This window comes from Pseudovibrio sp. SCP20 (genome assembly GCF_057774105.1).
In genome coordinates this window covers 170,650-227,248 of the sequence record NZ_JBYMDH010000002.1, presented here as the reverse complement: position 1 = coordinate 227,248, position 56,599 = coordinate 170,650, and the positions used below count along the sequence as shown (strand labels likewise).

Annotated in this window: 57 protein-coding genes and 3 tRNA genes (1 of these 60 cut by a window edge); 32 read left to right on the top strand and 28 right to left on the bottom strand. The window is 52.5% G+C overall.

What is annotated here, in order from left to right:
* Positions 1-13: 13 nt before the first annotated feature.
* Together tsaE and AC3CB2_RS09535 are read left to right on the top strand one after the other, a co-directional pair.
* The gene (gene tsaE, locus AC3CB2_RS09540; RefSeq protein ID WP_352932619.1) at positions 14-1,525 is read left to right on the top strand and encodes a tRNA (adenosine(37)-N6)-threonylcarbamoyltransferase complex ATPase subunit type 1 TsaE; all 1,512 of its coding nucleotides are present in this window, start codon (positions 14-16) and stop codon (positions 1,523-1,525) included.
* 31 nt (positions 1,526-1,556) lie between these two features.
* On the top strand, positions 1,557-2,291 hold the full coding sequence (locus AC3CB2_RS09535) for a nucleotidyltransferase family protein (RefSeq protein WP_051125868.1): 735 nt from the start codon (positions 1,557-1,559) through the stop codon (positions 2,289-2,291).
* A 212-nt stretch (positions 2,292-2,503) separates the two neighbouring features.
* On the opposite strand, the gene AC3CB2_RS09530 is transcribed toward AC3CB2_RS09535, so the two are convergent.
* The gene (locus AC3CB2_RS09530) at positions 2,504-2,881 is read right to left on the bottom strand and encodes a VOC family protein (RefSeq protein ID WP_193384385.1); all 378 of its coding nucleotides are present in this window, start codon (positions 2,879-2,881) and stop codon (positions 2,504-2,506) included.
* A 40-nt stretch (positions 2,882-2,921) separates the two neighbouring features.
* On the opposite strand from AC3CB2_RS09530, the gene AC3CB2_RS09525 reads away from it, so the two are divergent.
* The 7 genes from AC3CB2_RS09525 (at position 2,922) to grpE (ending at position 12,861) form a co-directional block, all read left to right on the top strand.
* Entirely contained in the window at positions 2,922-3,458 is a 537-nt protein-coding gene (locus tag AC3CB2_RS09525) for a winged helix-turn-helix transcriptional regulator (RefSeq protein ID WP_352932622.1), read from the top strand.
* Positions 3,459-3,655: 197 nt separating this feature from the next.
* Complete coding sequence (locus AC3CB2_RS09520; RefSeq protein WP_352932623.1) at positions 3,656-4,321, top strand: hypothetical protein; 666 nt, start codon at positions 3,656-3,658, stop codon at positions 4,319-4,321.
* Between the two features lie 73 nt (positions 4,322-4,394).
* Positions 4,395-4,841 carry a GNAT family N-acetyltransferase gene (locus tag AC3CB2_RS09515; protein WP_352932625.1) on the top strand — a complete coding sequence of 149 codons (447 nt, stop codon included), beginning with the start codon at positions 4,395-4,397 and terminating at the stop codon, positions 4,839-4,841.
* Between the two features lie 150 nt (positions 4,842-4,991).
* Positions 4,992-8,114, top strand: coding sequence for a double-strand break repair protein AddB (addB, locus tag AC3CB2_RS09510; protein WP_352932627.1), 3,123 nt, complete (start codon positions 4,992-4,994; stop codon positions 8,112-8,114).
* A complete protein-coding gene (addA, locus tag AC3CB2_RS09505; protein ID WP_352932629.1) occupies positions 8,114-11,584 on the top strand; it encodes a double-strand break repair helicase AddA in 3,471 nt (1,156 codons plus the stop codon). The genes addB and addA overlap by 1 nt, the downstream gene beginning before the upstream one ends.
* A gap of 113 nt (positions 11,585-11,697) precedes the next feature.
* Entirely contained in the window at positions 11,698-12,018 is a 321-nt protein-coding gene (gene trxA, locus AC3CB2_RS09500) for a thioredoxin (RefSeq protein ID WP_008548703.1), read from the top strand.
* Positions 12,019-12,216: 198 nt separating this feature from the next.
* Entirely contained in the window at positions 12,217-12,861 is a 645-nt protein-coding gene (gene grpE, locus AC3CB2_RS09495; RefSeq protein ID WP_037036490.1) for a nucleotide exchange factor GrpE, read from the top strand.
* 94 nt (positions 12,862-12,955) lie between these two features.
* Here the strand turns inward: grpE and AC3CB2_RS09490 are convergent, their stop codons facing one another.
* A complete protein-coding gene (locus AC3CB2_RS09490) occupies positions 12,956-13,900 on the bottom strand; it encodes an alpha/beta hydrolase (protein WP_352932631.1) in 945 nt (314 codons plus the stop codon).
* A 158-nt stretch (positions 13,901-14,058) separates the two neighbouring features.
* Between AC3CB2_RS09490 and AC3CB2_RS09485 the strand changes: the two genes are divergently transcribed.
* Both AC3CB2_RS09485 and AC3CB2_RS09480 read left to right on the top strand, forming a co-directional pair.
* The gene (locus tag AC3CB2_RS09485) at positions 14,059-14,646 is read left to right on the top strand and encodes a TetR/AcrR family transcriptional regulator (RefSeq protein WP_352932633.1); all 588 of its coding nucleotides are present in this window, start codon (positions 14,059-14,061) and stop codon (positions 14,644-14,646) included.
* A 153-nt stretch (positions 14,647-14,799) separates the two neighbouring features.
* On the top strand, positions 14,800-15,438 hold the full coding sequence (locus AC3CB2_RS09480) for a trimeric intracellular cation channel family protein (RefSeq protein ID WP_008548234.1): 639 nt from the start codon (positions 14,800-14,802) through the stop codon (positions 15,436-15,438).
* Between the two features lie 21 nt (positions 15,439-15,459).
* Here the strand turns inward: AC3CB2_RS09480 and lhpI are convergent, their stop codons facing one another.
* From lhpI to AC3CB2_RS09450, 6 genes are all read right to left on the bottom strand, one after another.
* A complete protein-coding gene (lhpI, locus tag AC3CB2_RS09475; protein ID WP_352932635.1) occupies positions 15,460-16,422 on the bottom strand; it encodes a bifunctional Delta(1)-pyrroline-2-carboxylate/Delta(1)-piperideine-2-carboxylate reductase in 963 nt (320 codons plus the stop codon).
* 44 nt (positions 16,423-16,466) lie between these two features.
* Positions 16,467-16,817: a lipopolysaccharide assembly protein LapA domain-containing protein gene (locus AC3CB2_RS09470; RefSeq protein WP_208608922.1), complete on the bottom strand. Its 351-nt coding sequence runs from the start codon at positions 16,815-16,817 to the stop codon at positions 16,467-16,469.
* Positions 16,818-16,832: 15 nt separating this feature from the next.
* Entirely contained in the window at positions 16,833-17,132 is a 300-nt protein-coding gene (locus AC3CB2_RS09465) for an integration host factor subunit beta (protein ID WP_008548293.1), read from the bottom strand.
* The gene (gene sppA / locus AC3CB2_RS09460) at positions 17,125-18,132 is read right to left on the bottom strand and encodes a signal peptide peptidase SppA (RefSeq protein ID WP_037036398.1); all 1,008 of its coding nucleotides are present in this window, start codon (positions 18,130-18,132) and stop codon (positions 17,125-17,127) included. The genes AC3CB2_RS09465 and sppA overlap by 8 nt, the downstream gene beginning before the upstream one ends.
* A gap of 222 nt (positions 18,133-18,354) precedes the next feature.
* Entirely contained in the window at positions 18,355-18,666 is a 312-nt protein-coding gene (locus tag AC3CB2_RS09455) for a chorismate mutase (RefSeq protein ID WP_008548209.1), read from the bottom strand.
* A gap of 869 nt (positions 18,667-19,535) precedes the next feature.
* Positions 19,536-20,240, bottom strand: a complete 705-nt coding sequence (locus tag AC3CB2_RS09450; protein WP_352932638.1) for an SDR family oxidoreductase — start codon at positions 20,238-20,240, stop codon at positions 19,536-19,538.
* Between the two features lie 343 nt (positions 20,241-20,583).
* On the opposite strand from AC3CB2_RS09450, the gene AC3CB2_RS09445 reads away from it, so the two are divergent.
* Both AC3CB2_RS09445 and AC3CB2_RS09440 read left to right on the top strand, forming a co-directional pair.
* Positions 20,584-21,786, top strand: a complete 1,203-nt coding sequence (locus AC3CB2_RS09445) for a GNAT family N-acetyltransferase (protein WP_352932640.1) — start codon at positions 20,584-20,586, stop codon at positions 21,784-21,786.
* A gap of 94 nt (positions 21,787-21,880) precedes the next feature.
* The gene (locus AC3CB2_RS09440; RefSeq protein WP_352932642.1) at positions 21,881-22,246 is read left to right on the top strand and encodes a hypothetical protein; all 366 of its coding nucleotides are present in this window, start codon (positions 21,881-21,883) and stop codon (positions 22,244-22,246) included.
* Between the two features lie 136 nt (positions 22,247-22,382).
* Here the strand turns inward: AC3CB2_RS09440 and rpsA are convergent, their stop codons facing one another.
* From rpsA to aroA, 3 genes are all read right to left on the bottom strand, one after another.
* Entirely contained in the window at positions 22,383-24,077 is a 1,695-nt protein-coding gene (gene rpsA / locus AC3CB2_RS09435) for a 30S ribosomal protein S1 (protein ID WP_008548461.1), read from the bottom strand.
* 195 nt (positions 24,078-24,272) lie between these two features.
* Positions 24,273-24,908, bottom strand: a complete 636-nt coding sequence (gene cmk / locus AC3CB2_RS09430) for a (d)CMP kinase (RefSeq protein ID WP_352932645.1) — start codon at positions 24,906-24,908, stop codon at positions 24,273-24,275.
* Entirely contained in the window at positions 24,905-26,260 is a 1,356-nt protein-coding gene (gene aroA / locus AC3CB2_RS09425) for a 3-phosphoshikimate 1-carboxyvinyltransferase (protein ID WP_041768853.1), read from the bottom strand. Before aroA ends, cmk begins: the two co-directional genes overlap by 4 nt.
* Before the next feature lie 205 nt (positions 26,261-26,465).
* Between aroA and AC3CB2_RS09420 the strand changes: the two genes are divergently transcribed.
* From AC3CB2_RS09420 to hutX, 11 genes are all read left to right on the top strand, one after another.
* Positions 26,466-26,843 (top strand): TIGR02300 family protein, encoded by a 378-nt coding sequence (locus AC3CB2_RS09420; protein WP_352932647.1) that lies wholly within the window; start codon positions 26,466-26,468, stop codon positions 26,841-26,843.
* A 129-nt stretch (positions 26,844-26,972) separates the two neighbouring features.
* A tRNA-Ala gene (locus AC3CB2_RS09415) sits at positions 26,973-27,048 on the top strand.
* Between the two features lie 65 nt (positions 27,049-27,113).
* Positions 27,114-27,189, top strand: a tRNA-Ala gene (locus AC3CB2_RS09410).
* 165 nt (positions 27,190-27,354) lie between these two features.
* Positions 27,355-28,770, top strand: a complete 1,416-nt coding sequence (locus AC3CB2_RS09405) for a cryptochrome/photolyase family protein (protein ID WP_352932649.1) — start codon at positions 27,355-27,357, stop codon at positions 28,768-28,770.
* Positions 28,771-28,890: 120 nt separating this feature from the next.
* Positions 28,891-29,379: a fasciclin domain-containing protein gene (locus AC3CB2_RS09400; RefSeq protein ID WP_352932651.1), complete on the top strand. Its 489-nt coding sequence runs from the start codon at positions 28,891-28,893 to the stop codon at positions 29,377-29,379.
* 685 nt (positions 29,380-30,064) lie between these two features.
* Positions 30,065-31,372, top strand: coding sequence for an extracellular solute-binding protein (locus AC3CB2_RS09395; RefSeq protein WP_352932653.1), 1,308 nt, complete (start codon positions 30,065-30,067; stop codon positions 31,370-31,372).
* Between the two features lie 178 nt (positions 31,373-31,550).
* The gene (locus tag AC3CB2_RS09390) at positions 31,551-32,432 is read left to right on the top strand and encodes an ABC transporter permease subunit (RefSeq protein WP_037036400.1); all 882 of its coding nucleotides are present in this window, start codon (positions 31,551-31,553) and stop codon (positions 32,430-32,432) included.
* A gap of 10 nt (positions 32,433-32,442) precedes the next feature.
* Complete coding sequence (ugpE, locus tag AC3CB2_RS09385; RefSeq protein WP_008548277.1) at positions 32,443-33,285, top strand: sn-glycerol-3-phosphate ABC transporter permease UgpE; 843 nt, start codon at positions 32,443-32,445, stop codon at positions 33,283-33,285.
* A gap of 2 nt (positions 33,286-33,287) precedes the next feature.
* Complete coding sequence (locus AC3CB2_RS09380; RefSeq protein ID WP_014283556.1) at positions 33,288-34,391, top strand: sn-glycerol-3-phosphate import ATP-binding protein UgpC; 1,104 nt, start codon at positions 33,288-33,290, stop codon at positions 34,389-34,391.
* A gap of 199 nt (positions 34,392-34,590) precedes the next feature.
* Complete coding sequence (hutW, locus tag AC3CB2_RS09375; protein ID WP_352932655.1) at positions 34,591-35,940, top strand: heme anaerobic degradation radical SAM methyltransferase ChuW/HutW; 1,350 nt, start codon at positions 34,591-34,593, stop codon at positions 35,938-35,940.
* Positions 35,941-35,960: 20 nt separating this feature from the next.
* Complete coding sequence (hutX, locus tag AC3CB2_RS09370; protein ID WP_008548800.1) at positions 35,961-36,455, top strand: heme utilization cystosolic carrier protein HutX; 495 nt, start codon at positions 35,961-35,963, stop codon at positions 36,453-36,455.
* A gap of 92 nt (positions 36,456-36,547) precedes the next feature.
* On the opposite strand, the gene AC3CB2_RS09365 is transcribed toward hutX, so the two are convergent.
* Complete coding sequence (locus tag AC3CB2_RS09365; protein ID WP_352932658.1) at positions 36,548-37,114, bottom strand: MAPEG family protein; 567 nt, start codon at positions 37,112-37,114, stop codon at positions 36,548-36,550.
* Between the two features lie 335 nt (positions 37,115-37,449).
* On the opposite strand from AC3CB2_RS09365, the gene AC3CB2_RS09360 reads away from it, so the two are divergent.
* Both AC3CB2_RS09360 and AC3CB2_RS09355 read left to right on the top strand, forming a co-directional pair.
* Positions 37,450-37,878, top strand: a complete 429-nt coding sequence (locus tag AC3CB2_RS09360; RefSeq protein WP_008548831.1) for an Hsp20 family protein — start codon at positions 37,450-37,452, stop codon at positions 37,876-37,878.
* A gap of 167 nt (positions 37,879-38,045) precedes the next feature.
* The gene (locus AC3CB2_RS09355; protein ID WP_008548441.1) at positions 38,046-38,306 is read left to right on the top strand and encodes a BQ00720 family protein; all 261 of its coding nucleotides are present in this window, start codon (positions 38,046-38,048) and stop codon (positions 38,304-38,306) included.
* A 169-nt stretch (positions 38,307-38,475) separates the two neighbouring features.
* On the opposite strand, the gene ptsN is transcribed toward AC3CB2_RS09355, so the two are convergent.
* From ptsN to AC3CB2_RS09315, 8 genes are all read right to left on the bottom strand, one after another.
* A complete protein-coding gene (gene ptsN / locus AC3CB2_RS09350; protein WP_008548629.1) occupies positions 38,476-38,943 on the bottom strand; it encodes a PTS IIA-like nitrogen regulatory protein PtsN in 468 nt (155 codons plus the stop codon).
* A 75-nt stretch (positions 38,944-39,018) separates the two neighbouring features.
* Positions 39,019-39,609: a ribosome hibernation-promoting factor, HPF/YfiA family gene (gene hpf, locus AC3CB2_RS09345; RefSeq protein ID WP_083416869.1), complete on the bottom strand. Its 591-nt coding sequence runs from the start codon at positions 39,607-39,609 to the stop codon at positions 39,019-39,021.
* Positions 39,610-39,827: 218 nt separating this feature from the next.
* Positions 39,828-41,366, bottom strand: a complete 1,539-nt coding sequence (gene rpoN / locus AC3CB2_RS09340) for an RNA polymerase factor sigma-54 (RefSeq protein WP_352932666.1) — start codon at positions 41,364-41,366, stop codon at positions 39,828-39,830.
* A gap of 74 nt (positions 41,367-41,440) precedes the next feature.
* Positions 41,441-42,184, bottom strand: coding sequence for an LPS export ABC transporter ATP-binding protein (lptB, locus tag AC3CB2_RS09335; RefSeq protein ID WP_235861774.1), 744 nt, complete (start codon positions 42,182-42,184; stop codon positions 41,441-41,443).
* A gap of 70 nt (positions 42,185-42,254) precedes the next feature.
* Positions 42,255-42,764, bottom strand: a complete 510-nt coding sequence (gene lptA / locus AC3CB2_RS09330) for a lipopolysaccharide transport periplasmic protein LptA (RefSeq protein WP_208990229.1) — start codon at positions 42,762-42,764, stop codon at positions 42,255-42,257.
* Between the two features lie 56 nt (positions 42,765-42,820).
* A complete protein-coding gene (lptC, locus tag AC3CB2_RS09325) occupies positions 42,821-43,483 on the bottom strand; it encodes an LPS export ABC transporter periplasmic protein LptC (protein ID WP_128647333.1) in 663 nt (220 codons plus the stop codon).
* A 254-nt stretch (positions 43,484-43,737) separates the two neighbouring features.
* A complete protein-coding gene (locus AC3CB2_RS09320) occupies positions 43,738-44,358 on the bottom strand; it encodes a ribonuclease D (RefSeq protein WP_352932671.1) in 621 nt (206 codons plus the stop codon).
* Positions 44,359-44,473: 115 nt separating this feature from the next.
* A tRNA-Leu gene (locus AC3CB2_RS09315) sits at positions 44,474-44,560 on the bottom strand.
* A 233-nt stretch (positions 44,561-44,793) separates the two neighbouring features.
* Between AC3CB2_RS09315 and AC3CB2_RS09310 the strand changes: the two genes are divergently transcribed.
* Entirely contained in the window at positions 44,794-45,780 is a 987-nt protein-coding gene (locus AC3CB2_RS09310; protein ID WP_352932674.1) for a complex I NDUFA9 subunit family protein, read from the top strand.
* Positions 45,781-45,972: 192 nt separating this feature from the next.
* On the top strand, positions 45,973-47,211 hold the full coding sequence (locus tag AC3CB2_RS09305) for a DUF8038 domain-containing protein (RefSeq protein WP_352932677.1): 1,239 nt from the start codon (positions 45,973-45,975) through the stop codon (positions 47,209-47,211).
* A gap of 52 nt (positions 47,212-47,263) precedes the next feature.
* Here the strand turns inward: AC3CB2_RS09305 and AC3CB2_RS09300 are convergent, their stop codons facing one another.
* Positions 47,264-48,073: an undecaprenyl-diphosphate phosphatase gene (locus AC3CB2_RS09300; protein ID WP_008548371.1), complete on the bottom strand. Its 810-nt coding sequence runs from the start codon at positions 48,071-48,073 to the stop codon at positions 47,264-47,266.
* A 149-nt stretch (positions 48,074-48,222) separates the two neighbouring features.
* On the opposite strand from AC3CB2_RS09300, the gene AC3CB2_RS09295 reads away from it, so the two are divergent.
* Positions 48,223-48,915 carry a glutathione S-transferase family protein gene (locus AC3CB2_RS09295; protein ID WP_037036498.1) on the top strand — a complete coding sequence of 231 codons (693 nt, stop codon included), beginning with the start codon at positions 48,223-48,225 and terminating at the stop codon, positions 48,913-48,915.
* A 20-nt stretch (positions 48,916-48,935) separates the two neighbouring features.
* Positions 48,936-50,072 carry a tRNA epoxyqueuosine(34) reductase QueG gene (queG, locus tag AC3CB2_RS09290; RefSeq protein WP_352932682.1) on the top strand — a complete coding sequence of 379 codons (1,137 nt, stop codon included), beginning with the start codon at positions 48,936-48,938 and terminating at the stop codon, positions 50,070-50,072.
* Positions 50,073-50,084: 12 nt separating this feature from the next.
* On the opposite strand, the gene AC3CB2_RS09285 is transcribed toward queG, so the two are convergent.
* On the bottom strand, positions 50,085-50,999 hold the full coding sequence (locus AC3CB2_RS09285; RefSeq protein WP_352932685.1) for an oxidoreductase: 915 nt from the start codon (positions 50,997-50,999) through the stop codon (positions 50,085-50,087).
* Positions 51,000-51,117: 118 nt separating this feature from the next.
* Here AC3CB2_RS09285 and AC3CB2_RS09280 point away from each other — a divergent pair, with 118 nt between their 5' ends.
* The gene (locus AC3CB2_RS09280; RefSeq protein ID WP_352932688.1) at positions 51,118-51,807 is read left to right on the top strand and encodes a TetR/AcrR family transcriptional regulator; all 690 of its coding nucleotides are present in this window, start codon (positions 51,118-51,120) and stop codon (positions 51,805-51,807) included.
* 9 nt (positions 51,808-51,816) lie between these two features.
* On the opposite strand, the gene AC3CB2_RS09275 is transcribed toward AC3CB2_RS09280, so the two are convergent.
* The 3 genes from AC3CB2_RS09275 to AC3CB2_RS09265 all read right to left on the bottom strand — a co-directional run bounded on the left by AC3CB2_RS09275 (position 51,817) and on the right by AC3CB2_RS09265 (position 53,991).
* Positions 51,817-52,299 carry a 2TM domain-containing protein gene (locus AC3CB2_RS09275; RefSeq protein ID WP_352932691.1) on the bottom strand — a complete coding sequence of 161 codons (483 nt, stop codon included), beginning with the start codon at positions 52,297-52,299 and terminating at the stop codon, positions 51,817-51,819.
* A 132-nt stretch (positions 52,300-52,431) separates the two neighbouring features.
* The gene (gene hisC / locus AC3CB2_RS09270) at positions 52,432-53,487 is read right to left on the bottom strand and encodes a histidinol-phosphate transaminase (RefSeq protein ID WP_352932694.1); all 1,056 of its coding nucleotides are present in this window, start codon (positions 53,485-53,487) and stop codon (positions 52,432-52,434) included.
* 51 nt (positions 53,488-53,538) lie between these two features.
* The gene (locus AC3CB2_RS09265; protein WP_352932696.1) at positions 53,539-53,991 is read right to left on the bottom strand and encodes a MarR family winged helix-turn-helix transcriptional regulator; all 453 of its coding nucleotides are present in this window, start codon (positions 53,989-53,991) and stop codon (positions 53,539-53,541) included.
* Between the two features lie 116 nt (positions 53,992-54,107).
* On the opposite strand from AC3CB2_RS09265, the gene AC3CB2_RS09260 reads away from it, so the two are divergent.
* Entirely contained in the window at positions 54,108-54,425 is a 318-nt protein-coding gene (locus tag AC3CB2_RS09260; RefSeq protein WP_008548721.1) for a DnaJ family domain-containing protein, read from the top strand.
* 33 nt (positions 54,426-54,458) lie between these two features.
* Here the strand turns inward: AC3CB2_RS09260 and AC3CB2_RS09255 are convergent, their stop codons facing one another.
* The 3 genes from AC3CB2_RS09255 to AC3CB2_RS09245 form a co-directional block, all read right to left on the bottom strand.
* Positions 54,459-54,959: an RNA pyrophosphohydrolase gene (locus tag AC3CB2_RS09255; RefSeq protein ID WP_352932699.1), complete on the bottom strand. Its 501-nt coding sequence runs from the start codon at positions 54,957-54,959 to the stop codon at positions 54,459-54,461.
* 204 nt (positions 54,960-55,163) lie between these two features.
* The gene (locus tag AC3CB2_RS09250) at positions 55,164-56,387 is read right to left on the bottom strand and encodes a divergent polysaccharide deacetylase family protein (RefSeq protein ID WP_352932701.1); all 1,224 of its coding nucleotides are present in this window, start codon (positions 56,385-56,387) and stop codon (positions 55,164-55,166) included.
* A 175-nt stretch (positions 56,388-56,562) separates the two neighbouring features.
* Positions 56,563-56,599, bottom strand: the 3' portion of a protein-coding gene (locus AC3CB2_RS09245; RefSeq protein WP_041767905.1) for a S41 family peptidase. 1,298 nt of this gene lie beyond the right edge of the window; the window shows 37 of its 1,335 coding nt (coding positions 1,299-1,335); its start codon lies off the right edge, out of view — the gene reads right to left on this strand; the stop codon is at positions 56,563-56,565.

The window sequence follows — 56,599 nt, the reverse complement described above, 5'->3', positions numbered from 1 at the left end:
TGAGGCGAACTGAATGAAGGTACTTCTCGAAGACCAGAGAGCGACTGAGCTTTTTGCTGCGGATCTGGCTGAACTGCTGAAAGAGGGAGACGTGCTCGCTCTTTCCGGAGATCTGGGCACAGGCAAATCCACGCTCAGCAGGGCGCTCCTGCGCCATCTGGCAGCTGATCCTCATCTGGAAGTTCCAAGCCCAACCTTCACGCTGGTCCAAACCTACGACCTCACCAGAATGCCTGTTGCGCATTTTGACCTCTACCGCATTGAAGAGCCGGAAGAGCTGGAAGAGCTGGGCCTCGATGAATATCTGGAAACCGGCGTCGCGTTGATTGAATGGCCTGAGATGGGAGATCCGTCCTACTGGCCAGAAGCGCTGGACCTGAAGCTGATCGAAGGCACTGAGCCGGACACCCGCGAAATCACCCTCACAGCCAACTCAGAAAGCTGGCAGAACCGCCTTGATCGCCTCGCCGCCCGCCGTGCCCTGCTGAAAGACGCAGGCTGGATCGATGCTGAGCGCGAGCATGTACAGGGCGATGCCTCCATGCGCACCTATTTTCGCCTTCACAAAGAGGGTGAGACAGTCGTCTTTATGGATAGTCCGCCAACTGGGCCAGAGCCGCTTCTGCCCTCCGGCAAGACATACGGTGAAACCGTGCACCGCGCCAAGGATGTGACCGCATTCTTCGCCATTGGCAACGCCTTGGCCGAGCAAGGGTTTCGCGTCCCAAAGCGTCTGGCAGCTGATCCGGAAAATGGTCTGGCACTGCTGGAAGACTTTGGCGACCAGATTATCACCGAAAATGGTGAAGCCGTAAAAGAACGCTACGAGCTGGCCATCGACGACATCGCACGCCTGCACAGCTGCGATTGGAAGACAGAACTGCACGCTGATGGCAAAACCCATCAGCTCAAGCCCTGCGACTTTGGGGTGCTGATCACCGAAGCAGACCTCTATCTGCAATGGTATCTGCCCTACGCCAACGGCAAACCGGCAACGGAGCAGGAAAGCAAAGACTACGTGGAAGCGTGGAAAGAGATGCTAGAGCCAGTCCTCCAAGGCGAGCCAACATTGCTTCTGCGGGATTACCACAGCCCGAATATCATGTGGTTGCCAGAGGAAACCGGGCTCAATAAGCTAGGTTTAATTGACTACCAAGATGCAATGGTAGGCCCTGCTGCCTATGACGTTGCTTCTCTCGTATACGACGCTCGCGTTGATATGCCGGAGGGCCTTCAGGAGCATTTGCTGCAACGATATTGCGACTTGGCAAGAAAGAATAAACCCATTTTTGATGAAATGGCGTTTCGGAATGCTGTTGCTGTGTTGGCCTTGCAGCGCAATGCCAAAATCCTCGGGGCTTTTGTACGTCTTGATAAGCAGCTCGGAAAACCTAAATACATGGAGATGCTTCCTCGCATCCGCAATTACGTGCGGCAGTGCTTTGCACAAATAGGGGAAGTAAGCCTCAAACCAATGTTCAACGTCATACTCTCGTCAAATGAGACGAGGCAAAGTGACAGCTGATACAAGAGAACAAAACGACAGAGACAACTCGATGCCTAAAGAAATCTCCTTCCATCCTAAAGCGGCTATGGTTTTGTCCGCAGGGCTGGGCAAACGCATGCGGCCCCTGACGGCGACCACACCAAAACCCCTCATCGAGGTGGACGGTAAGTCGATGTTTGCGCGCGCAGCATCCCGTTTGAAGGAAGCTGGCCTCGAAACATGCGTTGTCAACGTGCACTACCTGGCAGATCTGGTTGAAAGCCATGCCCGCAAGTTCGAAGGGCTGGACGTCAAGATCTCCGACGAGCGCGATGAGCTTCTGGACACGGGCGGCGGCATCAAAAAAGCCCTGCCAATGCTCGGAACCGATCCGTTCATCCTCAAAAACTCCGACAGCTTCTGGCTGGAAGGCGTTAAGCCAAATCTCGACCTGCTGGTAGAGACCTGGGATGACGAAAACATGGATATGCTGATGCTGCTTGCTCCAACAGTGAATGCTGTTGGCTATGACGGCAAAGGCGACTTCCTGATGGACAACGAAGGCAGGCTGGAACGCCGCGATGAGCGCTCCGTAGCGCCGTTCATCTACTCAGGCACTGCCATGATCCATCCGCGCCTCTTCAAAAACACGCCGGAAGGCCCATTCTCCCTCAACGTGCTGTTCGATAAGGCAATTGAGAGTGGACGCCTGTTTGGTGTTGAAGGCGATGGCCTCTGGTTGCACGTTGGAACGCCTCAAGGCCTGGACGACGCTGAACGCGCAATCGCAAACAGCGCAAACTAACCTCATTACAGGATTGGCCCGCCACATCACGCGGGCCGCCTCAGCTCACTTCCCAAAACTGAAGCGCTAAAACCACCGCATGGCCTGCCATGCTGTGAGGATGCGACGCGTCCACGATACGGGCATGCGAAACGCTGCGGCTCAGTCATCCAAACCACAGCGTATGCATTCAAAACGACAGGACACCGTGAAACGGGCAATATCCTTCGTTATCAGGCAAAGACTGTCAGATCCTGCGCCAACATCATTGCGTTTCCGTCTGGATCGTAGAAGGTCGCAATGCTGACCATGCCTTCGATGGTCTCAGTAGGGCCATCGAACTTAACGCCAGCACCTTCCATGGCTCCGCGTGCGCTTTCAATATCAGCAACGCCAAATACTGGCACAGTGTTGCCCGGCTTCGGCTCGGTCTGCTCACCAAGACCCAGTGTCACGCCTGGGGTTTTGGTATGCATTTCGCTCCAGCCAGCTTCATCAATGTGGTGCTTCAGCTCAAAACCAAGCATGGAGCTGTACCACTCCGCGCTCGCGTGGCGGTCACGCACAGAGATTGACAATGTGATCGTATTTTCCAAAGAAACAAGCGACATGAAACTTCCCTTTCAGTAAAAAATAAAGTAACTATACTTTATGGACATTAAGGCGCTTGTCAAGCTCACATCTCGGGCTTGGTCTCTAAATATTCTGGCTCACTTGCACGCTGGTGTTCCCGGCAGGCAGGCTCCGCTGCTGGCTGCGTCAGGGGCGAGCCGTACATCGTTCGCTGCAAGCCTTGAGCATCTTGTGGAACTCGGTCTGCTGGAGCGAAACCCCGGCCACGGCCATCCGCTGCGCCCGGAATTTCGTCTGACGCCAAAAGGTGTTCGCGCCGCTGAAATTGCCAGCAGGATTGTAAGTGCTGTCCCAGATGACACTGAGTTCTCCCTGCTGCGCAAAAGTTGGACAGTGCCAATTCTGGCCCTGACAGCCACACCGCAACGTTTCTCATCAATCCGGTCAGATCTGGCAACGATCACAGACCGTGCATTGTCAGCATCGCTGGTCAGGCTGGAAGAGAGGGAGTGGATCAGGCGGGACATCAACACAACCCAACGCGTGCCATTCCCCACCTACTGCGCCGCCAACACGGGCATCCAAATCAACCGCGCAATTGATTTGCGGGTGTGAGGGGAGGGCCGCTTTAGCTTGAATGCCACTCGCATCCCCAAAAATGCAAGGGCATGAAAAGCAACAACTCGGTTGCTTGTCTCCGATCTCCCGTTGCAACATGATGAGATTACAGCCTCTCAGACAGGGGCAATCAAGCGATTTAGTTGAATGTGTTTTTGACGAGAACAAGCATGCAGCCAGTTTTCAGGAGAATATTGAAGGATCAGATTGATTTTCTTCTGTTCCGTCCCATCAAGCCACCGTTAGGCAAGTACTACTCGGCCTATCTGGCATGGGGGCTGCTCGTAACCTGGCTGGTTGGGATCGGAAGATATTGGGATCATCCTTCCGCGCAACTGTGGCAGTACGCAGGCTTTGGCTCTGTTCTATATATCTTTGTTTTAGCTGGTCTGGTGTGGGCGATCACTCAACCTTTGAAGCCAAAGAACTTTAGTTACAAAAACATCCTTCTCTTCATTAGTTTAACCTCCCTTCCTGCCGCTTTTTACGCCATTCCTGTTGAGCGCTTTATGTCGCTTAAAAATGCACAAATCGCCAACATGTTGTTTCTCGCCATTGTTGCGGGTTGGCGAGTCGCGCTGTTCGCTGTCTTCTTGCAAAGGAGCGCAAAACTTAGTGGGCGAACTGTTTTTGTGGCTACAGTTTTGCCTCTTACATTGATCGTGACAGCGCTTGTCGCACTCAATCTGGAACACGCTGTATTCGAGATCATGGGTGGCCTGCGAGATGAAACATCAAATGATACTGCCTATATGATCATGGTTGTCATCAGCACCCTGTCTTTGCTGGCAACACCTATCTTCGTGATTTGGTACGCCCTCCTAGTTTATCGGGCGCACAAGAAATCAGTCACAATATGAAACTCGCGAGATATAAAATCACACCGTGCTTTTTGCTGTCCGCCACGCACCATGATCCTCATCGTAGACATAAATGACCTTGATCTTGAGTTCCGATGATGCACCTCATTTTCTGGCTCCGCTGTGCGATTGGTTTGCTCAGGAATGGGGGGAGATGGACCCGGTTGACCTCAGGCAGAACGGTCTTGAAACTCCAGCCCCCTTACTGGCAATAAGCGAGGAGGGGAAGCTCATCGGTGGACTGGCGTTTACAATAGCCCCAGAACCTCAGAGCACGACGAACTCTATCTGGATCAACGCGTTGCTGGTTGCTCCAGAACACCGGGGGCAAGGCGTTGCTTCAAAACTGATAAGAGCAGCCGAAAGGGCAGCTGCTTTGAAGAACCTAACCAAGCTGTTTGTCTATACAGAATACGCAGCCCTTTACACCGGCTGTTCCTGGGAACTTCTCGAAACAAAAGAAGGCAACTCAGTTCTGAGCAAAGCATTGGAGCCACTGGTTCAGGAAGACCAGCTTTGAGATGATGCAAGCGGATGCACCGTCAAAAACAAAAGCAGTCAGGTTCATCGCTAATCTCGCGGGGATATAAAAACTCACCACGCTTTTTGCTGTGTGCTCCGTGAAAAACTCTATTAAAAAGGAGCATTCGGTTCTTTTCAGGAGGCTCCGGTGGCGGCCACCCCAAATATTTTCAGCGTTTCTCCATCTACGCCATTTCTGCAGGCAACTGTGGAAGCGTTGCTTTCAGGCCAGTTGATCCCGGGTTTTCAGGCGGATGATGATCCGATGGCGCTGGCCGATGTCACCATTTATGTGCCCACCCGCCGTGCTGCCAGAACCCTGCCGGATGTCCTGCGCAAAGCGTTGGGTGCTAAAGCTGCGCTGCTGCCCAAAATCTTGCCGCTGGGCGACGTGGATGAGGAAGAGCATATCCTGAAAGGCCACGGAGATGGTGAGGCACTGCCGCCTGCCATGTCCACCATGGAACGCAAACTGGCCATGACCCGTCTTGTCTGGGCATGGAAGGGCCAGCTCCGCCGCCAAATCCTGCAGCTCAAAGAAGATGATCCAGCCCGCGTTCCGGCGTCCTCCGCGGATGCCGCTTGGCTTGCTGGTAATCTGCTGACACTCATGGATGAGGTGCAGACAGAAGAAGCCAGCTGGGCAGAACTGGGCAGCCTTGTTCCGGAAGATCATGCCGAATACTGGAAGATCACCCTTGAGTTCCTCAAGATCGTCACCGACCTGTGGCCCGAGCACCTGAAAACCATCGGCATGATGGACCCAAAAGAGCGCCGCTCAGCTCTCATCCGAGCAGAAGCTGCCCGCCTGCGTACCACCCCGCCACGCGGTCCGGTGATCGTAGCAGGGGCAACCGGTTCCTTCCCGGCCACTGCCGAGCTGATGAAAGCCGTGCTCAGTCTTGAAAACGGCGCACTGGTGCTGCCTGCGCTCGACAGAGGCATGGATGCAGAAAGCTGGGAGGCACTTGGTAGCCCGTCGGAGCCACAACGTGTGCCGGGGCATCCGCAATACAGCCTCCGCCAGTTGCTGCTGGCGCTGGGCGTAAAACGCGAAGACGTCACCCAGCTTGGTGCGCCGGAAAGCGAAGCCTTGCGTCTGCGCTGTGAGATCGTCAACGAAGCGCTCCGCCCCGCAGAAACAACTGAAGAATGGCAGAACTTCTTCACCTCAGAACTGGCAGAACACCGTGAAACCGCTTTCGCAGGGACGCAGCTGATCACAGCGCGCAACGAGGCGGAAGAAGCCCTCTCCATCGCCTTGCTGCTGCGTGAAGCGGTGGAAGCAGGCAAAACCACAGCACTGATCTCGCCAGACAGAACACTGGCCCGTCGCGTTGCTTCAGAGCTAACCCGCTGGGGCATCATCGTAGATGACACGGCTGGTCGCCCATTGGAGCAAACTCCTCCTATGGTGCTTGCCATCCTCACGGCAAAGCTGGCTTTGCAAGGGCTAGATCCGGTCAACCTGCTGGCTTTGCTCAAACACCCACTTGCCTTCCTTGGCATGAAAGCCAAAGAAGTGCGCTCAGCCGCCCGTGCACTGGAACGCGGCGTCCTGCGTGGCCCACATCCAAGACCGGGTCTGAGCGGTCTGCGTGAAGCGGTGGAAGCCGCTCACGGTCAGGCTATGGAGAAAGCCGACAGACCTGTTGCCCGTTGGCGCAAGCTGGTGGAGGAAGACTGGGACGCCATCAACACCCTGCTGGACCGTCTGGAGCAAGCGCTTGGTCCACTTGAAGCCTTGCTGCAAAATCCAAATGAGATCCCCGTTGAAGAGCTGATCAAAACCCACGTGGATGCAGTCCTGCTGCTCGGGGCTGATGAAAACGGTTCGACGGAAGAGCTGTTCCGTGGTGAAAACGGTAAGGCACTGGCCGAAACTCTGACAGCCCTGCTGGAGGCTGATGCCGCTGGTCTCTGCGTGCCTGCCAATGAATGGCCCGGCGTATTCGGCGCGTTGATCACTGGCGGAGCCGTCCGCTCCCGCACACCTGCTGATCCGCGCATCCATTTGCTCGGCCCAATGGAAGCCCGCTTGCAGCGTTACGACCTCGTCGTCCTTGGCAGCCTGAACGAAGGCACATGGCCACAGCGCACCCGTAATGATCCATGGCTCAACCGCCCGATGAAAGGCCAGATCGGCCTTGATCCGCCAGAACGCAAAATCGGCACCTCCGCCCACGACTTCCTCTGGAACCTGGGTGCACCAGAAGTGGTACTTTCCCGCTCTGAGCGTGTCGATGGCTCCCCAACTGTGGCTTCCCGTTGGCTCCAACGCATCGTCACGCTGGCAGGCCAAAGCGTTGAGCAGCAGATGCGCGCCAAGGGTAAACGCTACACGGAAATGGCCCACGTGCTGGACCGTTCCGAAACACCCGTGCGTCCAGCCAAACGCCCTGAACCAAAGCCACCAGTAGAAGCCCGTCCGGTGCAGCTCTCTGTAACAGCCATCGAAAACCTGATCCGCGACCCATATCTCATCTACGCCAGACATGTGCTGAAACTGGATGAAGTGGACCCCATCGGCGGGGAACCCGGCGCTGCCGACAAAGGCAACATCATCCATGATGCATTGGCAAACTTCCTTGAGGATTGGGATGGCCCGTTTGATGAGAAAGCCGTCCGCGCCCTGCTGACCGAAGGAGGCCGCCTTTTCCGCCCACTGGATGCGTTCCCGGCTATCCGCGCCCTGTGGTGGCCGCGCTTTGAGCGCATCGCAGAAGAGTTCGTAGCTTATGAAGGCGAAGTCGCGCCCAAAATATATGACCGCTTTCTGGAAGAGTACGGCAAAGTGGAAATGCCGCGCCCAGAGCGCAACTTCACCCTCACAGGCCGTGCCGACCGTATCGACCAGATGAAAGACAACACCCTGCGCGTGGTAGATTACAAAACCGGCCAGCCACCTTCCGCCAAACAGGTGGAAGCGCTGCTCTCACCGCAGCTGCCGCTGGAAGTTGCCATGATCCGCCGCAAAGGCTTTGAGGATCTGCCCCACGACATGCCAATCTCCGACATGCTCTACATCCAGCTCAAAGGCGGCAGCGATGCTGTGAAGCTGGAGAGCCGCGTGCCAAAGGAAAGTACGGCAGAAGAGCTCTCCGAAGAAGCATGGAAACGTCTGGAACAGCTCGTCGCCGCCTATGAGAACCCGCGCAAAGGCTACCTCTCCAGAGCGCGTGTGCTGAAGGAAAGGGAATGGGCCGCTTCCTATGATCACCTCGCCCGCGTGCAGGAATGGTCCCTCGGAGAAGACGGGGAGGACGCATAATGGATATCCCAGCAAAAACCCTCGATAGCCAGCAACGCGCCGCGCATCCAGAAAATTCAGCTTGGGTGAGCGCAAATGCAGGCTCCGGCAAAACCTTCGTGCTCGCCCGCCGTGTTGTCCGCTTGTTGCTGTCCGGCACAGACCCATCTCGCATCCTCTGCCTCACCTTCACCAAGGCAGCAGCAGCGGAGATGGCAACCCGCGTATTCGATTCCCTCGCCAAGTGGACACAGCTGAGTGACGCTGAGCTGGCTGCTGAGATCGAGGACATCGAAGGCCGCCCAACTTCACCCAAGCAACTGGCAAACGCCCGCCGTCTCTTTGCAAAAGCACTGGAAACGCCGGGCGGTTTGAAGATCCAGACCATCCACGCCTTCTGTGAAGCGCTGCTCCACCAGTTCCCGCTGGAAGCCAACGTGGCAGGCCACTTCTCTGTGCTCGATGACCGCTTGGCCGAAGAGCTGCTCAACGAAGCCCGCGCCAGCATCCTGCACCGTGCTGAGATTGAGCCTGAGTCAGATATCGGGTCAGCCCTGTCCCAGCTTATCGAGCTATTACCGGATTCAGGCGTCGAAAAAGCCCTCTCAGAGCTGATCAGCCGCCGTGATGCGTTCTACCGCTGGGTTGCTTCTTATGGGGACCTGGAGAGCGCCATTTCCGCGCTATACGCTGATTTCTCCGTCATGCCGGATGATGATATATCTGGCTTTGCATCTGCGTTGCGACGGAATTGTTCTCTCACTGACGACGAAGTTAAAGCGTTTGCAGAAGCCTTACGCGTCGGCTCCAAGACAGATCAGGACCGCGCCAACGCTCTGGATCAGGCAATCACGCTGAAAAGCGACGAAGCCTGGCGTATTGCATGGCTGAAGATCTTCCTCACGGGTACCCTCGGCCCTCGCAAATCCCTCGCCACCAAGAAGGTGCAAACCGCCTTCCCGGAAGTTGTTGAGCGCTTGTTTGCTGAGCAAATGCGTGTGCTGGAGGCTCTGCAACACCAGAACGCCGTCATAACGGTATCTGGCACCAAAGCGATCCTCACCCTCTCAGATGCGGTTTTGCGTTACTACGAGACGGAAAAACTCCGTCGCGGCTACCTCGACTTTGAGGACTTGGTGGTGAAATCTGCGCAGCTCCTGTCCCGTGCTGAAGCGGCTCAATGGGTGCAGTACAAACTGGATCAGGGCCTCGACCATATCCTCGTCGATGAAGCACAGGACACCAGCCCCCGCCAGTGGGAGGTGATCCGCGCACTGGCAGAAGAATTCTTCGCGGGTGATGGCGCACGAGAGAAAGTCCGCACCATCTTCGCGGTGGGTGACGAGAAGCAGTCAATCTACTCCTTCCAGGGCGCCGTCCCAGCCTATTTCGCCGAAATGCGCAAGTTCTTCGCCCGCAGAGCTGAAGAGGCGCAGAAGAACTTCGAGGGCATCGAGCTCAACCTCTCCTTCCGCTCCACACCGGATGTGCTGGGCGCGGTTGATAAGGTGTTCGACACGCCGGAAACCTACAAAGGCCTGTCACAGGACAACGTTGCTCCGGTGCACGAAGCCATCCGCCACAACGATCCGGGCCGCGTCGAAATCTGGCCTCTGGAAGAAGCCGTTGAAACGCTGGAACCGGACGACTGGACCCAGCCAATCGATGCCATCGGCACCGGCAATCCCATGCTGCGCCTCGCCACCCGCATTGCGGAGCAGATTAAGGATTGGGATGAGCGCAATATCGCTGGGCCAGGAGATGTTCTCGTCCTCGTCCGCAAGCGTGGCCCGTTTGTGGAAGCACTCAACCGTGAACTCAAACGCCTGGATGTGCCTGCCGCTGGCTCTGACCGTCTTGTCCTGACCGACCATATCGCCGTCAAAGACCTCGTCGCGCTGGGCCGCTTTATCCTGCTGCCAGAAGATGACCTTTCTCTTGCCTGCGTTCTCAAAAGCCCACTGTTCGGCCTGCTGGATGACGACCTCTTCGAAATCGCCCACGAAACACCGGGTGTTCCAAGGCCGGGCACCCTCTGGCATGAGCTGCTGAGAAAATCAGAGAACAGTGAGAAGTGGCAGATCGTCCGCAAGCAGCTGGAAATCTGGCGAGACCGCGCCGACTTTGTGCCGCCGTTCGAATTCTACGCCAAAATCATGGGCACTGACGGCTACCGCCAGAAGTTCCGCGAGCGCCTCGGCACAGAAGTAGATGACGTGCTTGATGAGTTCCTTTCATTGACGCTCACCTATGAGAAGAGCGGTACGCCCGGCATGGAAGGCTTCCTTGCATGGCTCGCAGAAGCACCAACTGAGATCAAGCGAGAGCTGAACGCCGCCAAAGGCATGGTCCGCATCATGACGGTCCACGGCTCCAAAGGTCTGGAAGCGCCCTATGTTATCCTCGCTGATGGCTGTAATGCGCCCGTCTCCAGCCTGCATGCGCCGGTGATGGTTGAAAAGCAGCGGGCAGGGGATACGGAAGCTGCCCCCGCTCTCGTCTGGCTGCCCAACAAAGCACAGCGCACTGCCTGGCATGAGGAAGCGCTGGAGCTGCTGGCCGATGAGCAGAAAGAAGAATACCGCCGCTTGCTCTATGTGGCCCTTACCCGCGCAAAAGACCGCCTCGTCGTCTGCGGTTGGTCACCAAAGCGCGGTCCTCATGATGAATGCTGGTACACACTCACCCGCAATGGTCTGATTGAGGAAGCGCGCGAGCAAACAGATGCCAATGGTGAAGTGTCCGCATGGATCTGGACCAAGGGTGGCATCGAAAAGCCAGAACCGGTCCTGCTGCAGTCCGAAAAAGCAGAAAGTCAGCAACAGGCAGCAATGCCCGACTGGATTTCCAAAAACGTCAGCGCCCCGGAACGTATCCGCCGCCTGAAGCCATCTGCCGCTTTTGAGGAGATGGAAGCAAAGGAAAGCATCGAGCAGCAAGACCCGAAAGACGCTCTGGAAGCAGCGCGCCAGCCAGAAGACTGGCCTCTGGTCCGCGGTCGCATCGTCCACCGCTTGCTCGAGTTCCTGCCGGACCTGCCGGAAGACCAGCGCTTGGTCTCTGCGGAACGGTTCCTCGCCAGTTCTCTGCCAGAGCGCTTTGAGGATAAACGGGAACGCTTGCTGGATGATGTGCTGGGCACGCTGGGCACGCCGGAGTTCGCTGAGCTGTTCAGCGCCAATGGCAGAGCCGAAGTTCCTATTCAGGGCATGCTCACCGGAGAGGATGGTAAACCAGTCGAAATCTTCGGCCTGATTGACCGACTGCTGGTCAATGACGAAGAAGTGATCATTCTCGACTTCAAGACAAATGCCTATGTGCCAAGAAGCGTGCAGGACGTCTCCGAAACTTATGTTGCGCAGCTGGCTGTTTACAGAAAACTGCTTTCTGAGCTTTATCCGGATAAGAGAATAAGAGCACTGCTCCTCTATACGTCAGGTCCCCGGTTGATAGAAATACCAGTGGAACTGATGAAATCTTTTAAATTCTAGCCGAATGTTGAGAATTCGTTCGCTTGACGCTCGGCACTTGCGTTCTTACTTTCAGGGCAACAGAGTTTGCTCAGTTGGGGGCGACTCAAACTGGATTATGAAAAGAGGCAAAAATGGCCACTGTGAATGTTGAAGACGGTAACTTCGAAGCTGAAGTACTCCAGAGCTCTACCCCTGTTCTCGTAGACTTCTGGGCGACCTGGTGCGGTCCTTGTAAGATGATTGCGCCTTCTCTGGAAGAAATCTCCGAGGAAATGGCTGGTCAGGTTAAGATTGCTAAGCTGGACATCGACAGCAACCAGCAGAGCGCAATGAACTACGGCGTTCGTTCAATCCCAACCATGATCCTTTTCAAGGATGGTCAGCCTGCAGCGACCCTCGTTGGTGCACAGCCAAAGGGCAAAATTGCTGATTGGATCAAGCAGTACTCATAATTTTGAGGGTATCTGCAACGAAATGCTGAGTAAAATCGGGCATTCTGAGGATCTCCGGTCACGGAAGTGGCCGGAGGTCTTTTGTTTTTGGCAAACAGTGACTAAATAAGGACCGAATAAAGTTTTGGCACGGGCGCCTGTTGGCAGCCCTGCTTTGCTCTTCGGTGAATAAGAGCAAGTTTGAAAGACGGGATGACGATGAGCGATCAAGACAAAACTCCGCAGGCAGAAGAGCAGATGAATCCGGAAGCTGTGGTTGAGGAAGCTGCGAGTGCCAATGGCGCTGAGCAGGCAGAAGCTGCTGTGGAAGTAGATCCAATCGAAGCACTGCAGGCTGAAAATGCTGCCCTGAAAGACCGCGCTCTGCGCACCATGGCAGAAATGGAAAACCTGCGCCGCCGGACTGAAAAAGAAGTCAAAGACGCAAAAGCATACGCAGTGGCAAGCTTTGCCCGCGACATGCTCGTCGTCAACGACAACCTTGGCCGTGCAATCGAAGCACTGCCTGATGATGCGCGTGAGAACGACGATAACCTGAAGGCGCTGGTTGAAGGCGTTGAGTTGGTAGAGCGCGAAATGCTCAACCACCTGGAAAAGCACGGCGTGAAGCGGCTGTCTCCAGAAGGTGAAAAGTTCAACCCACACTTCCATCAGGCGATGTTTGAAGTGCCGAACACCGAAGTTCCAAACAACACCGTTGTTCAGGTTGTTCAGGCTGGCTACGTCATCGGCGAGCGCGTCCTGCGCCCGGCAATGGTCGGTGTTTCCAAAGGCGGCCCAAAAGTAGCTCCTGTTGCCGACAAAGCAGCAGAGCCAGGCTCCACAATCGACAAAGAAGCCTAAAAAAGAAAGCCCTCACACAAATGAGGGCTTTTCAAAAGAATTCCAAAACGGAGGTCGATGTTCGGCCTCCGTTTTTTGTTGTGCGGGTGGCGGATCAGTTGGCCTTGAAGAAGGTGTCAACGCGGTCGATGACCTGATCGACGTATTGGTCGATGTCGTATAGGTCGAAGTGTTCGGCGCCTTCCACCACCATCAGCTCCTTAGGCTCAGCTGCATTAGGGTAGAACAGATCAGTCAGCGGGCCGGTGATGGCTGCGTCTGATCCGCGAATGAACAGCTTTGGTAGGGTCAGCTGGTCTCCATAAGGAGAGTGGTTCAGGGCCGGATCAATTGGCAGCTGGAAGGCAGGCAGCATGTTGGAGTAGTTCGGTGCATGTTCCAGCGCGCCGCGGGATGTCATGTAATAATCAACGGCATCAGCGTAATAGCGCGGTGTACCTTCTGGAACTTCGCCCGGTTTCATAGCGCCGAGGACGGGATACCGATCCACTTCACCGGTCTGCAAGTATTTCTCCATTGCCAGATTTGCGCCAAGGATTGCTTGACCGCGCGTTTCCTCATCCATCATCTGCGCGAAGGCTGTTGCACAGTCAAAGTATGCGGACATGGTGGCGATGGCTTTCAGACGCTTATCAAGGAATGCAAGGCGGGTGATGTAGGCACCGCCCATGCAAAGCCCCATGCCGTAAATCCGGTTTTCATCAACACAGTCCAGATGACGTAATGCGGTGATGCCATCTGTCAGCACGGTGATGATGTTCTCGGTGTTCTCGTAATTGCGGATTTCACCTTCACTCTCACCAAAGCCAATGTGATCCACGGCCAGCAGAGCATAGCCACGGGCGGACATCTTCTCACCGTAGACAACGCTGGCCTGTTCCTTCACCTGCGTTGCCGGACGGGCAAAGATGATGGCAGGGCAAGGGGCAGTCTCAAAGCCCTCAGGCAAGTAAAGATCTGCAGCAATCCGGTAGCCCTTTGTTGTGAAGCTGATTGAGTTCTTGCCGGGCTTGAACGCGCTCTGGTCAATCGTGATCATCTGGTCTCTCCATTCTTTCGTGGTTCATAACGACTTGTCGGGACGTATTTAGGTTTAGTAAGCGAGTGCTTACATTGTTGACAGAAAAGTAAGCGATGGATTACTTTGGAGTCAAGAACAAATGTAAGCGGTGGCTTACAATGGCCGGAGCGACCTGAATGTCACAGAATAAACAAAGAGATGCTGCACAAACCAAAGACCGCATCCTGCAAGCGGCGGGTGCCAAGTTCTCGCAAAAGGGCTATGATGGTGCGGGAACAAGAGAGATCGCGGACCTTGCTGAAGCCAACATCGCTTTGGTGACGCGCTACTTTGGCTCCAAGGAAAACCTGTTCCGCGAGGCCGTCCTGCCAGGCATGACCATGGCGCCGCTGATGATCGGAGATATGGAAAGCATCCCCACCCGCATCGCGCACTACATGACCACCAAGAACCTCGATGGTCCGATGACGCTGGACCCGACACAGGCGATCCTGCGGTCCATGGGCAACGAGACCGTGGCCCCCATGATACGCGAAGCTCTGGGCGATAAGGTGGTCGATGAACTCAGCGACAGCATCAAGGGGGACGACGCGAAACTCCGCTCAATCCTCGTCATCGCCTTCCTGTTCGGCCTCGATGCCATGATGCGCGTGATGCACCTCTCCCCTGAAGAGGAGGACGACAAGCAAGCCATGGAGAAGCTGATCAAAGAGACGCTGGAAGGCCTGATGTTGCCGGAAGCTCTGCAAGAAACGCAGGGCTGATCTGAAGTTCTCGGCGCTGTCCCCAAAACCTTCACAGGATCTCGGGCTATTTAAATCCAACAAATGAAGTAGTGTAGTTCTCCGGTTGCTTTTTTAAGATGGCTGACTAAAACCACCAATCTTGAAACCAACGAATTTGCGGACAAGACGTAGATGCATTCTGAGATCTGGCAGTATCTGGACTTTTTGGGCGTGGCCGTGTTTGCCGTGACGGGCGGACTGGTCGCTGCACGTCTGCGTCAGGATTTTATCGCGTTTCTGTTCTTCTGCTCCCTAACGGGCATCGGTGGTGGAACCCTGCGCGATACGCTTCTGGATGTGCCAGTTTTCTGGATCGAAGACGAGAGCTACCTCTATGTCTGCCTGATCGTCTCCATCGGCATGTGGTTCTTTGCTCATAGAGTTGAAGCATGGGGCCGCCCGTTGCGTTGGCTGGATGCGGTTGGTGTTGCCGCCTACTCTGTGATGGGTGCTGCGAAGGCAATCTCACTGGGTGATACGGCTGCTATCGCTGTTCTCATGGGAGTAGCGAGCGCGACATTCGGCGGAATTTTGCGAGATATCATCGCCGGCCAGCCCTCAGCTCTGCTGCAAAGAGAGATCTATCTCGCAGCCGCCCTTGCAGGTGCGACCACGTACACCGCTGTGCTTATGGTAACAGGAGGCAGCAATCTTGCAGCTGCTCTTGGCTTTGCTGTTGCGATGATACTGCGTGGTGGTGCTATCGCGAGAGACTGGCACCTGCCGAGCTACGCACCGCCAAGAAAGAAAGATCTTGAGGACCTCGACTAGGCCTCAGCCGGAAAAGCCGAGTTAAACGCGCAGATAAACGTGCCCCGCAGCGGCCAGATCAGCAAGTGCGGTGCCCGTTGATTTGAACAGCGTGATCTGCTCGTAAAAGCGGCGGCCCGCCCGGTCTCCCTGACACAGCTCCGCCAGATCAGAGGCAATGTCCTGCAGGCTCAACACCCCATCCGCCAGCGGCTCCTTCAGCTCTCCGGCAGTCGTCGGCGTCGTGTCATAGCTGTCGAGGAACAGCCGCGCCTGCGAGATCACCCCATTATCGCACTCACGTTGATCCGCATGAGTTGAACCCACCAGATCCAGATGCGTGCCTTCCTGAAGCCATTCGCCTTTGATGAGCGGCGTATGCGTACTCGTGGCGCAACAAACGATATCCGCCCCACGCACAGCCCCTCCCAGATCCGTTGTGGCTGAAATCGTAAAGGCTTGGCCCTGCATGGCCTCTACCAATTGCTGAGCGCCGGAAGGGCTCCGGTTCCACACCAGAACCTCTTTGATAGGCCGCACAGAGGCGTGCGCTTCAATCAGATACGGCGCAAGACTGCCAGCCCCCACCATCAGCAGACGGGAGGAATCTTCACGAGAGAGGTAGGAGGAAGCCAGCGCCGATGTGGCCGCCGTACGCCAGTTCACCAGCGCTTTGCCATCAAGCAACGCAAGCGGTGTCCCGGTTTTGCCGGACTGCAAGAGGTAAACACCAGCAACACTGGGGGATTGATGTTCCTGAGAGGTGGGAAGCGAGCTTTCGATCCGCGTGCCAATAAACCCGCGCTCAATGGTGTCCTGAGCAGCAAAGTCATGCCATGCGGAGGAAATGGTGAGAGAGCCGTCGTCGAGGCCGGTAGGACGTGCAATTCTTTGTGTGAGCGGGGAAGGGGCCACCGCACCAACACGAAAAGCACGTCTCAGCGTTTCAAGAAGATCACGAAAGTTCATCACCTCCTCAATTTCCTGAGCAGTGATGATCCGCATTCGTAATCCCCGTTTTCAGCGTTCAGGGCAGAGTTATAAAGCGGTTAGGCTGCCTTTTTATGGTCTGGTGATGGCAGGCCAGGTGCAATGTCACCCTGTGCCACCTTACGCAGTGAATCCGCTTCATGTTTAAGCTGGTTCGCTTCCCGCCGCTGTACGCGAGCTTCCTTGCGGAAACGGCCTTGTCGCATCCAGGTCGCCACACCGCCGAGCACCACGCCCAGTCCAACAGCGCCAAACAGTAACCAGAAAACCGGGATGTTGAAGGTCAACATCGGATCCTCTGGATTAAAGGGGTTAAGCGAAATCAGCGTGGAATGCCGGTTCGCAACCGCGAGTACAACAAGTAGAGCTGCTATAGGGATAAGCAGCAGGTTCCGAAGGAAACGAGCCAATTTATTACTCCAGGATCAGTCTTCGCCGTGATCCGTGCCGTCGTTCAGCCGTTCGCGCATTTCTTTGCCGGTTTTGAAGAACGGAACGAACTTTTCGCCAACTTCAACTTTCTGGCCAGTTCTTGGATTGCGTCCCACGCGCGCAGGGCGGTTCTTCACGGAGAACGCACCAAAGCCACGCAGCTCAACGCGGTCACCGCGCATCAGCGCTTCGGTAACTTCATCAAGAATGGCGTTTACGATATTCTCTACATCACGCTGATAGAGATGCGGATTACGCTCCGCGATAGTCTGAACTAATTCCGATTTAATCATGCTTTGCCCCCCCAAGTGCTGAGACTGTTGCCGCATCCGGAGCCTGCCAAACAGACACGAGACCGTCAAGCGGTAGGCTTGAATCTACGACACTTTTTGCTGTTTTGAGAAGTGAGTGTATCAAATTCTGGTTCTCACTACCCAAAAAGCCTAATAAATTTGCAGGGAACGGGAGTGTCCGTTCGTCTGATTCTGGTTTCCAGTCGATAATTTTCAAATCACTGGAAAGCCCTTTTTTCTCAATAAGCCACTGATGCGCAGCCTGTTCGCCACCAATCTCATCGATCAGCTCCAGCCCTTTTGCCTGATGCCCGGTGTAAACCTGACCATTGGCAAGCTGAAGTGCACGCTCCTGGGAAAGGCCTCTGCGTTCTGCAACCAGCCCAACGAACCACATATAGGTATCGTCGATGATGTCTTGCAAGGCTTCCTTCACTTCAGGTGTAGCTGGCTCATAAAAGTTTGGTTCAGCTTTCAATGGCGCGCTTTTGATCGCATCCATCTCAACACCAATCTTATCAAGCAGGCCCTTCGCGTTACCGTATTGGAAGAGAACACCAATTGAGCCGGTCAAAGAGGTGTATTGAGCAACAAGGTGGTCACTGGCGATAGCAGAAAGATAAGCAGCGGAAGCGCCAAGCGTCGTAATGGACGCTGTCACAGGCTTCTTCTCGGCAATCTTGCGCAGCGCATTGTACAGCGCTTCACCGCCGGATGTAGTGCCACCTGGGGAATTAATGGAAACGATGACGCCCTGTACGGTGTCATCCTTGGCAATTGCTTCAAGCATTTCCAGCTGGCGGCGATCATAGGTGATCGGTCCGCTGATTTCGATGCGAGCAATATGTTTTTCGGATCGGGCAAGCTCTCCAAGGCCGGTTGCCTCAGCGCCACCCCACAACAGCAATGCTGCCAGTGCTAAAAAACTAACGACACGCCAGAATGAAACTTTACGTCTCAGGCGCCTACGATCAATAAGAACGTCACTATCTAGACTCATGGGGTCTTCCCGGTCAAACTCAATTAAGCGACTATAGGGAAACAATACCTAAGCTTTTGAATAAGCCAAGTGTTCTTTCTCTGCAGGCGGTAAAAACACGACCATAAATTAGGCTTTGTCACTGCCAAACGGTTAATTTGGGGGACACAGCCTGTCAAATCTCCGAAATTTCTGGTTGCAATGCTAATCGACTAAGATGCCAGAGAAAATGGCGATACTATGTTATTTTACGTTTTCCTCTGCTTCCATCAGGTCTTCTTCGTGCGCAATCGCACTTTCCATCAGGTGCCGCCACATCGTCTCGTAGGTTTTTTCGTTCAGTCCGGCTTCGCGGGCATGCGCCTTCACATTGCTGGCCACCTCTTCAACGCGGCTTTCAATGCGGGCAGCAAGGCCAATCGGTTTTTTGATTTCCGCAGCGCGGGTAATGTACGTCCAGCGCTCTGCAAACAGGGTGATAAGTTCGGAATCCAGGCGATCAATTTCAGCGCGGATCTGAGCCATGTTCTGACATTCACGAGCAGAGGTTTTCATTAGTTTTTTGCTGCCTATCGAATTGAATGAAGCGGCTGGGAAATGCCACCTTTTGAAATGTCATACCCGAAATAATTGCCGGGTCGCAACCGGCATATGATTATCGCATAAAAAATCCGTTCCGTTCATCAGGAGGTGGGGGGGAGCTGAGAACGGAACGGGATCTTATCGGCCATGGGGCCAGTTGGACTTTTCGTCTTTTTTGGGCCACTGTTTCATCGGTTGCTCTGAAAACCGACAGGTTCAGTGATCTTAATTCTTGACGCGAGAACTAGGGGCATAGTTCATCGCGCGCTGTTGGAAACCCAAAGCCGATTGCTGCAAGGACGGCGTAAAACGGGTTTCCAGTTAGCCCTGCGGTTTCGGGCGGACCGCGAGGGCATTCCGAAGTCCTGAACCAGAACGGACCTTATTATTGTTATTGGTCTCGCTCGTGTTCCAAGACAAACAGCACAATAGAGTTTGAGAGAATGGGATACTCTCTTGCTCGCTGTGTAAAGTAATATACAGACGTTACTTGAAGATAAATAGAAATCAGAAATAGAAAATTTCGAAATATGACTCGATCTTAGGTGGTATATAGCAAATTAAAAGTTGATACTAAAAATACCCATCAATTTACTATTGCTTATCTATTATATTTATTTTGATTAAAGTGAATTCATATTTACATTAATTAAAATTGAAGCCATGTAAATGCTGTAGATCACAGAATTTGCTTTATTCTTACCTTAGGGGAATGCGTTGCTGCATTAAAAAAGGGACGTCTCCGCCCCTTTTAGGTCTCGCTGATTTAAGACCTTCCTGCTTAATCATCGAAAAGTCTGTCTCCGCAAAATGCGAAGCCAGCCCTGACAAAATTATCCAACCTAGATTGAACGCGTAATTCCGCCATCAATGCGGATATTTTGTCCTGTCATGTAGCTGGAGGTGTTTCCGGCAAGGAAAGAAATCAGATCAGCCACTTCCTGAGAGGTGCCATAGCGGCCCATTGGAATGCGATTCCGGCGCTCTTCTTTCTCCGGCAAACTATCAATGAAGCCCGGGAGCACATTGTTCATGCGGATGTTTGAAGCCGCGTACTTGTCCGCAAACAGCTTGGTGAAAGCGGCGAGGCCCGCTCTGAACACGCCAGAGGTTGGGAACAGTTCTTCAGGCTCAAACAGCGCATAGGTGGAAATGTTGACAAAGCTGCCTTTGCCCTGCGCTTCCATGATTGGCGTTACAAGGCGGGTGATGCGGACAACGTTCATCAGATAGAAGTCCATGCCTCTGGCCCAGTCTTCATCTGTCAGCTCAAGGATCGGTCCTTTAGGGCCATGACCAGCACTGCTCACAACAGTATCGATGCGGCCCCATTTTTCCATGGCGGCATCAACAAGGCGCTGCAGGTCGGCTGTTTCAAGGTTGGAGCCGGTCACGCCAACACCGCCCAACTCTTCAGCCAGCTTCTCGCCTTTGCCTGAGGAGGAGAGGATAGCAACCTTGTATCCGTCCTCTGCCAGCTTGCGTGCTGCTGCAGCACCCATGCCACTGCCACCAGCAACAACAAGCGCGACTTTCAAATCACTCATGAAACCCTCCTGAATTAATTCAGGACCATTCCATTTTCTGTGGGGCAAGAAATCAAGTGACGATTTGTCATCACCCTGAGAGAAACCGGGCGAAGGGCATAGTAATTCTGTCATTTGCGTTCCTAACGGAAACGTGAGGAACTCAATTGCTCTGATTTCAATAAAATACTTCTACTTTTAACTGGTTGAAAATAACTATGTATAAAAATCGCGAGTACAGGCACATGCCGTGAGATTCAGTGATTTAAAGCTTATCGCCGAAAACACGACACCGGTTTTCGGATGAAGCTACGCAAACTGCTTGAGTTAAAGTCGTTTTATGCATCGGTAAGGGAGAAGTTTGTTGCAGGCAGATGTTGTCACATCGAAAGAGCTTGCTGCTGTAAAGCAAAGCTCAGCAACAAAAGCACTCCAAAACCCATCGGTGCGCGTGCTGCAGTCTCCTGTAGAAGTCGCTGACATCCAGCAGCACTGGCGCAAGCTGGAGCAATCCGCCAAGGGTAATCCGGTCTTCCAAAGCTATGCCTGGACCATGGCGATGCTTGAAAACCCTTCAGTGGTCCAATCCGCCAAGATCTTTGCGGTTTACGATCAGCACAACCTGATCGCGGTTTTGCCGCTGCGCATTGAAAAGCAAAAATCCCTGAAAGCGTTGACAGGCCTGGGCGAACCTTTCCAGCAGTACTCCGAGATGCTGCTGGAACCCGGCTACAAACCAGCCGAAGTGCTCAACCTCCTGAAGCCACATCTGCAAAAGGCCGGAGCGGATATCATCCACCTGCGCCAGATCAGAGAAGGCGGCGCTCTCTATGATTTTGCCTACGCTCAGTTTACGGAAGTTGGAGAAACAGATGGCGCACCATGGCTGGAGCTGAACCAGTGGGACAGCTTCGAGGACTATCTCACGTCCATCTCTGCCCGGTCCCGCAAAACCATCCGCAACCAGCGTAATCGCCTGCACAAATCAGCAGGCCTGACGCACCGCGTGATCCGCCAAGGAGATCCTGAGCTGGAAACTATGGTTCTGCGCACTCTGAAAGGGCGTGAGAACTGGGTGGAAGCCATGGGATACGCCTCTCGCGCTCTGGAAGGTGATGGCCTGCAGCAACTCCTGCTGGCTTTGGGCAAAGGCCCTGCAAAAGGCTGCGAACTTATCGCATTCGAGCTGAAACACGGTGATCTCCCGATCTCAACCGAATGGGGCTTCCTCTTCGAAGGCTGTTACTCCGCCTATATGGCAGACTGGAACCCGGACTACGAACAATCCAGCCCCGGTAAACTCCACCAGATGGATGTCATCGAAGCCTGCTTTACGCTTGGGATTGATAAGATCGACTTCCTCAAGCCAGCCTCCCGCTACAAGATGACATGGACCTCAGAAGTCGCCAGCGTCTTCGACGCCGTCAGCCCGCTCTCCTTGAAAGGCCAGCTCTACGCCAGCCTCTGGCTCAAGAACCTGCGTCCTCTGGCAAAACGCATCGTCCTCGCCCTGCCAAAAGGCCCAAGAGCCCTCCTGATGAGCACCGTCAAGAAAATCATCGGCTAACGCAGCCGGGCTTCCTTACTGGCTACCACTCTCAATTTCTCAAGACCTGTGATAATGCAAAGCAGGACTATCCTCGCAGGCTGGAGGTTTGAACGTGAGCAAGACAGAGAGCTTTCAGGAACGCGTAGCCCCATGGCTATTGGAGTGCTTCGGCAAAGAAATCGCCACCGATAAGACAGAACGCAACCATCGCTTTCTGGAAGAGGCTCTCGAACTGGTCCAGTCCGCAGGCTGCACCGCCAGCGAAGCACATCAGCTCGTCGACTTTGTCTTCAATCGGGAAGCTGGAGAGCTCAAACAGGAAGCCGGTGGTGTCATGGTAACACTCGCCGCCCTCTGCCTCGCCCATCACATCGAAATGCACGATTGCGGTGAAGTGGAGCTGGAAGAAATCTGGACCAAGGTGGACGCCATTCGCGCCAAACAGGCAGCGAAGCCGAAATATGCACCGCTCCCGTAATCTGAGCAGGTTTAGGGTGCTTCTCTGACATAAGCGCGCAAAAAAACACGAAGTAACGCAAACGAACGCATTCATCAGCGCAACAAAAAAGCCCGCTCAAATGAGCGGGCTTCTTCGCAAAATCTATTGCTAGATCTTATTCGTCGTCGGACTGCTTCTTCATAGCTGCAGCGAGGATGTCGCCGAGAGAAGAGGAAGCGTCGGAAGAACCGTACTGTGCAACTGCTTCTTTTTCTTCAGCAATTTCCAGTGCCTTGATGGATACACCAACGCGGCGGGTCTTCTTGTCGAACTGAGTAACGCGAGCTTCGATTACGTCGCCAACGTTAAAGCGTGTTGGATCCTGCTCACCGCGTTCACGGGACAGGTCAGCGCGACGGATGAATGCAGAGAGGTCGCCGTCTACGAGTTTAACGTCGAGACCACCGTCTTTGATTTCAGTCACTTCACACTTAACGATTGCGCCCTTGCGAACGTCGCCAGCGGATTCGAACGGATCAGCGTCGAGCTGTTTGATGCCGAGAGAGATGCGCTCTTTCTCAACGTCAACGTCAAGAACGACTGCTTTAACAACGTCGCCCTTCTTGTACTCTTCGATGACCTGCTCGCCCGGACGGTTCCAGTCCAGATCGGACAGGTGAACCATGCCGTCAACATCGCCTTCGAGACCGATGAACAGACCGAATTCGGTCTTGTTCTTAACTTCACCTTCAACGGTTGCGTTAATTGGGTACTGCTGAGCGAATGCTTCCCATGGGTTCTGCAGAGTCTGCTTGAGGCCCAGGGAGATACGGCGCTTAGAAGCGTCAACTTCCAGGATAACCACTTCAACTTCCTGAGAAGTAGAAACGATCTTGCCTGGGTGTACGTTCTTCTTGGTCCAGGACATTTCGGAGACGTGGATCAGGCCTTCGATACCTGGCTCCAGTTCTACGAATGCACCGTAGTCGGTGATGTTGGTAACACGACCGGAGAACTTCGCGTCCAGTGGGTACTTGGCTTCGATGCCATCCCATGGATCGGTTTCCAGCTGCTTCATGCCGAGGCTGATGCGGTGTGTTTCCTGGTTCACACGAACGATCTGCACCTTCACGGTCTGACCGATGGTCAGTACTTCGCTTGGGTGGTTGATACGACGCCATGCGATGTCGGTAACGTGCAGGAGGCCGTCGATGCCGCCCAGGTCAACGAATGCACCGTAGTCAGTGATGTTCTTAACAACACCCTCAACGGTCTGACCTTCTTCCAGGCTCTGAACGAGTTCAGAACGCTGTTCTGCGCGTGTTTCTTCCAGAACGGTACGGCGAGATACAACGATGTTGCCACGGCGCTTGTCCATTTTCAGGATCTGGAAAGGCTGTGGAGTGTGCATCAGAGGAGTAACGTCGCGTACTGGACGGATGTCTACCTGAGAGCGTGGCAGGAATGCTACTGCGCCATCCAGATCGACGGTGAAACCACCTTTGACCTGGTTGAAGATCTGACCAGTAACTTTTTCGCCAGCTTCGAAAGCAACTTCCAGGCGAACCCAGCTTTCTTCGCGGCGTGCTTTGTCGCGGGACAGAACAGCTTCACCCATCGCGTTTTCAACGCGCTCAAGGTAAACTTCTACTTCGTCACCAACGGACATTTCGCCGTCACGGCCTTTAGCGCCGAATTCCTTCAGAGGAACGCGACCTTCAACCTTCAGACCTACGTCGATTACTGCGAGGTCTTTTTCGATAGCAACAACGGTGCCTTTTACAACGGTGCCTTCGTAAAGGTCGGAAGTCGCAAAAGATTCTTCCAACAGAGCTGCAAAGTCTTCAGCAGCAAAGTTCTGATTTTCCATGAAATCTCCTGGTGCCATAAGAATGGCGCTCGCCGGCGGGTTTGTGTTAACACTAAAGGACAAGAGCTTCCGGTTCTCAACTCGCGTTGAAAAACAACCACTTACAAGTAAGTGGGCCGGCGAAAGCGGTCGCACTTGTCCAAATTCGGTATCATGACAGTCGCTAGAAACGACAAACGCGAACTCCGATGGCTGTTATGAAACAGCCGTTTTCCGGGCGCGTTCGACGATATCCACAGCCGCACGAAATGCGGAGTCTATATCCATTTCTGTCGTATCAAGCAAGTGTGCATTTTCAGCGGGTTTTAATGGGCTGTCTTTGCGGGTGCTGTCACGCTCGTCGCGGCGCTCCAGATCCACTAGGATTTCATTAAAATCAGCTGGAATTCCCTTGCCGTTCAACTCGTCCGTACGGCGCTTTGCACGCGCTGCCGGAGAGGCTGTTACAAACAGTTTTGCAGTCGCATCAGGACACACAACAGTGCCGATGTCACGGCCATCCAGAACAGCCCCTGGCTCCTGCTCAGCAAACGTACGCTGAAGGCGCACCAGTTCCTCACGAAGACCAGAAAGAACAGCAATGCGAGATGCTGCTTCTCCAATCTCATGGGCAGAGAGCTGATTGCGGTCCAGATTGCCCAGATCAAGGTTCTGAGCAACGGAGATGGCAACAGCTTCATCACCAAGTGGCAGGCCGCGCGCAAGCAGCGCAGCGGCAACAGCACGATACGTCAAACCGGTATCCAGATGGCGAAGTCCAAAATGCTCAGCGAGCTGGCGTGCGAGTGTTCCCTTGCCAGATGCCGCTGGTCCATCCAGAGCAATAATCATGCAGCTTCCTCATTCTTATTTTCAAGCTTGCCACCCAGCTCGCCAAACATGGAGAGGAAGGTCGGGAAGCTTGTTGCGATTGGTGCTGCATCATCAACTTGAACCGGCTTGTGAGCAGCGAGCCCCAGAATAAGGAAGCTCATTGCGATCCGGTGATCCAGATGTGTAGCAACAGTACCACCGCCAATATTGTTAGCACCACCAGTAACAGTCAGACTGTCCTGTTTTTCAACGCACGGAATACCGTTTGCTTCTAGACCACGTGCAACAGCAGCCAGACGATCTGACTCCTTCACGCGCAGCTCTTCAAGACCGAGCATAACGGTCTCACCCTGAGCAAAGGCAGCGGCAACAGACAGAATTGGATATTCATCAATCATGGAAGGCGCGCGGTCCGCTGGAACCGTAATACCCTTCAGTTTCGAATACTTGGCGCGAATGTCGCCAATCTTCTCTCCACCACTTTCCCGTTCATTCGAGATGGTAATATCAGCGCCCATTTCAAGCAGACTAGTAATAAGTCCAATACGATGCTCGTTCAGGAGCACGCCTTCAACGGTCACATCAGAACCCGGTGTGATCAACGCAGCAACAATCGGGAAGGCCGCAGAAGATGGATCGCCAGGAACAGTGATGTCCTGCGGCTGCAGCTTTGGCTGACCCTGCAGGGTGATCACGCGCTCACCGCTTTCATTGATCTCAACGTTCAGCTCTGCACCAAAACCAACGAGCATCTTCTCGGTGTGGTCACGAGTTGCCACAGGCTCGATAACGGTTGTTGTACCAGCAGTGTTCAAACCAGCCAGCAGCACTGCAGATTTAACCTGAGCAGAGGCCATTGGCACACGATACGTGATCGGAATAGGAGTGTCGCTGCCGCGGATAGACGCTGGCAGGCGATCGCCATTACGTGCCACAACCTGAACACCCATCTCGCGCAGTGGGTTAAGGACGCGGCCCATTGGGCGCCCTGACAGGGAGGCATCACCAGTCATGGTGACAGCAATAGGATGGCTCGCAAAGATGCCCATTGCCAAACGTACACCAGTACCCGCATTTCCGAAGTCGATTGGAGCTTCCGGCTCCAACAGGCTACCCAGTCCAACGCCATCAACCGTCCACGTACCATCTTCCTGGCGAACACACTTGGCACCTACTGCATTCATTGCGTTTGCAGTACCAATCACATCTTCTGATTCGAGCAGACCAGAGATGGTGGTTTTGCCGAGTGCCAATGCACCAAACATGAGGGAACGGTGGGAGATAGACTTGTCACCTGGAACTTTGATCTGGCCGTTAAGCGGAGAGCCACTGTGAGCGGTCACAATTTGCGGTGACGAATTATGGGACATGTTCATTTCCGGGGTTGCGAGACTGAAAAAACTAGTTCCTCCTAGCACGGAAGAAAAAGACAGTCACCCTAGGGCGCATTGAACTATTGCGAAATTTCGGCAGTGAATGTACGACTTCGGGTAGATTTCTAAGATTTATCTTTGACATGATGGCCAACCTGAGGCTAAGGGGGCCGTCAACGAGATACAAACAAAGGTGAGAACCGTGGCAAGACCGGAACTCGGAACCAAGCGCCTGTGCGCGGCGTGTGGCGCTAAATACTATGATTTGAACCGTGACCCAATCATCTGCCCTAAGTGTGGCGATATGTTTGATCTGGGCATGACAGCGAAGACTGCAAAAGCTGTAAAAGCTGTTCAGAAAGAAGAAGCTGAGGACGCATTGGTAAAAGACGATGCAGAATTGGTATCTCTGGAAGAAGCTGATGCAGAAGCAGCTGGTGAAGATATTCCTGATCTGGACGAAGATGGCATCAGCGATGACATCGGTGGCGATGACTCCGACGTATTCCTGGATGATGAAGACGACGAAGACGCTTCCGTTCCAGGCATCGTAGTGAGCCGCGACGACGACGAAAGCTAAAATTTCCACAGCCTGTGAAACCGCAGGCTGTTATGAGAGTATTCTCTTGAAATGTGGGGGCGGCCCATCTATGTTCCGCCTCCATCAGCACTAAAACTTCATTGAAGTATCGGTGCTTAGAAGAAGAACGGGGCCTTAGCTCAGCTGGGAGAGCGCTTCGCTGGCAGCGAAGAGGTCAGGGGTTCGATCCCCCTAGGCTCCACCAAAACCATTTTGCAAGAAATGGCTATCTTCTTCCCAAATCAGACATGTCATTAGTCTGATAAAGATGGGGCCTTAGCTCAGCTGGGAGAGCGCTTCGCTGGCAGCGAAGAGGTCAGGGGTTCGATCCCCCTAGGCTCCACCAATTACCCTTTAGCTAGAAATAGCTGACTTCTCCCAAAATCATCGATTTCAAAAGCTTCGCCTCCAGCAACTCCTGCTATGAGAGAATTGAAGCTCTGCAGCCATTGATACGCAAGGAATTTGCTATACATCTGCCGCAACTGTTTCTTTTGCGCAGAGGTCGTCGATGTCAGCATCCATCGTAATCCATTGGTTCCGTCAGGATCTTCGCCTGAGTGACAACCCTGCGCTGTCTGCGGCCTGTGAAGCTGGCGAAGTTATCCCTCTCTATATTCTGAATGATAAAGAGTACGGTGCTAGAGAACTCGGCGGCGCGACCAAAAACTGGCTGCACTATTCTTTAAAAGCTCTCAATGAAAGCTTGAAAGGGCAACTGTTGATAATGCGCGGTGACCCCACCGTAATCATCAACTCGCTCATTCAGGAGACCGGTGCAACGGGTGTTTTCTGGAACCGATGCTATGAGCCATGGCGTGTAGAGCACGATGCTCAGCTGAAATCTGACCTTGAAGAAAACGGTGTCACAGCCAAGAGCTTCAACGGCTCACTCCTCTGGGAACCCTGGCAGGTAGGTAAACCGGACGGCAGCCCGTATAAGGTGTTCACTCCCTTCTATCGCAAAGGCTGTCTTCAGGCTCAGGAACCCAGAAAGCCTTTGCCTGTTCCTGACCAATTGCGCATGCATTCTTTAAGTACGGCAGGGGCTCTCTCAATCGATGAGCTCAACTTGCTCGAAGAACGGCCGTGGTCAGCTCAAGTGAGCAGTCACTGGGAGCATGGCGAAAAAGCTGCCCAAAACCGTCTCTATGCATTTTTTGAAGATGGGCTCTCTGATTACAAAGATGGCCGAAACTTCCCAGCTCTGACTCATACTTCCCGCCTGTCGCCTCATCTGCACTTTGGTGAGATCTCTCCCAGCCAAATCTGGTGGGCATTAGGCTCACATGAGGAAACACGAGACATCGATCATTTCCGCAGTGAGCTGGGCTGGCGTGAATTCTCCTATTCTCTGCTATTCAACAACCCGACCCTCCCAAAGAGTAATCTGAACGAAAAGTTCGACAACTTCCCATGGCTCTCGGATGATCAGCGCCTTCTCGCATGGCAGAAAGGCCAAACAGGTATTCCGATTGTCGATGCAGGTATGCGTGAACTCTGGCAGACCGGGTACATGCACAATCGCCTGCGCATGATCGTTGGATCGTTCCTCGTCAAAAACTTGCTGCTGGACTGGCGATTGGGAGAGGAGTGGTTTTGGGACTGTTTGGTCGATGCTGATCTCGCCAACAACAGCGCCAGTTGGCAATGGATCGCCGGATGTGGTGCAGATGCAGCTCCTTACTTTCGCATCTTCAATCCAATCCTGCAGGGCGAAAAGTTTGATGCTCATGGCGATTACACACGCCGTTTCCTGCCTGAACTAAAAGATCTGCCGGACAAGTATCTCTTCAAGCCTTGGGAAGCGCCTAAGGACATCCTGCAGGGTGCTGGTGTCACACTGGGAGAAAACTACCCGCTTCCAATCGTGGATCTCAAGAAATCTCGAGATGAAGCCCTGCGTGCCTTTGAGGAGATAAAATAAAATTCGCTCTCATGTGATCTGCCTTCAGAGATGGTCAGTATAAGACTTTGTGCGCGGCGGTCTGTCGCAGTTAATCCTTATGTAATTACCTCGTTACATCTCTGGGGAGTGGAGGCTTCTATGCGTTTATCTATGATTTCACTTGTAAGTTCACTCATTATTGCTGGTTCATTAAATGCAAATGCAGGAACTATTGTAGAAGTAGCTCAAGGGGCAGGGCAGTTTAACACCCTTATTGCTGCCGCTCAGGCTGCGGGCTTGGATGGAGCACTGGCCAATGGTGAGAACCTCACCGTGTTCGCTCCGACTGATGAAGCCTTCGCAGAGCTTCCGGACGGGACGGTCGAAACGCTTCTGAAGCCAGAGAACAAAGATCAGCTCGTTGCCGTACTCAGTTATCACGTGCTCCCACGCAAACTGGCATCCACCGATCTGCCAGGACGCACCATTCACGTGAAGACGATTAAGGGATCAGGGGATAAGACACTCTCCGTTTCGAAAAACACGTCTGGTGTGACGGTAGATAATGCAAACGTCATCAGCGCAGACATTCCAGCTGACAACGGGATCATTCATGTGGTCGATAAAGTGTTGCTGCCCTCAAACTAAACGGGAAGCGACATCACTCATTATGAGTTTCTGCCAGAGGGCGTGGAGCATCCGTTCTGCGCCCTTTGAGCTGTCATAAAACGGAGTCGGGTGACTCTATTTGATTGAAATGAATGCATTTCACCTGCTCAAGAATGCAAGTTTTTGCATTAGAAGTTGTATTTCGAGAGTTGCACACAGTGCGCCTGTGGATAAGTTCAGGCCTGTTTTGTCTTCGAAAATTTGCGCGTGCAAGCATTAAGACAGCTCATCGGCATAAACGTGCAAGGTGCAAAATTTGAATTTGTTCGCCGTCTAGGTATTTCCCCGATATATCAAGTGATTAGCCGCCAAATCTTTCTGTAAATCTCAATGTTCGTATTATTTCGTATCGAATTTTTCCGAAACAAAACTTCCAATTTTAGACACTTCAACCATGCTGAAAGGTCGAAAATTTGGCATAAAAAACAGTCTGCTTAGGTGGGTTTCGTTTTTCCGAAACATGACAATCTCATGATAATTATGAAAAAAAACGAAGATCCAATTGCAATTCATCGAAACTTCAAGAAACTGTCATCCTAGTGTGAAACACCTAAGTGATATCGCAGATGAGGCGTAGGGGATGGATCGCCAAGGCGATGGATCAGGTGTTCACTCCGCTTCGCATGTTAGATTTTTTCAACTTTCCCACTGGGGGGCAACAAAAATGACTCTTCGTAAAGCAGCTGGTGTAGCAACCTTTGCAGCACTCGCAATGTCTTCAACAGCGTCTTTCGCTGCGACAGAAATCAACTGGTGGCACGCAATGGGCGGCCGTCTGGGTGAAGTTGTCAACGAAATCTCCACCAAATACAATGCATCTCAGGATGTCTGTAACCTGACCCCGGTTTACAAAGGTAACTACGAAGAAACTTTGACCGCAGGTATCGCAGCATTCCGTGCCGGCGAACAGCCAAACATCTTGCAGGTATTTGATGCAGGTTCCGCTACCATCATCGGTGCAAAGGGCGCAGTTGTTCCAGCTGAAGACCTTCTGAAAGATGCAGGTGTTGAGTTCAACATCGAAGACTACATTGCTGGCGTACGCTACTTCTACGCAGACGCAGCTGGCAAAATGATCGGCATGCCGTTCAACTCCTCTACTCCAATCCTCTACTACAACGTAGAAGCACTGGCGAAAGCAGGCGTTGAAGCTCCTAAGACTTGGGAAGAGTTCGAAGCGATCGCTCCTAAGCTGAAAGCAGCGGGATACGTTCCACTGGCACAGTCTCACCTGCCATGGATCTTCACTGAAAACTTCATGTCCCGTCACAACCTGCCATTCGCAACCAACAACAACGGTTATGATGGCGCGAAAGGCACCAAGATCCTCGTAAACAACGATGCGATCAAAATGCACTTCACAAAGGTTAAAGGCTGGCTTGATGCTGAGCTGTTCGGCTACTACGGCACTGGCTGGGGTGACAACCAGAAGGTATTCCAGGACGGTTCCGCTGCAATGTGGCTCGGTTCTTCAGGTTCCTTCGGTGGTCTGATGAAGTCCACAGACTTCAAATTCTCCGCAACCAACCTGCCTTACTGGGCTTCTGTTAACGAAACCGGTACCAACACCTTCATCGGTGGTGCTGCGCTCTTCGCAATGGCTGGCAAGCCAAAAGGCGAAAACGACTGTGTTGCAAACTTCTACTCCTTCCTGACTTCCTCTGAGATGCAGTACTACTGGCACAAAGAAACTGGTTATGTGCCAATCACCAACGCTGCATACGACCTTGCGAAGAAAGATGGCCACTACGACCGTCTTCCAGCAGCTGAAGTTGGAATTAAGCAGCTGACACTGCCAGGTGGCGACCACACCAAAGGTTACCGCATGGGCTTCTACGTTCAGGTGCGTGACGTAATGAACCGTGAATACGGCAAAATCTTCTCCGGTGAAAAGTCTGTAGACGACGCGTTCCAGACCATCGAAGACGAAGCAAACAAGCTTCTGGCTCGTTTTGCTAAGACCGCTAACTAAGACTTAGCACTTAGATTTTCGCTAGGGCCGGAGACGCTATCAAGTGCCTCCGGTCTCAGGTTGTTTTAGAAATAAAATGTTCCCGAACGGCAGTTTGTTCGAGCAGCATTTTTAAAACAAGCGGTCAGGCTTGCTAGGCAACCGGCCACCACAACGAAAACAGCGACTAGGCCAGTCCATGAAACGAGTTCAATTCTCACATCCATTGATGCCCTACATGCTGCTGCTCCCGCAGCTGCTGATTGTTGGCGTCTTCTTTCTGTGGCCAGCGGCAGAAGCAATCAGAGCGTCTTTCTATCTTGAAGACCCGTTTGGTTTCGGCTCGACATTTGTTGGCCTGGATAACTTCACAGATGTTGTCACTGCGAGTGAATACGGCAGAACTGCCTGGTTCACGCTCATCTTCTCCGCTGCAGTTACTTTCTTTTCTCTCAGCATCGCTCTTCTGCTGGCAGTAAAAGCCGATAACGTCATCAAAGGTGCCTCCACTTACCGCACTTTGCTGATGTGGGTTTATGCGATCGCCCCTCCCGTCGCAGGCCTCGTAGGCGTTATGCTGTTTGACCAGCACATTGGTCCACTCAACGATCTGGCACATGCCCTCGGCTGGAACATGCAGATCGGTGTGAACTACTTTGATACTGCATTTGCTATGACCGTGATCGCGGTTTGGAAGCAAATCCCAATCAACTTCATCTTCTTCCTCTCTGGTCTTCAGAGTGTTCCGAAATCCGTTCAGGAAGCAGCTGCGGTCGATTGTAAATCTTCTTCCCGTCGTTTCTGGACTGTAACGTTCCCACTGCTGGCTCCAACCAGCTTCTTCCTGCTGATCATCAACATCACTTACGCGCTCTTCGATACCTTCGGTATTATCGATCTGGTGCTTAAGGGTGAGCCAGGCAACAACCCTGTAACTCTCGTTTATAAGGTGTTCCTCGATGGCTTCCGCGGAAACGACCTTGGTGGGTCTTCAGCACAGTCTGTGATCCTTATGATCCTCGTGTTCGCTCTCACGGTCTTCCAGTTCCGTATGATCGAACGTCGCGTGCACTACAGTTAAGGAGGGATCAATGAAACGCTCACAGTTTTGGGATCATACGATCCTCGTCCTCGGCGCTCTCTTTATGCTGGTGCCAGTCGTTTACGCTCTCATGACCTCCAGTCATGATGCGGTGTCCATTTACAAGCATGGTCTGCAGTTGACCCCGGGCGGTCACTTCACAGACACCTATAAGCAGGTTCTGACTGAAGCTGGTGGTTTCACGAAGTCCGTGACTGGCCTGACCATGCTGTGGAACTCCTTGATCCTCGGCCTTGGCTTCGCCATTGGTAAGATCGTAATTTCCATGTTGGCGGCTTACGCAATCGTGTACTTCCGCTTCCCGCTTGGAACGTTCTTCTTCTGGATCATCTTCTCCACGCTCCTGCTTCCGCTGGAAGTGCGTATTCTGCCGTCCTACGAGATCGTGCAGGGACTGGGCATGGCGAACACCTACACCGGTTTGATCGTACCGCTGATTGCGTCTGCTACAGGCACTTTCTACTTCCGTCAGTTCTTCAAATCCGTACCGGATGAATTGGTTGAGGCAGCGCGTATCGATGGTGCAGGGCCGCTGAAGTTCTTCATCGACATTCTTGTTCCACTCTCCAAAACCATGATTGCTGCAATCTTCATCATCATGTTTGTTTTCGGTTGGAACCAATACCTCTGGCCAACACTCATCACCACAGATGAAAGCCTCTTCACGCTGGTGCGTGGTATGAAGCAGATTCTTCAGGTGTGGATTGGTGCTCAGATCCCGGATACGAACCAGGCAATGGCGCTTGCGGTTCTCGCAATGCTTCCACCGGTTCTCATCGTGGTGATCTTCCAGTCTTGGTTTGTAAAAGGGCTCGTGGAAAGCGAGAAATAAAAATGGCAGGCATTAAACTTAACACCCTTCGCAAGATCTACGCGGGCAACGTAGAAGCGGTTAAAGGCATCTCCATCGACATTCAGGATGGTGAGTTCATTGTTCTCGTCGGCCCTTCCGGTTGCGGTAAGTCCACTCTGCTGCGCATGGTGGCTGGTCTCGAAACCATCACCGACGGTGAGCTGTTCATCGGCGACCGCCTTGTAAACAACGTAGAGCCAGCAGACCGTGACATCGCAATGGTGTTCCAGAACTACGCGCTCTACCCGCACATGAGTGTTTACAACAACCTCGCGTACGGCCTGAAGAACCGCAACATCCCTAAGGATGAGATTGAAAAGCGCGTTCGCAAAGCCGCTGAGATCCTTGAGATCGGCGACTTCCTCGACCGTAAGCCACGTCAGCTGTCCGGTGGTCAGCGTCAGCGTGTTGCAATGGGTCGTGCGATCGTTCGCGAACCTGCTGCGTTCCTGTTCGATGAGCCTCTATCTAACCTCGATGCAAAACTGCGTGTGCAGATGCGCATGGAGATCAAGAAGCTTCAGAAAGAACTGGGAACCACCAGCCTTTACGTGACCCACGATCAGCTGGAAGCAATGACACTGGCAGATCGCCTGGTCGTTCTCAGCGGGGGTGAAGTCGAGCAGATCGGTTCTCCGATTGACGTCTACGAGAAGCCAGCATCTACCTTCGTTGCAACCTTCATCGGTTCTCCAGCAATGAACCTGCTGCCACTGACCAAACAGGGCAGCGACTGGAAACTCGACAACGGTGCAACTGTTGACGTGAAGCTGAACACCGATCTGTCTGATCTGATCCTCGGCGTACGTCCGGAAGATCTGGTGATCGAAGAGCTCAGCGAGAAGTTCGACACCGGCCTTCATACGGCTCTGACCGTAAATGTCGTGGAGCCTGTTGGTGCTGAGAGTTATGTTCACGGCACCATTGGTGAAGGCAGCGTAGACGTTGTTGTGCGCGCGCCTGGCAAGCTGCACTTCGAACCAGGCCAGATCCTGAAAGTGACTGCAAAGCCTGAGAAACTGCATACGTTTGACACCAAAACCGGCAAGCGTATTGAAGTGCAGGGCGCACTCGAAGCAGCTTAAAGCCTGCTCTGACAAAGCTTTAGAAGGCCCGGCATTGCCGGGCTTTTTTTGTTGGAACTGTGTACGGATGCAGTCCAAAAGCTGTGCCATTTTATCGCAGCTACGCAATCAGCCCTTTCCAAGATTTAAACTTGATGTAAATACTCATATTTAGCCAGCGTATAGCAAGCCAACCACGAATTCAAAACTAGGTTGACCGATGCAAGCAGCAGCGCTGGAGCAATTCTTCGCTCAGGAAACAGATGATCCCCTCCGTTACGCTTTCCAGCGACGGGGCCCACATATGCCCGGATCAGCCGGAGAAGCCGTTGCTGAAGATGCTCAACAGCAAGTTTGGCACGAAATCCAGCACTCTAATCGTTCAGGCATGGCGGTCATGTACTTGCATGTGCCATTCTGCGCCAATCATTGCCTGTTCTGCGGCTTCTATCGCAACAAGTGGCAAGAAGAGCACTCCGCTCCATATGCTGATGCACTGATCAAAGAGCTGGAGCTGGAAGCATCTTCCCCTGCTTCCCAAAGTGCACCAATCAACGCAGTCTATTTCGGCGGCGGAACTCCAACAGCGCTTCACGCAAACGACCTTGCCCGCGTCATCCGTCGCATCCGCGAGCTGTATCCGCTCTCAGCTGATTGCGAGATCACTGTCGAAGGCCGCATCTTCCATTTCGATGATGAAAAGATTGATGCCTGTCTGGATGCCGGTGCGAACCGTTTCTCTACTGGAGTCCAGTCCTTCAACACAAAAGTCCGTAAGCGGCAGGGGCGTAAAGCAACCGGTGAAGAAGCCATTCGCTTCTTCGAAGGGCTTAGAGATAAAAATCGCGCTGCTGTCGTTTGTGACCTGATATTGGGCTTGCCATATCAAAGCGAAGAGGTTTGGCGGCAGGATCTCAAAACCGTGGTGGATTTGGAGCTCGATGGCGTCGATCTTTACACGCTCGCCGTGTTTCCCGGCAGTCTCCTCTCAAAAGCCATCGCAAAAGGCTCCTGCGACCCAGCAGCGCCTCTTCCGCAACAAGGAGGCATGTATGGCGAGGGATTGGAGTACATGCGTCAGTACGGCTGGAAACAGATCTCTTCCAGTCACTGGGGTCGACAAACCCGCGAGCGTAATCTTTACAACACGCTGATTAAGTCCGGCGCGGACTGTCTGGCCTTTGGGTCTGGGGCAGGCGGAAACATCAATGGTTATTCCTACGGCATCCATGGAGGAATCGTGGACTACATGAGGTGCCTGGAGGATGGGGAGAAGCCTCTGTCGCGGTTGCACAGAACTGACCCATTGTCTTCTCCCCTCAATTTCCTGGCTGCTGGCATTGAAGAGATGCGCCTCGACCTTGCCCGTCTGGAGCGTGCAGATCCCAAAGCAAACGGTTTCCGAAGCTCAATCGATCCACTCTTAAGCAACTGGCGCAGCACGGGCCTGATAGCGGGTGAAGAAATCATCTCGCTCACAACGGCAGGCTGTTTTTGGCACCAGACCCTTCTCACATATCTCAAGGCTGCCTTTAAGCTGCATTCCGCCAGCTTGCAGCCAGTAACCTGAAACCATCAAGAAGAGACAGCATGACCGCACAAATCACAGAGCTGAAAGAGAAACTCGCAGAAAACCCAGCAGGCATTCTGGAGAGCATTGCCAAGGAGCATGGTCTCTCAATGGCTGACACAATCCGTTGCCTGCCGGAAGAAATGTGGCGTGAGCATTCTGGTGAGCGTTTTGATGAAGTGATCAAAGCGATCCCGTCATGGGGCAACGTCACAAGCATTGCAAACACTGGTGACATGATCTTCGAAGTGAAAGGTCCATTCCCAGAAGGCTCTTACGCGCGTGGTTTCTATAACCTCAAGCAGACAGAAGGTGGCTTCTCTGGTCACATCAAGGCTGATGCGTGTCATTCCATCCTGTTCCTGAAGCGCCCATTCTTCTCCAAACTGGCAGTATCAATCAACTTCTTGAATGCAGATGGCGATTGCTACCTGAAGATCTTCCTTGGCCGTGATGAGGAAGGTCAGATCAAAGAAGATCAGCTTGAAAAATTTGATGAGCTCGCGAGCTGGTGAACCTGCGAGACATCCAAGTCATAGGCCCACGACCTCTCTCACTGTGAGCCTATGAAAAAACAGAAGCCGGGGCATTGCTCCGGCTTTTCTGTTTACACAAACATCGCGACCACCAGATAACTCGCCATTCCATACAAGCATAGCAAACTCAAGCTCATGAACAGGCCCCGCAATCCGGTTTGTGTAGAAAGATAACTGTAGGTGTAGCCAAGGCGGGAAACTGCGAAGCCGACAATCCAGACCTGGGCCATCAGCGCGACTGGAGAAATCACTGCAACAACAGCCGCCAGAAGCACAAAGTAGATTGAGTTCTCGGTCGTGTTTCGATGCGCATTGTGCCGCCGCTCCAATGCATCACGAGCTTCCTGAGCAATAGATTGAGGACGCCCGCCTTTCTCTTCCCACTCTTCAGGTGTAGCGGCCAGATCATACTTGGCGCGAGTAAGTTCGGTCACAGTCATCAGCCAACTATGGTTACCGAGCAGCAGAACCGCAGCAATGATTACTGCATCAACGACTTCAGGGGAGGGTAGCGCAATGACAAGCGGCTCAACGCCAAAAACGAGTAGATTGATGAGCAAACTGAAACAGACCAACACAAAGGGGTAGGCTTTCACCATCAACGTTGCCCGCGAGTTATTCACCTCAGCAATGTCCATAATACCGCTCCCCCTAGCGCATTCCTTGAAAGTTACCAAAGGGCAAACGCTACGATTTTTGAGGGAAACCGTAAACCTGTCATTCTCAACACGTGGTGATAGGCTGGACTGCAATGGCGGACTGTTGAAAATTCTGCGAGTTTACCACCCCTGCTTGTTTTGAGGTCTGCAAAACTTGTCAGTACCCGAGAGAATTAATTGAGTATCATTAAGTTAACTTGAAACCTTCGCCGCTAACCGCCATATTCCAGAGGAAAGACCGAGGGTGAGATGCCCTCACACCAGATGCCTATTGAGGGTCTGGAGCTGGGTCGCTTTGAAGAAGGACTTGGATTATGACGCGAGTATCTGCGTTTTCGAGCCCATTTATGTTGGGTTTCGACGATATCGAGCGTGTATTGGATAGGGTGAGCAAAGCAGCCAACGACGGCTACCCGCCCTACAATATCGAACGCTTAGCTGCCACCGACGAAAAAGGTGAAGTTATCCGCATTACGCTCGCCGTAGCGGGTTTCACACGTGACCAACTGGATGTTTCTGTTGAGGAAAGCCAACTGGTAATTCGTGGTCGCCAACAAGAAGACAAAACTCGCCAATACCTTCACAGGGGTATAGCTGCACGTCAGTTCCAACGCGCTTTTGTTTTGGCTGAGGGCATTGAGATTTTGGGGGCAGACCTGCGTGATGGTCTGTTGTCTATTGATCTTGCTCGTCCAGAGCCAGAGCGCATCGTTCGCCGAATTGAAATCTCGGCGGGGGACTGAGGTAAAGGAACATTCCTACCTTCGCGCTGATCTGAATATTGAAGCGTATCGCTGAAATCTGACCTCTCAGCTTTCGGGTAAAGATGCGTGATAAAATAAAGACTTAGAGCCTGACACGTGATTGCAAAAGACCGTGGCATGCTCTGATAACTTCCAAGGAGAAGGCGATGACACGCGCCCCTTCTGTGCTGGCCGACGACCCGTACGAAAATTTTGAAGAGCTTGGAGCTGGTGAAGTCGCTTATGTAAGGCGCGTTTCTCCAAACGATCTTAAGAAGATGTTCCCGGATGCTGAGCTGCAGGATGCTGATTTGCCAGCATGGGCACTGCTCGCTGCTGATGGAACACCGCTGGTTCTGACAGACACCCGCAACGCTGCAATTGCGAACGCGATTGAGAACGATCTGGAAGCTCTGAGCGTCCACTAACCCTGTTCCTGCACTCACTGAAGGGTGAGGTTACAAGAAGAGGCATACGCGCAGAAAAGCTGCTGCAACGCATAGAAATACTCTTCAAAACCAGTGAATTAGGCAAAGAAAAAGCCTGGATTGGAATGCGTCCGATCCAGGCTTTTCTGTTTTTATGAGCCAACCGGCCTCAAGCTGCGCTTGGCGAAGCCTGTGGGTGGGTCAGAATAGAGTAAATTGCAGCAGCATCTGTTGTCGCGCGCAGCTTGCTCGCAACATCAGCATCTCTCAGAAGTCGTGCAACACGTGCCAGAGCTTTCAGATGGTCCGCTCCAGCGCCTTCCGGTGCTAGCAATACAAAGATCAGATCAACAGGCTGGTCATCCAAGCTGTCGAACTCGATCGGTTTGTCCAGTCGCGCAAACAAACCGTGCAACCCGTCCAGGTTCACGATTTTTCCATGCGGAATTGCAATGCCGTTTCCGACACCTGTAGAGCCGAGACGTTCGCGTTGCAGCAGCGTATCAAAGATATCGCGCTCAGTTTCTCCGCAAATCTCAGAGGCCCGTTCTGCAAGTTCCTGCAGGGCTTGTTTCTTGCTGTTTGCCTTGAGATTGGCAATGACAGCTTCAGGACGAAGAAGTTCGTTCAGATCCATTCCTTGATCCGTGTTCATGCAAAATACAAAGCCGGTTAACACCGGCTTTGTACAGGGTCACGATGACCATGATTATTAGTTAGGGGCAGCCCCGTTGGAAAGATTTGGATCAATCCAGCCAACGTTTCCATCGTGACGACGGAATACGACATTTACCTCACCATTACCAGCGTTGCGGAACACTACAACGGGAGCTTCACTTAAATCTAGCTCCATAACTGCCATACCAACAGTCAGTGTTTTCACCTTCGCTTCGGTTTCTGCAACCACAAGTGGGCTGTAGTCGGCGGGTACCTCTTCTTCCTGCTCAGGATCAGCAAGAACATACGATGTTGCACCGTACGTTTCCCACTCTGCAGGGAGACCATTTGTGTGGTGGTCGTTTAACTTTCTGTTATAGCGCCTTAGCCTTTTCTCAATGCGTTCGGCTGCTTTGTCGAAACTTTGGCGTGGATCCTGGCTATCACCCGAAACCTGAAGCACCACACCTGTACTGAGGTGGACTGTGCATTCGGAACGGAAGCCAGAGCCTTCGCGCGCGATTGTCACATGACCCGTATATGCGCCTGGGAAATATTTATCCAGTGCATCGGAAATCCGGTCTTCAACGTGAGTTCTGGTTGCATCACCAATGTCCACGTTCCTCCCCGAAATTCTAATTGTCATGGGAACCTCTTATGTTGTGTCGACTTAATCGCTGACAGGTCCTTCAGCTAAAGAGCAAAGAACCCTTCAACACATGTAGTTTGGACCAGCTAAGTTTAAAGTGCTACTGTTTTCGAGTTCTTAGAAAAATCTATGAGAACAGAAAAACATCCTATAGAGGTTATTAACCGATACGGGCCCTATTATCTCTCTTTGAAACTATGAGAAATATCAGTGGTTTAGGTGAGGCTTTTCTTTTCTCTGCGTCGCTGCACGGAGCTGGGAATCCTTAATGCTTCCCGATACTTAGCTACAGTTCGTCGCGCTATATCCACACCGTCATCTTTCAGAATTTTCACAAGAGCGTCATCTGAGAGAATCTTCTTGGGATCTTCGGCATCAATCAGCTGCTTTATCCGGTAGCGTACTGATTCCGCTGAGTGCGATTCACCACCTTCAGAAGACGCAATTGCGGCAGAAAAGAAGTACTTAAGCTCAAAAATTCCGCGCGGTGTGGCTATGTATTTATTGGAAGTCACACGGCTCACAGTGGATTCATGCATACCAATGGCGTCTGCGACCACACGCAGGTTCATTGGACGCAGATGTTGTACACCATAAGTGAGAAAACCATCCTGCTGCCGCACAATTTCCGAAGAGACCTTCAGGATTGTCCGTGCGCGCTGATCCAGGCTCTTCACAAGCCAGTTCGCGGTCTGCAGGCTATCCGTGAAGTACGCCAGCTCCTTGTCCTTTTTGGAGCTCTGGGAGATTTCAGAGTAATAGCTCTGGTTCACCAGAACCTTAGGCAAGCTCTCAGTGTTAAGTTCAACAGTCCAGCCGCCATCAGAAGCGGGGCGAACAAACGCATCAGGAACAATTGGCTGTGCAACTTCAGTGTTGAACGCAGCACCGGGTTTGGGATTGAGCTCTTTAATCTCAAGGATCATGTCCTTGAGATCCTCATCATCTACCCTACAAAGCCGCTTCAGCTTTGTCAGATCATGTAGTGCCAGCAACTCGATGTTCTCGACCAGAGCCTGCATGGCAGGATCATACCGGTCTTTTTCTTTGAGCTGCAGTTTCAGACACTCAGAAAGGTCGCGTGCAAATACCCCAACAGGGTCAAGACCTTGCAATGCGAGAATAACCCGTTCCAGATCTTGCTCAGTCACACCCAGGCGCGCAGACATCTCTTCTGCATCAATGCGCAGATATCCGCTCTCATCAAGGCAATCGATAAGCTGTTGCGCGATCAGAATGTCAGTAGGATTGGAAACAGCAAAACCCAACTGCTCCTGCAGGTGTTCACTGAGCGAAACTTCTGCAGCTACAAAGGCTTCCAGATTGTAGTCAGAAGCGCCTGAGGATGCGTTGTGGCTAGGTGCTTGCCAGTTGTCGGCCTTTTGCTGAACAGGATCAACAGACTGGCTCTCGCCATTGTCATCAGGAAAGACGTTTGAGAGCTCGGAGTCCAGATTGCTTGAAATGGCTTCAGGCGTTGTCTCAAGCTCATTGTTGAGCCAATCACCTTCCTGCATCTCAGCAGAACCACTCTCGTTATCAGAAGAGTTGTCAGGAGCGGAGGTTTCAGCAGTTGGACCAGCTCCATCCGGGCTGTCATCCCGTTCCAGAAACGGGTTACTTTCTAACTCACTATTGATATGTGCAATCAGGTCCACATTCGACAGCTGCAACAGCTTGATCGCCTGCATCAGTTGCGGCGTCATGACAAGCTGTTGGCTTTGTCTGAATTCTAATTTTGGACCGATTGCCATAGAGTTATTTCATCCTCCAAGTGCCGCAAGCTAACTTGCAACACTCTTCTACGCAATTCGGCATAGGTTGGAAATCAAAGAGTGAACTGTTCCCCGAGATACAAACGCCTTACATCCGGATCTGCAACGATCTGATGCGGTTTGCCTTCCGTCAGAACTTCACCCGCCGCGATAATGTAAGCGCGGTCAATCAGGCCAAGCGTTTCACGCACGTTATGGTCCGTGATGAGGACACCAATGCCACGTTGTGTCAGATGACGCACAAGCTGTTGAATGTCTCCGACAGCAATAGGGTCAATACCCGCAAATGGCTCATCAAGCAGCATAAAGGATGGACGAGAGGCAAGCGCGCGCGCAATCTCCACGCGGCGACGTTCACCACCACTGAGTGCAATACTTGGTGATTTGCGAAGGTGCGTAACACCAAACTCGGTCAGTAGAGAATCCAAGTCTTCTTCACGACGCTTCTTGTTTGGCTCCACCACCTCCAGAACGGCACGAATGTTGTCTTCAACAGACAGTCCGCGGAAAATGGATGCTTCCTGAGGAAGATAGCCAACGCCCAAACGTGCACGGCGATACATCGGCAGCTGTGTCATATCGAAGTTATCGAGACGAATAGCGCCATGATCCGGACGGATGAGGCCCGTGATCATGTAAAAGCAGGTGGTCTTACCAGCACCGTTTGGTCCCAGCAGTCCAACAGCTTCGCCGCGACGCACATTCAGGCTGACGTGTTTTACAACCTGGCGACGTCCATAACTTTTGCCGATGCCATCAACTTCCAGCACCGCTTCGGAAGGATCAGCATACTTGATGCCTTCTGGCTGATGCGTTGGGATCTGAGGATCAATTGGGTGTGCACTCAAGGGCGTGGCCTATTTTGCTTTAGTTCTTATTTTCAAGGCTGTTTGGCTGCAAAAGCATCCGCACACGACCGGTGTTGCCACCGGTTCCACTGGAATCCAGATTTGCTTTGCCAGTTTCCAGATTGATCACAAGGCGTTTGCCCACAATCACATTTGGTCCCTGACTCAGGGTCACGCGCTTACCGGTCATCACAACGACCTGTTTTTCCATGTCAAAGCTGGCATCATCACCTGTGGCAACCTGATCCTTGGAGGAAACAAGCACATCGCCTTTAGCTTCAAGGCGGGAGATCGACTGCTGGACAGGCTGTCCGTCTGCGTTGCCATTGGCCATGGAGCCGCTGTAAAACACGATCAAACGCTGAGCTTCCAGCTTCGCTTCACCCTGGGTGACGACAACATTGCCGCTGAAAATGGCGCTTTTGTCTTTGTCACGAACCTGAAGGTTAGCGGCTTCAATCTCGATAGGTTCTTTATTGTCAGAACCGAAACCTGCAAATGAATCGGAGAACGTTTGCGCATGGGCCATTCCAGCCAGCCCGAGTGCCATAATACAAGATAGAGAGAATATCCTCATCCGGTTAATCATTGACCGTTCTCCAGTGCCCAGGGCAGAAGCTTCATCTTTACGCCCCGGCGAAAATTCAAAACATTGTTTTTCTGATCAAATTCCATAGATCCAGCATCGATATAGCCACCTTCAGATGTGACATCAACTGTATCGTTGGTCTGGATTGTACCTGTCTTCATATCGATATCGAGATACTCAAATTCTGCGGAATAACCTTTGCTGTATGCGACCGTGATCCCGTTGGTCAAATTCAGGGTTTCCATCTCTGTATCGAACGTCCCGTTTCGGGAGGTGATACTAACAGTTTCCCCGGGAGCTATTGTGATTTCAGCCACAATATTCTCCAAATCAATCACTTGCGGGTTCGTAATGCGCTGAATAGCCCGGTCTGCCTGAACGTTGTATGAACGATCACCATCGTTACCCGACAGGTGCGGGTTGGACATCACAAGCCCTTCTGTGGTCAGGCTGATATCCCCGATGCTCAGTCCTGCAAGAATATTCTGGAAAACGACCATGGCAATCACGCCGGCGGCGATCAGCAATCCGCCGGCTGGAAGTGCAAACCGGAGCAAACGAACAAGAATGGAATGTCGACGCGCAGCTTTACGCGCTTTCTCCAGCCGTGTTTGCGCTTCACTCGCAAACTCTTTTGGCATGTTCTCCATTGTTGTCATTCGTAGTCCTGGAACATTCTGGAAGCGATACACATGGGGGATCGCAATCCGGTTGCCATTTTCCGGTCTGTCTCACAGTGAGTAACCAGTATCTTAAAGGCACAAACCGCTTCCGTTGATACGCAAATTTTCAGGTAAAACCTGAAAAGGAAGCGGTAAGCACACACTAGCTGCCTAAATGGGGGTGCTTCAACAAATTACAAATGTTGAAGCACAATAAACCGCAAATACTGGTAGAAAACTCGAGTTTTCGCTTAAGAATGTGCGAAAATGTCAGTTTCAGGCCATCCTGCAAGATCAAGCTGCGCACGTGTCGGCAGAAAATCGAAGCACTTCTGTGCAATCTCTGTACGCTCTTCGCGCTCAAGCATAAATTCAAGGCGCTCTTTAAGCTTATGAAGATGAAGAACATCTGATGCAGCATAGGCAAGCTGTGCATCTGTCAGTTTTTCAGCTGCCCAATCAGAGCTTTGCTGCTGCTTGGAAAGGTCAACACCAATCAACTCGCGGCAAATATCTTTAAGTCCGTGACGATCCGTGTAGGTGCGCACAAGCTTGGACGCAATTTTGGTGCACCAGACCGGCGAAACGGAGATGTCCAGATACTCTTTCAATATGGCGACATCAAAGCGAGCAAAGTGAAAAATCTTTGGCTTGCCTGCGTCTTCAAACAGCGCTTGCAGGTTAGGTGCAGCCAGCTGGCCACGTTCAATCTGCACAACATCAGCAGAACCATCACCAGAAGAAAGCTGTACAACACACAACCGATCACGGTGTGGGTTCAGACCTAAAGTTTCAGTGTCCACTGCAACTGCATCAGCAGAAGAGTAGTTGGAAAGGTCCGGAAGATCGTTTTTGTGATATCTGATTGTCATTGTTGCTCTCGAAGAAGTATACGCGCGGTTTGGTATATGAGACGTGTTTTGTCGCGTCTACACCAACCGGTCAAGTTACTCTGCAATTTTTAGGGAGAGCTTTGTGAAGAAAAGATGGTGCCCAGAAGAGGACTCGAACCTCCACGCCCATGCGGGCACTAGCACCTGAAGCTAGCGCGTCTACCAATTCCGCCATCTGGGCACATATTCATCTTTTTCTTTCAGAGGGTTGCTGCTTGGCAGCGCCGCTCTGTGAGGAGGGGTTCTAGTGATCTGGACGGGGATTGTCAATCACACATTTGCAAAGAGTTTTAATTTCTCCACAGAGCGCCTTCACAACCCCAAACCTTGGGCGTATTAACGTCCCATGAATTATAGCTTTTTTGAGGGTTATGCGCACTAATACGCGTACCTGCAAAAATTTGGCAAAGGTGGATGAAAATGGCGCAAGCGCTTAACGGGAAACTTATAACCGTTTTCGGCGGGTCAGGATTTATTGGTCGTCACGTCATCAGGATCTTAGCAGAACGTGGATACAGTATCCGCGCAGCTGTGCGTCGTCCTGAACTTGCAGAGCATTTGCAGCCGCTGGGGGCTGTGGGCCAGATCATGCCTGTGGCAGCAAGCGTGCGAAACAAAAAATCTGTAGAACGCGCTGTAGAAGGCGCATGTGCAGTCATCAACCTTGTGGGTATTCTTTACGAGACTGGCGCCCAGAAGTTTGACAGCGTGCAGGCAAAAGGTCCTGGTGTTGTTGCTGAAGTCTGTAAAGAGCAGGGCATCGACACATTCGTGCATGTTTCTGCAATTGGTGCAGATGAAAACAGCCCGGCTGTTTACGCAAAAACCAAAGCTGCTGGTGAAAAAGCTGTTCTGGAAGCGATGCCAAATGCAGTGATCTTCCGCCCATCCATCGTGTTCGGTCCTGAAGATGATTTCTTCAACCGTTTTGGAAGTATGGCTCAGCTCTTCCCGGCTCTGCCGCTCATCGGTGGTGGTCACACCAAGTTCCAGCCAGTCTATGTTGGTGATGTTGCGCTTGCTATTGCAAACGCTGCCGAAAACAAGGTTGAAACCGGCAAAATCTACGAGCTCGGCGGGCCGCAGGTTGCGACCTTCAAAGAATGTTTGCAGCTGATGATGAATGTCATTCTCCGCAAGCGCATGCTGGTTTCCCTACCATTCTTGATAGCTCGCATTCAGGCTAAGTTCCTGCAGATGCTGCCCAAGCCAATGCTAACTATCGATCAGGTGAACCTGCTCAAGAGCGACAACGTGGTGAGCAAGGAAGCACAGGCTGAAAAGCGGACATTCGAAGGTCTGGGCATCGAGCCGCATTCAATGGAAGCAATCCTGCCAACCTATCTCGATAAGTTCCGCCCGCGCGGACAGTACGATTCCCAAAACGCCGCGAAGTCATAAACTCTTCGCGTTTTTGAGAGATAAAGCCCCGCTTCTGGCGGGGTTTTTTGTATCTACAGCACCTAAGCGACCCGATACAAAAGGCCTGCTCTGAAGGCTCGTTCAAGTTTTATCTAAGCTCACTTGCTTTGCATAAGCATATGTTCACCACCAGTTTTAAAAGCCCTCCTGCCTTCATCAGAGTAACGCATAATGCTCGATAATGAGGCGTCCACGTGGAAGCTGAGCCTTCAAGACTGGAATGAGACCATGCCGCTGACCGATTTGACCAAAGAAGAGCACCAATGGGCAGATGATATGTTCAAGCTCCTTCACATCAGTGCAGATGGCGAGGAGGGGGCAGAGAATGGAGCTGCATCAGCTGGAACGCCCGCGGACTTCACCCATCTTGAGCAATCTATTTCAGAGCTCAATGCCAAAAGTGACATTCTGAGAAACTACAAGGCTCTTAGCTCAAGCTTCAAAAAAATTGAGAAGGCGACACAATCTGCGCTCAAGGCAGCCCTCGCAGCGATCCATGAAAAGAATGAGCAGGCAGTCGGTTCAACTGTTTCTGCTTTGCAAAAGTGCACGTCAGAGCATGCTGGTCTGATCAACGATGCTGAAAGAACGCTTTCAGAGCTCTCAGATGAAGTTAGGGGTCTACGGGAAGAACACAAAGAACATACTGCCCGCAAAGCAGAGTTTGTGAAGCGTGCGTATTTCAGCAAAGCCAACGCGAAGAAACTCAACAAGTACACATCCGCCTGCGAGGACGTGGACAAGGAACTGAACCAGGCTGAGGCGAGCGTGCAGGCACGTAATATCGATGATGTGAACAAAGCCCTCAAATCTAGCACCAAGTGCCTTCAGAAACTTCGCAAGGAAATGGATTGGTTGGATACAGCTGAAGCCAGCAAACCTGAAAGCAAACGGATGGGCGATGAAAAACTTCAGGGAGGACTGGTAGCTGACTATCAAAAGAAGAAAGAGAGTTGGCAACCGCAAGTTTGCTACAATGCCGCGATGAAAGTCGGTGTTGTTGAAGGAAATCTTCCCGAGTTCATGCGCCAGAGCCTGATTAATCAAAAAAGAGTCAATGGTTATCCGTCAGGTTTTCAGGAGCTTATGGGAGTAACTGCGGAAACGGTAGAAAAGAAGTTTGATCATTCCAAGATAGAGGAATCTGGCATTCTTAACTTCGTTGATGATGCAACAGGTCAAATTTCACATACTGCGTATCTGCAAAAAACTGACAAAAACACATTAGAAATTTATCATGCAAACTGCCAAACCTTGGATATGGCGTTACTGGCCAAAGGCCAGGATGTGCCTAAGGTTGGCTTGGTGACGCATTATGAGTTAAGTGATCCTGATACGCAGAACCGATTCCAAGGGTGGCTTGATCAGGGATTCAGCTTCAAGCACACACCAGCCTCTGACCTGAAATAAAAAAGCGTCGCATGTCTGCGACGCTTCAAAGGTAACCTATGCTTTAGGGTGATTAGCTCTGTGTCAGGATGAGGCCGAGCAGCCCAAGCCCGCCAACAATAATGCGCCACCAGCCAAACAGGGCAAAGCCGTGTTTGGAGACGTAATCCAGCAAGCTGCGCACCACAAAGAAGCCTGCAATGAAGGAAGACACCAGCCCGATGATGATCAGGGTCCAGTCATCTTGCCCCAACGCGTCTTTGTTCTTCAGGAAGTCAAAAACAAACGCTCCAACCATGGTTGGCATGGCGAGGAAGAATGAGAACTCCGCTGCGGATCGCTTGTCTGTTCCCATCAACAAAGAAGCAACGATCGTTGCGCCGCTGCGGGAAACACCCGGGATCATCGCCATGCACTGGGCAAAGCCGATCTTGATGTAAAGCGACAGAGGATAGTCTTCCACGTTGGTGTAGCGTGCCTGCAAGGGCATTTTATCTACCAGTAGCATAATGATGCCACCAAAGATGAGCGTGACACAAACGAGGGCTGGGGTTTCAAACAACACAGCCTTGATGAAATCATAGGCCAGTGCGCCAATCGCTGCCGCAGGCAGGAAGGCAAGCAAAACGCCAATCGTGAAATGCCGCGCTTTTGCACTTGTAGGAAGTGCGACCGCAATTCTGGTGAGCCGTGTGAAGTAGACACTCAGGATCGCGGCAATAGCGCCAAGCTGGATCATCACCTCAAAGGCGCGACCCTCACTCTTAAACCCGATGAAATGCCCGATTAGCAGCAGGTGGCCCGTTGAGGAAACTGGAATAAATTCAGTCAGGCCTTCAATGATGCCGAGCACGAGAGCGCCGACGATACTATCAGTTGTCATTAAACAGTTGTCTCCACGAATTTTCCCCAGATGTCATTGGTGAGGTTGTCCCCGTGTTTTCGTATGGTTTACGGTCTCAAGACTCTTTTGAGACAAATTACATTCCTATAGCAACCTTTTGGTTACAGGTTTGCTCATAAATCAGAACAATGCTCAAGCTCTATCATCATCCTTTCTCTCCTGAATCGCGCTTCGTTCGCTTGGCGCTCGGAGAATATGGAACCCCGTTTGAAACCCAGACGGAGTACCCTTGGGCACGCCGCCATGACTTCCTTATGATGAACCCAGCGGGCACACTTCCCGTTCTGAAGGAAAATGATGGCCCTGCTGTGTGCGGAGCCACCGTTATCATGGAATACTTGGACGAAACTCGCGGCTATGCGATCCCCAACAACCGTTTGCTACCGGATCATCCCGAAGCACGTGCAGAAACTCGTCGTCTCGTCTCTTGGTTTTTGCAAAAATTCCTCTCTGAGGTTATTGGCTACATCGTGCAAGAACGCATTTACAAACAGGAGATGCCGGATAGCCAGGGTGGCGGACAGCCAGACTCAAGCATCCTTCGGGTCGCTCGTGCCAATATGCTGAACCACATGCGCTACATCGGATACCTTGCTGCCACACGAAAGTGGCTGGCTGGTGATCGGCTTACATTCGCTGATCTGGCCGCGGCAAGTCTTCTCTCCTGTGCAGACTATCTTGGTGAAGTTCCATGGTCCGAGGACGAAAACGTGAAGAGCTGGTACGCGCGGATGAAATCTCGTCCGAGCTTCCGCCCAATTCTGACGGACAAGATGCTCGGCATGCCAGCAGCGAAGACTTACGCGGATCTCGACTTCTAAAACCTCACTCAGACACACAGTTGACGGAAAAACAGGCTGCGCGCGTTAAGGCAGATCTGATCAAACGCGCGCGTGCAATCGGCTTTGATGACATCCGCATCACCACAGCGGATGCAATCCCGCTGGCACCCGAACGCCTACACCACTTTATCGAACAAGGTTACCACGCCACCATGGAGTGGATGCCGGAAACCGAACTTCGACGTTCCAGCCCGCTTGAACTCTGGCCGGAAGCACGATCTGTCATCATGTTGGCGATGAACTACGGACCAGATATTGACCCAATGGAGATGCGGGAAAAACCAGACAAGGCGCATATCTCCGTCTATGCCCGCAATCGTGACTACCACGACATCATGAAAGGCAAGATGAAGGAACTTGCCAGCCTATTGGTTTCTAAAGGCGGCGGGGATGTAAAAGTGTTTGTCGACACCGCGCCGGTAATGGAAAAGCCGTTGGCTTATTCCGCTGGGCTGGGGTGGCAGGGCAAACACTCCAATCTTGTGTCCCGTGAACTCGGCTCCTGGTTCTTTCTTGCTGCAATCTTCTCTACACTGGACCTGCCGCTGGATGAGCCGGAAGTAGATCATTGTGGCAACTGTAAACGCTGCCTCACAGTCTGCCCGACCAAAGCGTTTCCAGCTCCCTATCAGGTGGATGCAAACCGCTGCATCTCCTACCTGACTATTGAGCATCACGGCCCAATTCCGCTTGAGTTCCGCAAGCCAATGGGCAATCGCATCTATGGCTGTGATGATTGCCTCTCCGTGTGCCCATGGAACAAGTTTGCCCAATCTGCCAGCGAAGCCAAGCTGCAGGCGCGGGAAGATCTGATGGAACCAGCCCTTGCAGATCTGTTGCAAATGGATGATCCAACTTTCCGCAAGTTCTTCTCAGGTTCACCAGTCAAACGCATTGGCCGCAACCGCTTCATCCGCAACTGCCTCATCGCAGCAGGCAACAGTGCAGAAGAAAAACTCATTCCTCGTGTGCTTGATCACTTGCAAGATGAAGACGAAACCGTCCGCGCAACCGCCGTTTGGGCCTTATCTCAGCTTGTCTCTGAAGCTGACTTCGAAAAGCACAAATCAGCAGCGTTCAAAAATGAGCAGAGCGAAACGGTCCGCACTGAATGGGAGCAGGGCACTTCATCTTAAGGTGCCCACCAATCAGGCTGCTTTTTCTGTCTTCGGATACTGAAAGCCGGTCAGTTCTTCAGAAATAGCCCAAAGCTTCTCCTGTACACCCTTATCAACTGCCAGCCCGGTAAGTTTGATCGGGCTGGGATTGCCCCAAATGCCAAAGCGTGGCCCCAGGAAGGAGCAGGCGGGTAGGCTTGTGTCGGTTGCTGCCATCATCTGAGGTCGTGCACCAAACTCGACTGGACGTGCCATCACGTGAGACAGCCAGCCACCAATGCCGATAGACTGCTGCCGCTCCGTCGCCGCAAGGCCGGGGTGGGCAGACATAGACTTTGCAGTTGAGCCAGCAGCATCAAACCTATGCTGCAAGGCGAACATAAACAGCAGGTTCGCAAGCTTACTCTCAGCATAGCTGCCAACACGGGCATATGGGCGCTTTTCCCAGTGCAAGTCGTCAAAGTTCATCTTTGCAGCTTTGTAAGCGCCACTGGAAACCGTCACCACTCGAGCATCTGGCGTTACCACCAGTGTTTCAAACAGCAGTCCGGTCAAAAGAAAATGCCCCAGATGGTTGGTTGCCATATGCATTTCCCAACCCTCTTTGGTGCGCGCCAACTCCTTCAGGTTCACCACACCAGCATTGCTGAGAAGAATATCCAATCGATGATGCTTAGCCGTAAAGGTCTGAGCAAACCGGCGGATGCTGTCGCGGTCAGTCAGATCCAGCGGGAGTACCTCCAGCGACGCAGAGCTGACCTGTTGGTGCACACGAGCCATTGCGGCTTCACCCTTCTCGACGGTTCGGCAGGCAATCACCACGTGCGCGCCACGCTGCGCCAATTCCAGCGTGGATTGAAAGCCAAGGCCGATGTTTCCGCCTGTAACCACAGCCGTTTTTCCTGCAAGGTCTTGACTGTTTTTATTATTTGGCTGCTGTTGCAAAGCATCTCTCCTGAGATTGTCAAAATAACAGAACGGCGGTAGTTTATTTGCAGGTTTCTGGAGAGTCAATAACCGACTGATGGTCGTTTATGTGGTGCGTGGAAAGGCGAGAAGAAATATGAGCGAAAAAACAAAAGCTTATCAGCGTGCGAGAACCGCAGAACATTTTGCGGAGCGCGAAAAGATGATCCTGACTGCCACACGAACATTGATGGATAGGGAAGGTATTGAAAACACTAGCCTTTCCGCCGTCGCGCGCGAAGTTGGCCTAGCAAAATCCAGCCTCTACCGATACTACGAAAGCCGGGAGCAAATCTTAGTCGCTTTGCTGCTGGAAGATGCTGACCACATGCTCGCAAGCCTCCAGAAAGCTTTGAACACATTGAATGGCGACACAAATCTGAAGACCATCGCAGGCATCTGGGCCAAGGTCTGTTGTGATCATCCGCGCCTCTGCCTTCTGGTCAGTCAGCTCTCACCTATTCTGGAACATAACCTCTCAACCGAACGCATTGTTGAGGCCAAGCAGGAGTTTTTGCGCCGTCACCGAAAAATGGCAGGGATATTGGGCGCTGTGTTACCCAAGCTAAGCGAAGCTGGTGCTTTTGCAGCCGTTCAGTTCGTGTTCACGGTGGTTGCTGGGCTTTGGCCGATGAAGGCGGAAAGAAAAAACACGCTGACAGCTCTGGAGCATCCCGATCTCAGCCATCTGAAAGTGAACTTTGAGGACAGTCTGGCAGGCTCGATCGAGCTCTGCCTGCTGGGTGTTCTGGCAAAAGAGCAGAACTGGGTGCCTGAGCTGAAATAGCAGCTGCAATTAATGCCGCCTGCCCATCCGCTTTTCGATCTGGCGTTTCTCCCAGTCATCGCCAAACGGATTGAATATCTCAAACACGCTCAGGCCATGGCCGACGACACCAATGCCCCAGCCTGCGGCAACCCAGAGAAACCAGAGATATCCCGGTGAGGTGAATAGGTTCAGCACTGCCAAAGCTGAAATCATGACGGCATATTGGATCAGGTGCATATAGAACGAGCGGATGTCCCGCACATACTCCATGGCCTTCTGCTCTTTCTGGGAGAGTTGGGGCAAAATCCCGTGTGTTCCTGATGGCATGTCCTGGTCCTTCCTGAGATTACCAAAATCCGTGTCCAGAGCAGAGGCAATGCATTTCAGAGTTTCAGGGCTGGCATTCGCACCACGTTCAATGCGCTGCAATGTGCGTGTGCTGATCCCAGCCATATGCGCGAGCTGCTCTTGAGAAAGCCCTTTTTCAATGCGTAGTTTTCTGACAATCACGGACAAATTCCTGTTTTCAATAGGAAGCAATCTGGAAGTTTCTTAAGCAAAACACCACGACAGCAAGCCGACACCGGCACGACATCGCCGTGACAGGCCAGCCAGTCAACCGGATAAACGCCGGATTTCCTGTCAGAGTAGCGCCTCAAGCGCGTTTAGCAAAGTATCGCACTCTTCTGTCGTTCCGATGGAAATACGCAGCCAGTTGCGGATACGCTCTTTCTTGAAATGCCGAACCAGAATGCCTTTCTCTCGAAGCCCAGCCAACAGGTGCTCTGCAGGAACGTTCTCATGAGAGGCAAAGATGAAGTTGGCAGAGGACGGCAGGACCGTAAACCCAAGTCCCTGCATTCTCTCAGAAAGCCGCTTGCGATCAGCCACAATCTGATCACGTGTTTTCTCAAACCACACTGTATCTTCCCAGGCAGCTAGAGCCCCAGCCAGAGAGAGGCGCCCAAGTGGATAGGAGTTGAAACTGTCTTTGACCCGGTTCAGCCCTTCAATCAGATGTGGCTGCCCAACGGCAAAGCCAACACGCATCCCGGCGAGACTGCGGGATTTGGAAAAGGTCTGCACCACCAGCAAGTTGTCATATTGCGGCACCAGTGCAACGGCACTCTCAGCACCAAAGTCGACATAAGCCTCATCAACCAGAACTACTACATCGGGGTTGGCTTTCAGAACGCGCTCTATATCCTCAAGCGGCAGCGCGATGCCGGTCGGTGCATTCGGGTTGGCAATGACAACACCACCGCACGGCCCCTGAAGTTCATCAAGATTGATCCGGAAATCATCTGTCAGCGCTACCATCCGATGCTCAATAGAATAGAGCTTGCAGTAGGTTGGGTAGAACGCATAGGTGATCTCAGGAAACAGCACCGGCTCTTTGCCGCAGAAGAAGGCATTGAACGCATGCGCCAGCACCTCATCGCTGCCATTACCCGCGAAGATGTGGTCCGCATTCAGCTGAAAGGTAGAAGCAATGCTTTCCCGAAGATCAGAAGCAATAGGGTCCGGATAGAGCCGCAGGGCATCACCCGAAGCATCCTTGATTGCTTCCAGCGCACTTGGAGAAGGACCCCACGGATTCTCATTGGTATTCAGCTTGATAAAGGACTGATGCTTTGGCTGCTCACCCGGTGTGTATGGCTCCAACGCGTGGATAATAGGGCTCCAAAACCTGCTCATTTCTCAATCCAATCTCATGCAAAAAACAACGGCAATCGCTAAAGAGCGAACCTATGACCGTTTAGCCAATGCGTCATTCAGCACGCATTGCATACGGTAGTAAGTCTCAACTTCTTCGTCAGAAAATGACTGCGCGAACTCTTCTACCTTGTTCATCTCAGCGGTGCGAACTTTTTTAATCAGCGCTTTGCCAGCTGGTGTCAGGCGATAAAACACGGAGCGTTTGTGCCGAGGGTTGCTCAGCTGCTCCACCATCTTCTTGTCCAGCAACTCTTTGAGCATCTTAGCCACAAACTGCCGCTTCAACTGCAGAAAGTCGGTCAGTTCAGGCGCCGTTGCCTGTTCAAGCACCAAAGCTGCTTCCATCACAGCCCGTTGCCCGAGTGTAAGATCCGTGCCTTCCAGATCTGCTTCCACACGCATGCTAATCGTCCGCAGCAACGGCCGTGTCATCTGAATGCCTGCATAGAGCAGCTCGGTCTTTGATTCTGGTTTCTTAAGCATATGATTTATCTTGCTTAATATCTACATTTGTCAATTATGTTGACAGATTAAAAGTCATAATTTAGGTCTAACCTACACTTTTTCAGACAGCCCGACAGAAAAATAGGGTGAGAACGATGAGTTTTAAAAGTCTTGCTGAGCGCCAGATCCTGAAAGCACAAGCTGAGGGGCAGATGAGCAATCTGGAAGGGGAAGGCAAACCACTTCCAGCCCGTGCACCGGGGGCCTATGACACGGCAGCCGGCATGCGGATCATGGCAGACGCTGGCGCTGTTCCGAAAGAGATTGAGCTGAAGAAGGAAATCGACATTCAGCGTAAGGTGGTTCAGGAAGCTGAGGGTACGCCGGACTGGAAAAAAGAAATGGCGAAGCTTGCAGACCTGCAACTCCGCCATGCCATTGAGCAAGAAGCCAGAAGACGGTTCTTCACCTGATTGCGGCTGTAATCGCTGCCACGAAAACCCGCGTTAAGCCGTAAACTCAGAAAACGCCTCTACCACATCAACATAAACTTGATACTTGAAGGGGATCACCAGTCCCGGCAGGTTCTCTGCCTTCTCCCAGCGCCATTCACAAAACTCCTGGGCATGGCCATCCGGAGGTGTGAGAATGTTGATCTCGCTGTCATCACCATCAAAACGGAAGGCAAACCAGCGCTGGGTCTGGCCACGATATTTTGCCTTGCGCACTTTGCGCTGGATTTCCTCAGGAAAATCATAGGAGAACCAGTCAGGCGCTTCCGCCAGTAGGCTGATGGAGTTGACGGAAGTTTCTTCAAAAAGCTCGCGTTTAGCAGCCTCTAAAGGGTCTTCTCCCTTATCCAGTCCACCCTGCGGCATCTGCCAGGCATACTCTTCAGGAATAGGCTGCTTGTCGCCATAACGTTTGCCGGTCCAGACAAGCCCATCTCGGTTGATAAGCATGATGCCAACGCAAGGGCGAAAAGGAAGAGAACTATAATCAGTCATGTCCGGTCCAATATGCGAATATCTTCGGGCAGTCTCCAGATGCAAACAGTGCAGGCAATGAGAGACGGGTAGATGAGGATTGAGCATAAACCACGTTCAGGCCTCAGCGCAGCCTGCTCGATGGTGTATCCCCGAAAAGTGATCTTGGTTTGCTGTATGGTACTCCCTCAAAGCTGTGTTTGAGGGAGCAACGACGCTGTAGATTTAACGTGTTGAATTGATAGCAGAGCTAACTGGAACGAGAGAAAGTCCACGCTCTTCCAGCCGTTGAGACCACGCTTCCAAAGCATTCAGTGTCACCGGAAAGGCCGTCGCAGTCGCAACAGCAATGCCACGCTGGCGTGCGATGGTTTCCAACTCCAGCAGCTGCGTGCCAATGGCTTCAGCGCTCAGGTTCTGGTCCAACACCAGATCAGCCTGCACAAACGGCACTTTTTGCGTTCCAGCCACTTGGCCAGCTTTGGAACGAGGGGAGGAGCCATCATCAACATACATGAGGCCACGATCCCGCACCTTGCTCAAAAACTCGCTCATACGGGCCTCATTCGAGGTGAAGCGATCGCCCATGAAGTTCACAAGCCCAACATAGTTGCTGGTCTGCCCTAGAACCCAGGAAAGGCGCTCATCATTCTGCTTCTGGTCCAGATTGGTCAGCAGGCTCTGCGGTCCGGCATCATTATCCGGGTAATCAAAGGGCTCCATCGGCGCCTGAAGCAGCACTTCATGGCCGGAAAGGCGTGCAGATTCCATCCAGCTGTTAACGTCGTCCCCATAAGGAGAGAGCCCCAGCGAGATGTCTGCAGGAAGATCCTCAATGGCCTTGATTGTCATATCGGAATTGAGGCCGATACCGTTGATCAGAATAGCAATCCGCGCCTGCGTCAGCGTCGCCGGATTAGGCCGCCGCGCATAAGCATCCAGCGGACGAACCCCTTCAGGAGAGATCTTTGGAAGAGACCCGAACTTGTTCGGCTCCAAAAGCTGCTCAATCGGTTCGGTAGAAAGCGACTCGCTGGAGAAACCACCGTCCAGCCCCTCATAATCAACCCGGCGTGCCAGATCGACGAGAGACGTCGGCCCACTGGCCTGATCTTTCAACTTAGATCCGAGCTGGCGGGAAGGGCGATAGCTGCCGTCAGGACCAACACCATTTGCGTCAAACTGTTCCGCTTCAATCAGATCCAGCTGAGAGCCGTCAGGAAGGTCGACAATTTCAATGTCGCTGGGAGCAACGCCGTCAAGTGCACTGGAAAGCTCGATGGTTGCCATTGGCTCGCCGCCATTGGGATCATCTACAATGCCAATCCAGATGAAGCCGGTGGTGAAAATGACAGTCATGATGGCGACGCCAATCAGGCCGAGCGGCAATCGCCCGATGCTCCGACGCTTGTTCATTCCAAGCGGAGCTGTCAAATCGCTCCTAACCATTGGTGCCCCCACCCTGTCATAAAATTCCGCCGCGCCAAACGAAGGTTCAGCGCGGCGTACAATATCACTTTATAGCATATCCCTGAAATGTAGCTACCGGTTTTCGGTGCGTCATATGCCTGAAAACAAACAGTTAGGCCCCGGGCAATCCAGATGAACTGCCTGGGGTCCTAAATCATTTAGATGTGTTTGCTGCACTGTCTGCACTTGGT

Coding starts and splice junctions, on each gene's coding strand:
- tsaE (WP_352932619.1), top strand. CDS start 14: ATGAAGGTACTTCTCGAAGACCAGAGAGCGACTGAGCTTTTTGCTGCG.
- AC3CB2_RS09535 (WP_051125868.1), top strand. CDS start 1,557: ATGCCTAAAGAAATCTCCTTCCATCCTAAAGCGGCTATGGTTTTGTCC.
- AC3CB2_RS09530 (WP_193384385.1), bottom strand. CDS start 2,881: ATGTCGCTTGTTTCTTTGGAAAATACGATCACATTGTCAATCTCTGTG.
- AC3CB2_RS09525 (WP_352932622.1), top strand. CDS start 2,922: ATGGACATTAAGGCGCTTGTCAAGCTCACATCTCGGGCTTGGTCTCTA.
- AC3CB2_RS09515 (WP_352932625.1), top strand. CDS start 4,395: ATGACCTTGATCTTGAGTTCCGATGATGCACCTCATTTTCTGGCTCCG.
- addA (WP_352932629.1), top strand. CDS start 8,114: ATGGATATCCCAGCAAAAACCCTCGATAGCCAGCAACGCGCCGCGCAT.
- trxA (WP_008548703.1), top strand. CDS start 11,698: ATGGCCACTGTGAATGTTGAAGACGGTAACTTCGAAGCTGAAGTACTC.
- grpE (WP_037036490.1), top strand. CDS start 12,217: ATGAGCGATCAAGACAAAACTCCGCAGGCAGAAGAGCAGATGAATCCG.
- AC3CB2_RS09490 (WP_352932631.1), bottom strand. CDS start 13,900: ATGATCACGATTGACCAGAGCGCGTTCAAGCCCGGCAAGAACTCAATC.
- AC3CB2_RS09485 (WP_352932633.1), top strand. CDS start 14,059: ATGTCACAGAATAAACAAAGAGATGCTGCACAAACCAAAGACCGCATC.
- AC3CB2_RS09480 (WP_008548234.1), top strand. CDS start 14,800: ATGCATTCTGAGATCTGGCAGTATCTGGACTTTTTGGGCGTGGCCGTG.
- lhpI (WP_352932635.1), bottom strand. CDS start 16,422: ATGCGGATCATCACTGCTCAGGAAATTGAGGAGGTGATGAACTTTCGT.
- AC3CB2_RS09465 (WP_008548293.1), bottom strand. CDS start 17,132: ATGATTAAATCGGAATTAGTTCAGACTATCGCGGAGCGTAATCCGCAT.
- sppA (WP_037036398.1), bottom strand. CDS start 18,132: ATGAGTCTAGATAGTGACGTTCTTATTGATCGTAGGCGCCTGAGACGT.
- AC3CB2_RS09455 (WP_008548209.1), bottom strand. CDS start 18,666: ATGAAAACCTCTGCTCGTGAATGTCAGAACATGGCTCAGATCCGCGCT.
- AC3CB2_RS09450 (WP_352932638.1), bottom strand. CDS start 20,240: ATGAGTGATTTGAAAGTCGCGCTTGTTGTTGCTGGTGGCAGTGGCATG.
- rpsA (WP_008548461.1), bottom strand. CDS start 24,077: ATGGAAAATCAGAACTTTGCTGCTGAAGACTTTGCAGCTCTGTTGGAA.
- cmk (WP_352932645.1), bottom strand. CDS start 24,908: ATGATTATTGCTCTGGATGGACCAGCGGCATCTGGCAAGGGAACACTC.
- aroA (WP_041768853.1), bottom strand. CDS start 26,260: ATGTCCCATAATTCGTCACCGCAAATTGTGACCGCTCACAGTGGCTCT.
- AC3CB2_RS09405 (WP_352932649.1), top strand. CDS start 27,355: ATGTCAGCATCCATCGTAATCCATTGGTTCCGTCAGGATCTTCGCCTG.
- AC3CB2_RS09400 (WP_352932651.1), top strand. CDS start 28,891: ATGCGTTTATCTATGATTTCACTTGTAAGTTCACTCATTATTGCTGGT.
- AC3CB2_RS09395 (WP_352932653.1), top strand. CDS start 30,065: ATGACTCTTCGTAAAGCAGCTGGTGTAGCAACCTTTGCAGCACTCGCA.
- AC3CB2_RS09390 (WP_037036400.1), top strand. CDS start 31,551: ATGAAACGAGTTCAATTCTCACATCCATTGATGCCCTACATGCTGCTG.
- ugpE (WP_008548277.1), top strand. CDS start 32,443: ATGAAACGCTCACAGTTTTGGGATCATACGATCCTCGTCCTCGGCGCT.
- AC3CB2_RS09380 (WP_014283556.1), top strand. CDS start 33,288: ATGGCAGGCATTAAACTTAACACCCTTCGCAAGATCTACGCGGGCAAC.
- hutW (WP_352932655.1), top strand. CDS start 34,591: ATGCAAGCAGCAGCGCTGGAGCAATTCTTCGCTCAGGAAACAGATGAT.
- hutX (WP_008548800.1), top strand. CDS start 35,961: ATGACCGCACAAATCACAGAGCTGAAAGAGAAACTCGCAGAAAACCCA.
- AC3CB2_RS09365 (WP_352932658.1), bottom strand. CDS start 37,114: ATGGACATTGCTGAGGTGAATAACTCGCGGGCAACGTTGATGGTGAAA.
- AC3CB2_RS09360 (WP_008548831.1), top strand. CDS start 37,450: ATGACGCGAGTATCTGCGTTTTCGAGCCCATTTATGTTGGGTTTCGAC.
- AC3CB2_RS09355 (WP_008548441.1), top strand. CDS start 38,046: ATGACACGCGCCCCTTCTGTGCTGGCCGACGACCCGTACGAAAATTTT.
- ptsN (WP_008548629.1), bottom strand. CDS start 38,943: ATGGATCTGAACGAACTTCTTCGTCCTGAAGCTGTCATTGCCAATCTC.
- hpf (WP_083416869.1), bottom strand. CDS start 39,609: ATGACAATTAGAATTTCGGGGAGGAACGTGGACATTGGTGATGCAACC.
- rpoN (WP_352932666.1), bottom strand. CDS start 41,366: ATGGCAATCGGTCCAAAATTAGAATTCAGACAAAGCCAACAGCTTGTC.
- lptA (WP_208990229.1), bottom strand. CDS start 42,764: ATGGCCCATGCGCAAACGTTCTCCGATTCATTTGCAGGTTTCGGTTCT.
- lptC (WP_128647333.1), bottom strand. CDS start 43,483: ATGACAACAATGGAGAACATGCCAAAAGAGTTTGCGAGTGAAGCGCAA.
- AC3CB2_RS09320 (WP_352932671.1), bottom strand. CDS start 44,358: ATGACAATCAGATATCACAAAAACGATCTTCCGGACCTTTCCAACTAC.
- AC3CB2_RS09310 (WP_352932674.1), top strand. CDS start 44,794: ATGAAAATGGCGCAAGCGCTTAACGGGAAACTTATAACCGTTTTCGGC.
- AC3CB2_RS09305 (WP_352932677.1), top strand. CDS start 45,973: ATGCTCGATAATGAGGCGTCCACGTGGAAGCTGAGCCTTCAAGACTGG.
- AC3CB2_RS09300 (WP_008548371.1), bottom strand. CDS start 48,073: ATGACAACTGATAGTATCGTCGGCGCTCTCGTGCTCGGCATCATTGAA.
- AC3CB2_RS09295 (WP_037036498.1), top strand. CDS start 48,223: ATGCTCAAGCTCTATCATCATCCTTTCTCTCCTGAATCGCGCTTCGTT.
- AC3CB2_RS09280 (WP_352932688.1), top strand. CDS start 51,118: ATGAGCGAAAAAACAAAAGCTTATCAGCGTGCGAGAACCGCAGAACAT.
- hisC (WP_352932694.1), bottom strand. CDS start 53,487: ATGAGCAGGTTTTGGAGCCCTATTATCCACGCGTTGGAGCCATACACA.
- AC3CB2_RS09265 (WP_352932696.1), bottom strand. CDS start 53,991: ATGCTTAAGAAACCAGAATCAAAGACCGAGCTGCTCTATGCAGGCATT.
- AC3CB2_RS09260 (WP_008548721.1), top strand. CDS start 54,108: ATGAGTTTTAAAAGTCTTGCTGAGCGCCAGATCCTGAAAGCACAAGCT.
- AC3CB2_RS09255 (WP_352932699.1), bottom strand. CDS start 54,959: ATGACTGATTATAGTTCTCTTCCTTTTCGCCCTTGCGTTGGCATCATG.
- AC3CB2_RS09250 (WP_352932701.1), bottom strand. CDS start 56,387: ATGGTTAGGAGCGATTTGACAGCTCCGCTTGGAATGAACAAGCGTCGG.